This is a genomic window from Pseudomonas sp. FG98 (assembly GCF_057808595.1).
On record NZ_JBMDIJ010000021.1, the window covers coordinates 1 to 57,671 of the forward strand.

48 protein-coding genes, 1 tRNA gene and 2 pseudogenes (1 of these 51 running past the window's edge) are annotated in these 57,671 nt (G+C 63.4%); 26 read left to right on the forward strand and 25 right to left on the reverse strand.

The window, feature by feature from the left end; all coding sequences use genetic code 11:
* Positions 1-116: 116 nt before the first annotated feature.
* The 5 genes from gorA to ACODSK_RS15110 all read right to left on the reverse strand — a co-directional run bounded on the left by gorA (position 117) and on the right by ACODSK_RS15110 (position 4,750).
* Entirely contained in the window at positions 117-1,472 is a 1,356-nt protein-coding gene (gene gorA / locus ACODSK_RS15090) for a glutathione-disulfide reductase (protein WP_489017171.1), read from the reverse strand.
* A gap of 99 nt (positions 1,473-1,571) precedes the next feature.
* Positions 1,572-2,411 carry a UTP--glucose-1-phosphate uridylyltransferase GalU gene (gene galU, locus ACODSK_RS15095; protein WP_489017173.1) on the reverse strand — a complete coding sequence of 280 codons (840 nt, stop codon included), beginning with the start codon at positions 2,409-2,411 and terminating at the stop codon, positions 1,572-1,574.
* Positions 2,412-2,642: 231 nt separating this feature from the next.
* Positions 2,643-3,491, reverse strand: a complete 849-nt coding sequence (locus tag ACODSK_RS15100; protein WP_489017269.1) for a c-type cytochrome — start codon at positions 3,489-3,491, stop codon at positions 2,643-2,645.
* A gap of 62 nt (positions 3,492-3,553) precedes the next feature.
* Entirely contained in the window at positions 3,554-4,195 is a 642-nt protein-coding gene (locus ACODSK_RS15105; protein ID WP_489017175.1) for a c-type cytochrome, read from the reverse strand.
* Between the two features lie 204 nt (positions 4,196-4,399).
* Entirely contained in the window at positions 4,400-4,750 is a 351-nt protein-coding gene (locus tag ACODSK_RS15110; protein WP_489017177.1) for a hypothetical protein, read from the reverse strand.
* A 161-nt stretch (positions 4,751-4,911) separates the two neighbouring features.
* Here ACODSK_RS15110 and ACODSK_RS15115 point away from each other — a divergent pair, with 161 nt between their 5' ends.
* The 7 genes from ACODSK_RS15115 to csrA all read left to right on the forward strand — a co-directional run bounded on the left by ACODSK_RS15115 (position 4,912) and on the right by csrA (position 9,683).
* Entirely contained in the window at positions 4,912-5,214 is a 303-nt protein-coding gene (locus ACODSK_RS15115; protein WP_186556724.1) for a DUF1883 domain-containing protein, read from the forward strand.
* Positions 5,215-5,218: 4 nt separating this feature from the next.
* The gene (locus tag ACODSK_RS15120) at positions 5,219-5,389 is read left to right on the forward strand and encodes a hypothetical protein (RefSeq protein ID WP_489017178.1); all 171 of its coding nucleotides are present in this window, start codon (positions 5,219-5,221) and stop codon (positions 5,387-5,389) included.
* A 32-nt stretch (positions 5,390-5,421) separates the two neighbouring features.
* Complete coding sequence (locus tag ACODSK_RS15125; protein WP_489017179.1) at positions 5,422-6,495, forward strand: NAD(P)H-dependent flavin oxidoreductase; 1,074 nt, start codon at positions 5,422-5,424, stop codon at positions 6,493-6,495.
* A gap of 132 nt (positions 6,496-6,627) precedes the next feature.
* Positions 6,628-7,338, forward strand: a complete 711-nt coding sequence (modA, locus tag ACODSK_RS15130) for a molybdate ABC transporter substrate-binding protein (protein WP_489017271.1) — start codon at positions 6,628-6,630, stop codon at positions 7,336-7,338.
* On the forward strand, positions 7,338-8,018 hold the full coding sequence (modB, locus tag ACODSK_RS15135; protein WP_489017180.1) for a molybdate ABC transporter permease subunit: 681 nt from the start codon (positions 7,338-7,340) through the stop codon (positions 8,016-8,018). The genes modA and modB overlap by 1 nt, the downstream gene beginning before the upstream one ends.
* A 2-nt stretch (positions 8,019-8,020) precedes the next feature.
* Positions 8,021-9,118, forward strand: coding sequence for a molybdenum ABC transporter ATP-binding protein (gene modC / locus ACODSK_RS15140; RefSeq protein WP_489017182.1), 1,098 nt, complete (start codon positions 8,021-8,023; stop codon positions 9,116-9,118).
* A gap of 367 nt (positions 9,119-9,485) precedes the next feature.
* A complete protein-coding gene (gene csrA / locus ACODSK_RS15145; protein WP_064304133.1) occupies positions 9,486-9,683 on the forward strand; it encodes a carbon storage regulator CsrA in 198 nt (65 codons plus the stop codon).
* Positions 9,684-9,756: 73 nt separating this feature from the next.
* On the opposite strand, the gene ACODSK_RS15150 is transcribed toward csrA, so the two are convergent.
* Genes ACODSK_RS15150 through ACODSK_RS15160 form a run of 3 tightly spaced genes read right to left on the reverse strand, consistent with a single transcriptional unit; the run spans position 9,757 to position 12,737 of the window.
* Entirely contained in the window at positions 9,757-10,125 is a 369-nt protein-coding gene (locus tag ACODSK_RS15150) for a response regulator (protein ID WP_489017184.1), read from the reverse strand.
* 18 nt (positions 10,126-10,143) lie between these two features.
* Complete coding sequence (locus tag ACODSK_RS15155) at positions 10,144-11,586, reverse strand: ATPase domain-containing protein (RefSeq protein WP_489017186.1); 1,443 nt, start codon at positions 11,584-11,586, stop codon at positions 10,144-10,146.
* Positions 11,565-12,737, reverse strand: coding sequence for a two-component system sensor histidine kinase NtrB (locus ACODSK_RS15160; protein ID WP_489017187.1), 1,173 nt, complete (start codon positions 12,735-12,737; stop codon positions 11,565-11,567). Before ACODSK_RS15160 ends, ACODSK_RS15155 begins: the two co-directional genes overlap by 22 nt.
* A 271-nt stretch (positions 12,738-13,008) precedes the next feature.
* On the opposite strand from ACODSK_RS15160, the gene ACODSK_RS15165 reads away from it, so the two are divergent.
* The 6 genes from ACODSK_RS15165 (at position 13,009) to ACODSK_RS15190 (ending at position 15,442) form a co-directional block, all read left to right on the forward strand.
* Entirely contained in the window at positions 13,009-13,206 is a 198-nt protein-coding gene (locus ACODSK_RS15165) for a hypothetical protein (protein ID WP_489017188.1), read from the forward strand.
* Positions 13,207-13,215: 9 nt separating this feature from the next.
* The gene (locus ACODSK_RS15170; protein ID WP_489017190.1) at positions 13,216-13,920 is read left to right on the forward strand and encodes a YoaK family protein; all 705 of its coding nucleotides are present in this window, start codon (positions 13,216-13,218) and stop codon (positions 13,918-13,920) included.
* An 85-nt stretch (positions 13,921-14,005) separates the two neighbouring features.
* Positions 14,006-14,090 (forward strand) — tRNA-Leu (locus tag ACODSK_RS15175).
* 134 nt (positions 14,091-14,224) lie between these two features.
* A complete protein-coding gene (locus ACODSK_RS15180; RefSeq protein WP_489017192.1) occupies positions 14,225-14,422 on the forward strand; it encodes a hypothetical protein in 198 nt (65 codons plus the stop codon).
* A gap of 46 nt (positions 14,423-14,468) precedes the next feature.
* Positions 14,469-14,873: a glycine zipper domain-containing protein gene (locus ACODSK_RS15185; RefSeq protein ID WP_489017194.1), complete on the forward strand. Its 405-nt coding sequence runs from the start codon at positions 14,469-14,471 to the stop codon at positions 14,871-14,873.
* 173 nt (positions 14,874-15,046) lie between these two features.
* Entirely contained in the window at positions 15,047-15,442 is a 396-nt protein-coding gene (locus tag ACODSK_RS15190; RefSeq protein WP_489017195.1) for a hypothetical protein, read from the forward strand.
* Between the two features lie 56 nt (positions 15,443-15,498).
* On the opposite strand, the gene ACODSK_RS15195 is transcribed toward ACODSK_RS15190, so the two are convergent.
* The gene (locus tag ACODSK_RS15195) at positions 15,499-15,924 is read right to left on the reverse strand and encodes a hypothetical protein (RefSeq protein WP_489017196.1); all 426 of its coding nucleotides are present in this window, start codon (positions 15,922-15,924) and stop codon (positions 15,499-15,501) included.
* A gap of 240 nt (positions 15,925-16,164) precedes the next feature.
* Between ACODSK_RS15195 and ACODSK_RS15200 the strand changes: the two genes are divergently transcribed.
* The 7 genes from ACODSK_RS15200 (at position 16,165) to ACODSK_RS15230 (ending at position 23,547) form a co-directional block, all read left to right on the forward strand.
* Complete coding sequence (locus ACODSK_RS15200) at positions 16,165-16,710, forward strand: RNA 2'-phosphotransferase (RefSeq protein WP_489017198.1); 546 nt, start codon at positions 16,165-16,167, stop codon at positions 16,708-16,710.
* Between the two features lie 149 nt (positions 16,711-16,859).
* Positions 16,860-17,639 (forward strand): hypothetical protein, encoded by a 780-nt coding sequence (locus tag ACODSK_RS15205; protein WP_489017200.1) that lies wholly within the window; start codon positions 16,860-16,862, stop codon positions 17,637-17,639.
* 149 nt (positions 17,640-17,788) lie between these two features.
* Entirely contained in the window at positions 17,789-18,847 is a 1,059-nt protein-coding gene (locus ACODSK_RS15210; RefSeq protein WP_489017201.1) for a tetratricopeptide repeat protein, read from the forward strand.
* A 116-nt stretch (positions 18,848-18,963) separates the two neighbouring features.
* A complete protein-coding gene (locus ACODSK_RS15215; protein ID WP_489017203.1) occupies positions 18,964-20,595 on the forward strand; it encodes an ATP-binding protein in 1,632 nt (543 codons plus the stop codon).
* A complete protein-coding gene (locus tag ACODSK_RS15220) occupies positions 20,592-21,374 on the forward strand; it encodes an endonuclease/exonuclease/phosphatase family protein (RefSeq protein WP_489017205.1) in 783 nt (260 codons plus the stop codon). Before ACODSK_RS15215 ends, ACODSK_RS15220 begins: the two co-directional genes overlap by 4 nt.
* The gene (clsB, locus tag ACODSK_RS15225) at positions 21,371-22,585 is read left to right on the forward strand and encodes a cardiolipin synthase ClsB (protein WP_489017207.1); all 1,215 of its coding nucleotides are present in this window, start codon (positions 21,371-21,373) and stop codon (positions 22,583-22,585) included. Before ACODSK_RS15220 ends, clsB begins: the two co-directional genes overlap by 4 nt.
* On the forward strand, positions 22,582-23,547 hold the full coding sequence (locus ACODSK_RS15230) for a lysylphosphatidylglycerol synthase domain-containing protein (RefSeq protein ID WP_489017208.1): 966 nt from the start codon (positions 22,582-22,584) through the stop codon (positions 23,545-23,547). The genes clsB and ACODSK_RS15230 overlap by 4 nt, the downstream gene beginning before the upstream one ends.
* On the opposite strand, the gene ACODSK_RS15235 is transcribed toward ACODSK_RS15230, so the two are convergent.
* Both ACODSK_RS15235 and ACODSK_RS15240 read right to left on the reverse strand, forming a co-directional pair.
* A complete protein-coding gene (locus ACODSK_RS15235) occupies positions 23,499-25,565 on the reverse strand; it encodes a hybrid sensor histidine kinase/response regulator (RefSeq protein WP_489017209.1) in 2,067 nt (688 codons plus the stop codon). The genes ACODSK_RS15230 and ACODSK_RS15235 overlap by 49 nt on opposite strands.
* Positions 25,566-25,587: 22 nt before the next feature.
* Complete coding sequence (locus ACODSK_RS15240) at positions 25,588-26,055, reverse strand: nucleoside deaminase (RefSeq protein ID WP_489017210.1); 468 nt, start codon at positions 26,053-26,055, stop codon at positions 25,588-25,590.
* 144 nt (positions 26,056-26,199) lie between these two features.
* Here ACODSK_RS15240 and ACODSK_RS15245 point away from each other — a divergent pair, with 144 nt between their 5' ends.
* Together ACODSK_RS15245 and ACODSK_RS15250 are read left to right on the forward strand one after the other, a co-directional pair.
* Positions 26,200-26,913 (forward strand): type 1 glutamine amidotransferase domain-containing protein, encoded by a 714-nt coding sequence (locus ACODSK_RS15245; protein WP_489017212.1) that lies wholly within the window; start codon positions 26,200-26,202, stop codon positions 26,911-26,913.
* Between the two features lie 127 nt (positions 26,914-27,040).
* Positions 27,041-27,841 (forward strand): CSS-motif domain-containing protein, encoded by an 801-nt coding sequence (locus ACODSK_RS15250; protein ID WP_489017214.1) that lies wholly within the window; start codon positions 27,041-27,043, stop codon positions 27,839-27,841.
* 112 nt (positions 27,842-27,953) lie between these two features.
* Here ACODSK_RS15250 and hppD read toward each other — a convergent pair whose 3' ends face one another.
* On the reverse strand, positions 27,954-29,030 hold the full coding sequence (gene hppD / locus ACODSK_RS15255) for a 4-hydroxyphenylpyruvate dioxygenase (RefSeq protein WP_489017216.1): 1,077 nt from the start codon (positions 29,028-29,030) through the stop codon (positions 27,954-27,956).
* Positions 29,031-29,366: 336 nt separating this feature from the next.
* Between hppD and ACODSK_RS15260 the strand changes: the two genes are divergently transcribed.
* A complete protein-coding gene (locus tag ACODSK_RS15260) occupies positions 29,367-30,935 on the forward strand; it encodes an EAL domain-containing protein (protein WP_489017218.1) in 1,569 nt (522 codons plus the stop codon).
* Between the two features lie 43 nt (positions 30,936-30,978).
* Entirely contained in the window at positions 30,979-31,866 is an 888-nt protein-coding gene (gene rarD / locus ACODSK_RS15265; RefSeq protein WP_489017219.1) for an EamA family transporter RarD, read from the forward strand.
* Here the strand turns inward: rarD and ACODSK_RS15270 are convergent.
* The 10 genes and pseudogenes from ACODSK_RS15270 to ACODSK_RS15315 form a co-directional block, all read right to left on the reverse strand.
* Positions 31,829-33,400, reverse strand: a complete 1,572-nt coding sequence (locus tag ACODSK_RS15270; RefSeq protein ID WP_489017221.1) for a TerC family protein — start codon at positions 33,398-33,400, stop codon at positions 31,829-31,831. The two genes, rarD and ACODSK_RS15270, sit on opposite strands and share 38 nt — an antisense overlap.
* Positions 33,401-33,705: 305 nt before the next feature.
* Positions 33,706-35,181 (reverse strand): TolC family protein, encoded by a 1,476-nt coding sequence (locus ACODSK_RS15275; RefSeq protein ID WP_489017223.1) that lies wholly within the window; start codon positions 35,179-35,181, stop codon positions 33,706-33,708.
* 49 nt (positions 35,182-35,230) lie between these two features.
* Positions 35,231-44,662, reverse strand: coding sequence for a DUF4347 domain-containing protein (locus tag ACODSK_RS15280; protein WP_489017225.1), 9,432 nt, complete (start codon positions 44,660-44,662; stop codon positions 35,231-35,233).
* A 90-nt stretch (positions 44,663-44,752) separates the two neighbouring features.
* Positions 44,753-45,388 (reverse strand): phage tail protein, encoded by a 636-nt coding sequence (locus ACODSK_RS15285; RefSeq protein ID WP_489017227.1) that lies wholly within the window; start codon positions 45,386-45,388, stop codon positions 44,753-44,755.
* A gap of 44 nt (positions 45,389-45,432) precedes the next feature.
* Complete coding sequence (locus ACODSK_RS15290) at positions 45,433-45,774, reverse strand: DUF6916 family protein (protein ID WP_489017229.1); 342 nt, start codon at positions 45,772-45,774, stop codon at positions 45,433-45,435.
* Complete coding sequence (locus ACODSK_RS15295) at positions 45,771-46,268, reverse strand: GNAT family N-acetyltransferase (RefSeq protein WP_489017230.1); 498 nt, start codon at positions 46,266-46,268, stop codon at positions 45,771-45,773. Before ACODSK_RS15295 ends, ACODSK_RS15290 begins: the two co-directional genes overlap by 4 nt.
* A gap of 130 nt (positions 46,269-46,398) precedes the next feature.
* Positions 46,399-48,498 carry an efflux RND transporter periplasmic adaptor subunit gene (locus ACODSK_RS15300; RefSeq protein WP_489017232.1) on the reverse strand — a complete coding sequence of 700 codons (2,100 nt, stop codon included), beginning with the start codon at positions 48,496-48,498 and terminating at the stop codon, positions 46,399-46,401.
* Positions 48,495-49,499: pseudogene (locus tag ACODSK_RS15305) on the reverse strand (efflux RND transporter periplasmic adaptor subunit); the annotation flags it as partial. The pseudogene ACODSK_RS15305 and the gene ACODSK_RS15300, both read right to left, overlap by 4 nt.
* 83 nt (positions 49,500-49,582) lie before the next feature.
* Positions 49,583-49,814: pseudogene (locus ACODSK_RS15310) on the reverse strand (HlyD family secretion protein); the annotation flags it as partial.
* Positions 49,811-50,575 carry an efflux RND transporter periplasmic adaptor subunit gene (locus tag ACODSK_RS15315; RefSeq protein ID WP_489017233.1) on the reverse strand — a complete coding sequence of 255 codons (765 nt, stop codon included), beginning with the start codon at positions 50,573-50,575 and terminating at the stop codon, positions 49,811-49,813. The pseudogene ACODSK_RS15310 and the gene ACODSK_RS15315, both read right to left, overlap by 4 nt.
* 291 nt (positions 50,576-50,866) lie before the next feature.
* On the opposite strand from ACODSK_RS15315, the gene ACODSK_RS15320 reads away from it, so the two are divergent.
* Positions 50,867-51,586, forward strand: a complete 720-nt coding sequence (locus ACODSK_RS15320) for a DUF899 domain-containing protein (RefSeq protein ID WP_489017234.1) — start codon at positions 50,867-50,869, stop codon at positions 51,584-51,586.
* 43 nt (positions 51,587-51,629) lie between these two features.
* Here the strand turns inward: ACODSK_RS15320 and ACODSK_RS15325 are convergent, their stop codons facing one another.
* From ACODSK_RS15325 to ACODSK_RS15335, 3 genes are all read right to left on the reverse strand, one after another.
* The gene (locus ACODSK_RS15325; protein ID WP_489017236.1) at positions 51,630-53,630 is read right to left on the reverse strand and encodes a hybrid sensor histidine kinase/response regulator; all 2,001 of its coding nucleotides are present in this window, start codon (positions 53,628-53,630) and stop codon (positions 51,630-51,632) included.
* 192 nt (positions 53,631-53,822) lie between these two features.
* Positions 53,823-55,115, reverse strand: coding sequence for an McrC family protein (locus ACODSK_RS15330; protein ID WP_489017237.1), 1,293 nt, complete (start codon positions 55,113-55,115; stop codon positions 53,823-53,825).
* A complete protein-coding gene (locus ACODSK_RS15335; RefSeq protein ID WP_489017239.1) occupies positions 55,112-57,121 on the reverse strand; it encodes an McrB family protein in 2,010 nt (669 codons plus the stop codon). The genes ACODSK_RS15330 and ACODSK_RS15335 overlap by 4 nt, the downstream gene beginning before the upstream one ends.
* Before the next feature lie 302 nt (positions 57,122-57,423).
* On the opposite strand from ACODSK_RS15335, the gene ACODSK_RS15340 reads away from it, so the two are divergent.
* Positions 57,424-57,671, forward strand: the beginning of a protein-coding gene (locus ACODSK_RS15340) for a class II aldolase/adducin family protein (RefSeq protein ID WP_489017241.1). 562 nt of this gene lie beyond the right edge of the window; 248 of the gene's 810 nt are visible here — the first part of the coding sequence; it begins with the start codon at positions 57,424-57,426; its stop codon lies off the right edge, out of view.

The following is a 57,671-nucleotide window of genomic DNA, read 5'->3' on the forward strand; positions in this document are numbered from 1 at the left end:
CAGCCGCTCCCACAGGTATGCGGCGACCTGTCGTTTTGTGGTTGATCTGAAATTGCGTAGATACCCATGCCCATCGCTGGCAAGCCAGCTCCCACAAGGTTTGCGACGATCTTGAATCAGCGGTTGACAGTCCGCATGGTGACGAACTCTTCCGCCGCCGTCGGGTGCACGCCGATGGTTTCGTCGAACTGCTGCTTGGTCGCTCCGGCCTTGAGGGCAATGCCCAGCCCCTGGATGATCTCGCCGGCATCCGGCCCGACCATATGGCAACCGAGCACGCGGTCGGTCTCGGCATCCACCACCAGCTTCATCAGGGTCTTTTCCTGGACATCGGTGAGGGTCAGCTTCATCGGCCGGAAGCGGCTTTCGAAGATCCTCAGCGAGTGCCCGGTCTCCAGGGCTTGTTCCTCAGTCAGGCCGACGGTGCCGATCGGCGGCTGGCTGAACACTGCGGTCGGAATGTTGCGGTAGTCCACCGCACGGTATTCCTCGGGCTTGAACAAGCGCCGCGCCACCGCCATGCCTTCGGCCAGGGCGACCGGCGTGAGTTGCACGCGGCCGATCACGTCACCGATGGCCAGGATCGACGATTCGTCGGTCTGGAACTGCTCGTCGACACGAATGAAGCCACGTTCGTCCAGTTGTACCTCGGTGTTCTCCAGGCCGAGGTTGTCCAGCATCGGCCGGCGACCGGTGGCATAGAACACGCAATCGGTGAGCAGCTCGCGGCCATCTTTCAGGGTGGCCTTGAGGCTGCCGTCGTCCTGCTGGTCAATACGGGCGATATCGGCATTGAACTGCAGGTCCAGGCCACGTTTCTCCAGCTCTTCCTTCAGGTGGGTGCGCACCGAGCCGTCGAAGCCACGCAGGAACAGGTCGCCGCGATAGAGCAAGGTGGTGTCGGCGCCCAGGCCCTGGAAGATCCCGGCGAACTCGACGGCGATATAGCCGCCGCCGACCACCAGCACGCGTTTGGGCAGGCTCTTGAGGAAGAAGGCTTCGTTGGAGCTGATCGCCAGTTCGCGCCCGGGGATCTCCGGGACCTGCGGCCAGCCGCCGGTGGCGATAAGAATGTGCTTGGCCGAGTAGCGCTTGCCCTCGACTTCCACTTCGTGGGGAGCGGTGATCCGCGCGTGGCCTTCCAGCAGGGTTACGCCGCTGTTGACCAGCAGGTTGCGGTAGATGCCGTTGAGGCGCTCGATCTCGCGGTTCTTGTTGGCGATCAGTTGCGCCCAGTCGAACTGTGCATCCTCCAGCGACCAGCCGAAGCCTGCGGCTTGCTCGAACTCGTCGGAATAATGCGCGCCATAGACCAGCAGTTTCTTCGGCACGCAGCCAACGTTGACACAGGTACCACCCAGGTAACGGCTTTCAGCCACCGCCACCTTGGCACCAAAGCCCGCCGCGAAGCGCGAGGCACGCACACCGCCGGAACCGGCGCCAATCACAAACAAGTCAAAATCGTAGGCCATATCAATCTCCTCGGCAGGCCGCCAGCATAGCGCCAGTCCTGGCCATAAACAAAAAAGCCACCGGTGAGGGTGGCTTTTTTCCTACAGCGTACAGAAGCCTTAGTAGGCCTTGCCGGTCTTGTAGTAGTTCTCGAAGCAGAAGTTGGTCGCGTCGATGTAGCCTTCGGCGCCACCGCAGTCGAAACGCTTGCCCTTGAACTTGTAGGCAATCACGCAGCCATTCTGGGCCTGCTGCATCAGCGCGTCGGTGATCTGGATCTCGCCACCCTTGCCTGGCTCGGTACCGGCGATGATGTCGAAGATGTCCGGGGTCAGGATATAGCGGCCGATGATCGCCAGGTTGGACGGTGCGTCCTCCGGCTTCGGCTTCTCGACCATGTTGGTCACGCGGAAGATGTCGTCGCGGATCATGTCGCCGGCGATGACGCCGTACTTGTTGGTTTCCTGCGGGTCGACTTCCTGGATGGCGACGATCGAGCAGCGGAACTGCTTGTACAGCTTGACCATCTGGGTCAGCACGCCGTCACCGTCAGGGTTGACGCACAGGTCGTCCGCCAGCACCACGGCGAACGGCTCGTCACCGATCAGCGGGCGACCGGTGAGGATGGCGTGGCCCAGGCCCTTCATCTCGGTCTGACGGGTGTAGGAGAAGGAACACTCGTCCAGCAGGCGGCGAATGCCGACCAGGTATTTTTCCTTGTCGGTGCCCTTGATCTGGTTTTCCAGCTCGTAGCTGATGTCGAAGTGGTCTTCGAGGGCGCGCTTGCCGCGACCGGTAACGATGGAGATTTCGCTCAGGCCGGCGTCCAGCGCCTCTTCGACGCCGTACTGGATCAACGGCTTGTTGACCACCGGCAGCATTTCCTTGGGCATGGCTTTGGTTGCTGGCAGGAAGCGAGTGCCGTAGCCGGCTGCCGGGAACAAGCATTTCTTGATCATAAAAGTCCTTAACGAAGGGCTGTGCGTACGAAATTCGGCGCAGTCTAATCAGGCGGCGAGCACCTTACAATGCCCCACCCGGGCGCAACCGTTGCCATCATAGAGAAATCCAGCGGGAGATAGTTCCCGGCCGTTGAAAATATTGGCTTTGCGGCGATTATCCGACGACTGGAAAACGCCGTTTCCGCGAGCGGAAACGGCGCACTGGCCATCATTGTGCTGGCGGCGTCCTCACTTGCCGGTGCCCTGCCCCAGCAGCACCCCGTCGACGGTCTGGCCGTACAGATTGACGCCGTCGTTGGCATGGAACTTCAACCGGGTTTTCTCCACCGAGCCCTCCACCAACCGCGGGTCCTGCGGCCGCTCGTGCTTGTTGATGTAGGCCGCCACGTCCCAGGCCTGCTGGTCACTCAGGCTGCCGGGCTTGCCCAGGGGCATGTTGTACTTGATGAACGACGCCGCCGTGTTGATCCGGTGCATGCCGGCGCCCCAGTTGTACGAGTCCTTGCCCCACAGCGGCGGCATCACGTAGTCATCGGCAATCATCTGGCCCTCGCCGTTGTCGCCGTGACAGATGGCGCACTGCTCCTGGTAGACCTTGGCGCCACGGGCGATGTCGTAGCCACCAGCGGGCTGGGCGACATCGGGGTAACCGCGCCCCGCCGGCTCCACACCGACCTGGGCCTTGCTCGCCAGCCAGTAGGAATACACCGACAACGCCGTGATCTCCGGGCTGTCAGCCGCAGGAGCCTTGCCATTCATGCTGAACTGGAAACAGCCCTGGATCCGCTCGGCATAGGTGTTCACCTTGTCGTTCTTCTTACGGTAGGCCGGGTACATCGGATAAGCGCCCCACAACGGCGCCGAATGCGCCATGCGGCCCTGGTCGAGGTGACAGTTGCTGCACTTCATGCCGTTGCCGACGTAGTCCGGCGCCAGACGCTTGGTGTCGACAAACAACGCATAGCCATCGCGGACCATCTTGCCGAAGGCGTTGTCCGGCAATTCGCTTTGCGCCGGCGGCACGAAGAACGGAACCTGGCTGGCCGGTGGCACCTTCAGTTGCGACTGGTCCTCCATGGCAACCTGTGTGGCATGAGCCGAACCCAGCGCGAAGGCCAGTGCGGAAAAAACGAATCCTTTCATGGCTTGACCTCCTGTCCTGCGGCGAAGTACTCGGCGATGGCCGTGATCTCGGCATCGCTCATGGCCTTGGCGACACCCACCATCAACTGGTTCGGGTCGTTATGCCGACTCCCGTCGCGCCAGGCGTTGAGTTGCGCGACCAGGTAGGTTGCCGGCTGATGTGCCAGCGGCGGGAAGTGCTCGCCAACTCCGCCACCACCCGGGCCGTGACACTGCACGCAACCGGGAATCTGTCGACTCCAGTCGCCATACAGCGCCAGTTGCTCGGTCGGGTTGCTGGCCATCTGCTGCCGGCGCTTGTCCGGTGCGGCCGGCGCAGGCATGGCCGCGAGGGTCTTGCTCACGGCGACGATTTCCTCGTCGGCGAGGGCCTTGGCCAACGGTTCCATGATCGGATTCTTGCGCGTGCCATCGCGGAAATCGCGCAACTGCTTGCCCAGGTAACCGGCCGACAGTCCGGCCAATCGCGGGAATCCGGCGGCGGCCATGCCCAGGCCGTCCGCACCATGGCAGCCCAGGCAGGCCATGGCGGCAGGGTTGGCCCCACCCTGGGTAAAGATCTTCTGGCCCTGGTCGGCATGGGCTGCCGGCAGGGTAAACAACAACAGGCTACTGATCAGGATTCGATCCAGTGTCATCACGGAGCTCCCTCTTCTGGTTATATGCTTAGACTTAAAAAATATAAGCCTATGGATATTAGGGCTATCCTTCCGCCACTACAACGGCGAAAAGCACCAAAAAGGGGCATTTGCATCAATGAATCGATTAATCAGCAGACCGCCAGGGGGATCTGCAGGAGCGCGGCCAATCGGCTCCTGCAACTGGGAGAGGGGAAATGCGGCTTAGCCGGAAATGCAGCGGGTTGCGGCGTTGTTCACATCGGAGAGGCGCAGCGGGAAGTTGTTCAGGCGCTCGTGCAACTTGATCGAGCTGCCGCTGGAGCGCTCGCTGATATTCATCACTGCGGCCGGGGCATCGGCCAGCTTCTGCGGGACGATCACCCGGATCGAGCTCTTGTCGCGGGTCACTTGCAACGGAGCGCGGCTGTCCTTCAACTGATCCTGTACGCAGGTCAGGTATTGCTCCGGCGATTTGCCGGAAATCACCGCCAGGGTTTCAGGGCTCTGTTCCAGCTCGGCCACACTGGCACAACCGGTCAGCGTCAACGCCAAGGCAGATACAAACCATTTCATCGAGACCCGCTCCTACAATTAAAAAAACTCAGACCGCTATTAGGCCGATTTGCTCCCTTGAATGTCAGATTTATCGCAAGGAACGTGACGAGTCCTACATTACTCCCGCGTCCTTCTGTTATCGTGCCGCTTTGCCGAAATAGCCCTTGCGGAGCTGCTACATGAAATTCGTACACCAGCGCGAACACCTTAACGAAGACGACATCGTCGTTATCGAGTGTTCCCAGCGCTGCAATATCCGCCTGATGAACGATGCCAACTTCCGCAGTTTCAAGAATGGCGGCCGCCATACTTACCACGGCGGCGCATTCGATCGTTTCCCGGCGAAGATCACGGTGCCGAGTACCGGATTCTGGAATATCACCATCGATACCGTCACGCCGCGGCCGATCTCGGTCACGCGCAAACCGACCTTCACCCACAAGATCAAGATCATCCGTCGTTCGTCGTCGCAACTGAGATAAGCCCATGACCACCACTATCAAATACGTCATCAAGTACAAGCTCGATGGCGAGCGCCGCTGGGACTTCGCTACCCTGCCCGACAACTCGCTGGAGCAGGCCCAGGCCGCCCTGCGCAAGATCCATGGTGACGACGCCGACAAAATCACCGACATCCAGGTCAGCAAGGCTCTCTGACGCCTGCGACCGCAGAAAGGAGATCACAGGCAATGAGCCAATGGCCGGACCCACGCATCCTTGATCTGTTCGCGATCGACCTGCCGATTCTCCAGGCGCCCATGGCCGGCGCCAGCGGCTCGGCCATGGCCATCGCAGTGAGCAACGCCGGCGGCCTCGGTGCCCTGCCCTGCGCCATGCTCAACGCCGAACAGATCCGCCAGGAACTGCAAGCCTTCCGCCAGGCCAGCCATGGCCCGCTCAATGTGAACTTCTTCTGCCATGCCCCACCAGCCGACGACCCGGCGCGTATCGCCCGCTGGAAAGACGCACTCAAGCCGTACTACGACGAGGTCGGTGCCGATTTCCAGGCCACGACGCCGGTGTCCAGTCGAGCGCCTTTCGATGACGCCAGTTGCGCGCTGGTCGAGGAGTACCGGCCGGAGGTGGTCAGTTTCCACTTCGGCCTGCCGGAACCGCGCCTGCTGGCCCGGGTCAAGGCCACTGGTGCCAAGGTGATATCCAGCGCTACCACGGTGGCCGAGGCGCTGTGGCTGGAACAGCATGGCTGCGACGCGATCATCGCCATGGGCTACGAGGCCGGCGGCCACCGCGGGATGTTTCTCAGCGATGACCTGAACAGCCAGGTCGGCACCTTCGCCCTGGTCCCGCAGATCAGCGATGCGGTGCGGGTGCCGGTGATTGCCGCCGGCGGCATCGGCGATGCCCGCGGTATCGCCGCAGCCTTCATGCTTGGCGCTTCGGCGGTGCAACTCGGTACCGCCTACCTGTTCTGTCCCGAAGCCAAGGTCTCTGCCGCCCACCGCCGCGCCCTGCACACCGCGCGGGAAAGCGATACGGCGCTGACCAACCTGTTCACCGGGCGCCCGGCGCGCGGCATCTACACGCGGATCATGCGCGAGCTGGGTCCGGTCAGCGACCTGGCCCCGGCGTTCCCGCTGGCCGGTGGCGCGTTGATGCCGATACGGGCGATCAGCGAACCCCAGGGCAACAGCGATTTCAGCAATTTGTGGTCCGGTCAGGCCCTGCGCCTGGGTATCGAGCGCCCGGCGGCAGAATTGACACGCAAACTGGCCGAACAGGCACTCGCACTTATTGTTCGCTAAAAACAGGACTTTCCGTATACAAGGCAATCGCTATATATTCGCCTATATAGCGATTCGCCTTCACTCATCCCTCGGAGCTGTTTCATGCGTAAGTGTGCACCTCGTCTTGCCCTGACTACCCTGTTCGCCTTCATGACCGTCAACAGCGCCTGGGCGGATGACGTCCAGGTTGCCGTCGCGGCCAACTTCACCGCGCCGATCCAGGCCATCGCCAAGGACTTCGAAAAGGATACCGGCCACAAGCTGGTCGCCGCCTTCGGTGCCACCGGCCAGTTCTACGCACAGATCAAGAACGGCGCCCCCTTCGAAGTCTTCCTCGCCGCCGACGACACCACCCCGGCCAAGCTGGAAAGCGAAGGCGACACCGTGAAAGGCTCGCGCTTCACCTACGCTGTCGGCACCCTGGCCCTGTGGTCGGCCAAGCCCGGCTACGTCGATGCCAAGGGCGAAGTGCTCAAGGCCAACCAGTTCCAGCACCTGTCCATCGCCAACCCGAAAGCCGCGCCTTACGGCCTGGCCGCCACCCAGGTGCTGGACAAGCTGAAGCTGACCGAGGCCACCAAGGGCAAGATCGTCGAAGGCCAGAACATCACCCAGGCCTTCCAGTTCGTTTCCACCGGCAATGCCGAACTGGGCTTCGTCGCCCTGTCGCAGATCTACCAGGACGGCAAGGTCACCAACGGCTCCGCCTGGATCGTCCCGGCCGAACTGCATGACCCGATTCGCCAGGACGCGGTGATCCTCAACAAAGGCAAGGACAACCCGGCCGCCAAGGCCCTGGTCGAGTACCTCAAAGGTCCTAAGGCCGCTGCGGTGATCAAGTCCTACGGCTACGAACTCTGATGCCGCTCGACGCCAGCGATTTCGGCGCAATCTGGCTGACCCTCAAGCTGGCGTCGCTGACCACCCTGTTGCTGCTGGTGGTCGGTACACCGATCGCCTGGTGGCTGGCGCGTACCCGCTCCTGGCTGCGCGGTCCGATCGGTGCGGTGGTGGCACTGCCCCTGGTGCTGCCGCCGACGGTGATCGGTTTCTACCTGCTGCTGGCCCTCGGGCCCCACGGCTTCATCGGCAAGACCACCGAAGCCCTGGGCCTGGGCACCGTGGTGTTCAGCTTCACCGGGCTGGTAATCGGCTCGGTGGTGTATTCCATGCCCTTCGTGGTGCAGCCGTTGCAGAACGCCTTCACCGCGATCGGCGATCGCCCGCTGGAAGTGGCCGCGACCCTGCGCGCCAGTCCATGGGATACCTTCTTCACCGTGGTCCTGCCCCTGGCCCGACCCGGTTTCATCACCGCCAGCATCCTCGGCTTCGCCCACACCGTCGGCGAGTTCGGCGTGGTGCTGATGATCGGCGGCAACATACCCGACAAGACCCGGGTGGTCTCGGTGCAGATCTTCGACCACGTCGAGGCCATGGAGTATGCCCAGGCGCACTGGCTGGCCGGAGCGATGCTGGTGTTCTCGTTTCTGGTGCTGCTGGCGCTGTATGGCAGCCGTCGCGGCAAATCGGCCTGGAGTTGAGCATGACCTCGCGGATCCACGCCCGGCTCAAGGTGGCCCGGGACGACTTTACCCTCGACGTCGACCTGCACCTGCCCGGTCGCGGTGTCAGCGCCCTGTTCGGCGCCTCGGGCTCGGGCAAGACTACCTGCCTGCGCTGCCTGGCAGGCCTGGAAAAGGCTGAGGATGCCTATATCGAAGTGGCCGGCACGGTCTGGCAGGATTCGGCCCGGGGCATCTTCATCCCGCCGCACCAGCGCCCGATCGGTTATGTCTTCCAGGAAGCCAGCCTGTTCAGTCACCTCTCGGTGCGCGGCAACCTGGAGTTCGGCTGGAAGCGCATCGATCCGTCGACCCGCCGCATCAACCTGCAACAGGCCTGCGAGCTGCTGGGCATCGACCACCTGCTCGAACGCAAGGCCGACACCCTGTCCGGCGGCGAACGCCAGCGGGTCGGCATCGCCCGGGCCCTGCTGACCAGTCCCAGCCTGCTGTTGATGGACGAGCCACTGGCAGCGCTGGACGCACCGCGCAAGCGTGAAATCCTGCCCTACCTGGAACGCTTGCATGACGAGCTGCAGATTCCGCTGGTCTACGTCAGCCATGCCCAGGAGGAAGTCGCGCGCCTGGCCGATCACCTGGTGCTGCTGGAACAGGGCAAGGTCCTCGCCAGCGGCCCGCTCAACCAGACCCTCGCCCGCCTTGACCTGCCGTTGGCCCAGGACGAAGAAGCCGGGGTGGTCATCGAAGGGATTACCGGCGCCTACGACGCCAGCTACCAGTTGCTCGACCTGCATCTGCCCGACAGCGAACTGCGCCTGCGCATTCCCCACGCCCCGCTGCCGGCAGGCTCGGCCCTGCGCATCAAGATCCAGGCCCGGGACATCAGCCTGAGCCTGGCCGAGGACACGTGCTCAAGCATCATCAACCGCCTGCCAGTGACCCTGCATGCCCTCGCCGAGCAAGGCAACCCGGCGCAGGTGCTGGTCAGCCTGGACGCGGCCGGGCATCCCCTGCTGGCCCGCATCACGCGCTACTCCAGCGACCAGCTCGGCCTGCAACCGGGGCAGCGCCTATGGGCGCAGATCAAGGGTGTGGCATTGCTCGGCCACAATGCCTGAAGAGTTTTCCCGAGCCGTTGCAGTAAGGGTTATTTGCTGCCGATATCGGGAATGAAACTCATTTGATCGAATCCGACAAATCCCTACAAAAAGAACGTTAACTATCGAAAGTTTCTCTTTTCACAAGAGAAATTTCCCATATGCGTTCAAGCCCCCTATGCTTGCGGGGTGGAAAATCTCGCAAGGCGAAATTCCCACCTATCCGTCGACCTCCACTCCAGAAAAAGACATCAGCAAATATTTTGCTCGGGGAATTAATTTTCAACGAATGCGTCTTTAATGAAGGGAAAGAGGGAAGCGCTTCCGGCGCCCCCATCCTCCGTGGGGCATCGCCCGCGAGGCATTTCAAGTTACCAAGGAGAAATACATGCTGATACTCACCCGCAAAGTCGGCGAAAGCATCGTCATCGACGATGACATCAAAGTCACAATTCTGGGCGTCAAAGGGATGCAAGTGAGGATTGGCATCGATGCACCGAAAGATGTCCAGGTGCACCGCGAAGAGATCTACAAACGTATTCAGGCCGGCAGCCCTGCGCCGGAGAAAGGAGAAGGCAATCATTAAGCCGCTGGCATGATTGCAGTCGCACGGATGCGCCTGTCCCTTGCCGAAATCGAATTGATCGCGATGCCGGGACTCAGTTCCCGGGCAGCGGCAACAGCTGCTGGACCATGGCAATCAGCATTTCGGTATCGAAAGGCTTGTCCAGCACCCCATCGAACAGCCCGGGATTCTCACGGCCGATACTGGCCTGTGCGCCACTCATGAGAATGATCGGCAGGGTCTTGAATTGTGGGTCGGCGCGAAGATTCCGAGCGAGTTCCTCGCCATTCATCACCGGCATCATGTAGTCGGTGATCAGCAGCTCGACCCGTGTTTTCTCCAGCATTTCCAGGGCTCTCGCCCCATTGCTGGCCTTTTCCACCTGATACCCCACATCCTCCAGGGCAAGCTCCAGGATGTCGGAGATCACATACTCGTCATCGACTACCAGGACTGTGCTCATATCGTCAGACCGCGGCCCTCAGGACCGCTCCAGTGGTTGTGCCGTGCCGGACAGCACCGCCGCCGCCTCGTTGAATGCCTTGTGCAACTCCATCCCGCCTTCGCCGAAACAGACCTCCAGCAGCGCCGGGTCGTAGCGGCTGTCGCGCACCTTGAGGATCGACAGCACGCGCTTCAGCTGCGAATTCAGTTCGACGAAGCGCATCAGCATCAGGTTGTCGACAATGCTCGACAGTTCCGGTGCCGGGGCGATGATTTCCGAACCGAACAGATCGCGCATTTCCCAGGTCGCCAGCACCGTCACGTCGCGGGCACGCAGTTCACCCATCAGCGCACGGAAGAATTCGTTGAGTCGCTCCGGGCGGGTCGCCAGACGGGTGAAGGCACCCAGGTTATCGATCACCACCCGCTTGATCCCATGCTCGGCAACCTGCCGCAGCAGGCGCGCGCCGACATCGTCGAGCAAACCCTCGGTAGTCGGTTGCCAGGCGATATGCAACGCCCCTTCGCGCTCCAGCGCAGCGAAGTCGAGCCCCAGGCTGGCGGCTTTCATGCGCAGGCGCGAGGCCGGCTCGTAGAAACCGAAATGCAGCCCGGGCGCGTCCGCCGTGGAGGCGCCAAGGAAACTCAGGCCGAGGGAGGTCTTGCCACTGCCGGAGGGCCCCATCACCAGGGTCACCGAGCCTTGCGCCAGCCCGCCCTGGAGCAGTTGGTCAAGGCAGGGCACGCCGCTGCCGACCCGGGCAAAGGTGTCGCTGCCGGGACCGGAAGGATGTCCGTAGAGGGCTTCGAGCCGCGGATAGACCTGCAGGCCGGCATCGGTGATCTCGCACTCGTGCAGCCCGGAGAGCGCCGCGCTGCCGCGGGTCTTGCGCAACTGGATACGGCGCACCGCACGCGCGCCGTGCAGGTCCTCGCCCAGCTCGATCACACCGTCGACCATGGTGTGTTCCGGGCAATCCTCCTCCAGGTGGGTGCTGGTCAGCAGCAGCAAGGTGCACCCGGCGAAGGCCGCGTGGGCCTGCAGCTCGGAGATGAACTTCTTGGTGTCGAGCACGGTTTCGGCCCGCGAGCGCGCATTGAGCAGGCCATCGACGATCAGCAAGGAAGCACCCTGCCTGGCAATCTCGCTGCGCAGCAGGCGTACCACCGCCTCCAGGCCTTCCTGTTCCAGGCTGTCGAAGGCACTGAGGAACTGGATCTGGTCGCCGATCTTCGCCGCATCGAAAAACGCCAGGGTCGACAGGTACTGGAACAGTCGCTCATGGGACTCGCTGAGCAGGGTCGCCACCAGCACGCGGCCACCGCGCTCGACATGATTGAACGCCAACTGGTTGGCCAGCACCGTCTTGCCCGAGCCGGGACGGCCCTGGACGATATAGGCAGCACCGGCGACCAGCCCGCCCTTGAGCAACTGGTCGAGGCCGGCGATGCCGGTCACTAGACGCTGGAGTTGTTCCACGGTACTTCACCCTCCCCATTGACCAGCAGCGGAATGCACAGGGTCATGCAGGTGCCCTGTCCGGGCTCGCTATCGACCCATATCCCGCCATTGCTTTGCTTGGCGAAACCATACACCTGGCTCAGGCCCAGGCCGGTGCCCTTGCCGAAAACCTTGGTGGTGAAAAACGGCTCGAAGATCCTTGGCAGCACGTCGGGATGGATGCCCTTGCCGGTGTCGCTGACACTGATCAGGGCGAAGTCGCCGAACAAGTCCTCGCGTTCGCCCTGCAATGTCCGGTTGCCTGCGCGAATGCGGATCTCGCCCCCCGCCTCCATCGCATCACGGGCATTGAGCACCAGGTTGAGCAGGACCATCTGCAACTGCCCCGCGTCCACTTCCACCGGTGCCAGGTCGTCGTCGCACAGCACATGCAGCTCGATGTTCTTCGGCAGTGCCTGGTACAGCAGGGCATGGATGGACTCGATCACCTCGGCAAGGTCGACGCGCACCACATTGAGTTCCTTGCGCCGGGCGAAGCTGAGCAGTTGCTGGGTCATCTGGCTGCCGCGCTGGCCGGCGTCGAGCACATGTTCGAGCAGGCGCCGGGTGCGTTGCGGGTCGTTGCTGTTGATCGCCAGCTTGGCCGAGTTGAGGATGATGGTCAGCAGGTTGTTGAAGTCATGGGCCATGCCGCCGGTCAACTGGCCCAGGGCTTCGAGCTTCTGTGACTGGAACAGTTGGGCGCGCATGGCATCCAGTTGCAGCGCCGCCTCGCGGCGGTCGGTGATGTCCCGGGTGATCTTCGCCAGGCCGATCACCTCGCCTTCCCGCGAACGCACCACATCCAGTGCCACCAGTGCCCAGAAGCGCGTGCCGTCCTTGCGCACGCGCCAGCCTTCATCCTGGGCGCGCCCTTTGCTCAGGGCCTGGCCGAGGAGAAAACCGGGGCGGCCCTCGACGCAATCCTGCTCGGTGAAAAACAAGGAAAAATGCCGACCGATGACCTCGTCGGCCCGATAACCCTTGATGCGCTCGGCGCCGGCGTTCCAGGACACGATGTGGCCATCGAGGTCCATCATGTAGATGGCGTAGTCCACCACGGTCTGCACGAGTTGCTCGTACAGACTGGCGTTCATGCCATGCAGGTCGACGCGTTCGGATGCATCCATTTCGGAGTCCGTTGACTGTGGTTGGAGTGTAGCTACAGCATACGCTGAGGACGACGTGAATCGACGCTTCTTCCTACAAGGAAGTTCATTATTTCAATGACTCCTTCCTACGCGGACCATAGATATGCCCCACAACCATTGCGTTGAGTCAAGGTATAGCGCGATTGTAGGGGGCGTGCCTGCGGCAATGCCGGGGAGTTGCTATAGTTCGCGCGCCCGGCGGTATCGAAGACAAGCGGTTGAGGAAAAGGATTTGGTAATCGACAAACGCATGAAACGCATCCACGACGACCTGGAAAACACCGCCGACGGCATGGAGCAACTGGCCCGCGGTCTGGCCGGTCACGCCGTCTACCTGCAAAACTCGGTGCATGCCGATGACGCCGTCGAGGTCAACGAGCGGGTCAGCGGCCTGAATGCCTCGATCGACGAACTGCGCGCGGTGGCCAGCGCCATCGAACCTCACTAAGCCGTCGACATGCTTCCGGAGCCTCAAGGTGCATTGCGCAGACCCCAGGCCCTGCGTCTCTATCGGCGGCGCGGCCAGGTCGGGCTGTTCTTCGTCGGCGGCCTGTCGGTGCTGGCCGGCATGACCGATGCCATCGGTTTTCTCGCCAGCGGCGACTTCGTCTCCTTCATGAGCGGCAACACCACGCGCCTGGCAGTGGCCGTCAGCCAGGGGCATTTCGAACTGGTACTGCGCCTGGCCCTGCTGGTGTTCACCTTCGTTATCGGCAATGCCCTGGGGGTGATGATCGCCCGCTCCAGCCGCAAACGCGCCTGGCCGCTCCTGGCCCTTACAGCACTGCTGTTGCTCAGCGCTGCGTTCTGCGGCAACTACCTGGAACTGCTCGCACTGCTCGCGGCGATCCTCGCCATGGGCATGCTCAATGCCGCAGTCGAAGAAGTGAACGGTTTGCCCATCGGCCTGACCTACGTCACCGGCGCGCTCTCGCGCTTCGGTCGCGGCCTGGGGCGCTGGTTGATGGGCGAACGCCGCGCCGGCTGGCGCATGCAACTGGTGCCCTGGAGCGGCATGCTGTTCGGCGCGGTACTCGGCGGCTGGCTGGAACACCGCCTGGGGTTCGCCGCGTTGCTGTTCAGCAGTGTGCTGGCGGCCTTGCTTGGACTGGCTTCACTGCTGATCCCGCGACGCTGGGTGCAACGCTACATGGCACGATGAACCGGGCTTTGACCATTGACTGGAATATAACGATGAGTTATAAAGCCGCCTTGCTTCGAGCAGCTTCTGAAGCTCCAGGCAAATCGCGAGTGTGGTGGAATTGGTATACACAGCAGACTTAAAATCTGTCGGCGCAAGCCTTGCGGGTTCGAGTCCCGCCACTCGCACCATCTTCTGAAAAGCGCCCTTCGAGGCGCTTTTTTCATATCTGTCAGTCGCTTACCGCCCATCCCTGAAACCAAACCGGAAATATGCGGTCATAACCTCGCCATCGACCAACCCGAGTCGATTCGAGGAAATCATCGTGTTGACCCGCCTGACCCAGTTTTCCCTGCTCGCCGCCGTCCTGCTCTCCGCCGGCTGCGTACATCACCACCATCATGATCGTGACGACGGCTGGCGCGACCGCGACCAGCGCCGCTGGCATGACGACGATCGCCGCCGTTACGACAATCGCTACGACTACCGCCGTGACGATCGCCGTTATCGCGATAACGACTGATTACCCTGACTACCTGCCTGCCCCCCTTTATTCCGAGGTCTCTCCCATGCGTCTCACACTGCCTACCCTCGCTCTAGGTTTTCTGATCTCCCAGGCCGCGCTGGCCGGTGATGGCACTACCGCCATTGGCGGCGGCCTCGGCGGCGCCTTGGGCAACGTGGTTGGCCAACAGATCGGGGGCAGCACCGGCGCCGCCATCGGTGCCGGCCTGGGTGGCGCAGCCGGTAGCGCGGTGGGCGCGAAGAAAGGCAATCGCACCGAAGCGGCGATCGGTGGCGGCCTGGGCTCGGCCGGCGGTTCGCTGCTGGGTGGCAAACTGGGGGGCTCCACCGGCTCCACCATCGGCGCCGGTCTGGGCGGTGCGGCAGGCGGCGCGGTGGGTAACCACCTGGCCGACGACAACCGCGACTCGGGCAAGCACAAACACAAGCGTCGTCATCGCCGCCACTGATGGTCAACGGGCGGGCCTCATGCCCGCCCTTTCCCGCCCCTCTGCAATATGGCCTTGCGCCATATCATCCCTGTGGTGCACACAGGCATCCTGCGGTAGCCTTGCCTGCCACAGCCCATCGGAAAGGGCCGCGCCAAAACCCACCTCAGGCAATTTCAGGACGAACAGAGAGTATGAGCCGGGTCATCAAACGCAGTTTCAGCGAACCTGAACGTCAGGGTCTGGATTGGAATGCCATCTGGCAGGATGCAGACCGCGGACTGATCAAATGCTGGGAAATCGGTCGCAAGCTTGCCGTGCAGAAGCCCGAGCTATCGAGCGCCGCCCAGGCCCATGAGCTACCGCCATTGAACTGGAAAGGTGGCACCGGCAAGCAATTGAAAAAGCGCGAGAAGTTCGGCTCCCTGCGTTACCTGGCGCAGTGGCAGGGCCTGCGTGGCGAAGACCTCGACATCGACCTGGATGCCGAAACCACCCTGGTTTGCACCAGGACGCAAATGGTAGTGACCTTTACCGGCGATACCGGCAAGTTTGCCAATCAACCAGGCGACAACGATGAGAGCGCGTGAATGAAAAAACCCGGTGGATTGCTCCACCGGGTTTCTGCTGCCTGTCCTGCTACCGATCAATCCAGCGGAACCAGGCGCTCGCGCTGGGCCGGGGTGAGGTCTTCGATCGATGCGATCTGCAAGGTGTCATTGCCAGCGGCGGCCAGTGGTTGGCCCATGTCCGCCGAAGCGACTTCAGGCAGCTTGTACATCGCACCGGTCAGCGGGTCGACGATCAGCATGCCGATCAGGCCACCGAAGAGCAGGTTGCCCCAGTACCAGCCACTCACACTGGTGTTCAACTGGATGGTCTTGTCCGGATACCCTTCCTTCTTGAAATGCAGCGTGTAGGTCTGCCCGGAGAAGTAGCCCTTGCCGGATTTCAGCGTGACCGTGCTGGGCGTATTGCCGCTGTGCACGACCTGCCCTGCCTTGTCGGTGATCTCGAACGATGCGCCCGCCGGTGCACTGTTGACCTGAACCGGATAACGAGAGTCACCCACGATGCTTGCGCATCCTTGCAGCCCTGCGATTGCGGTAATCACTGCGGTTGCAACCACTTTGCGAAACGCCATCAACTCACTCCCTATCGCCATCATTGGCCAGGCCGGATATCGGCCGGCGGCGATTGTAGAGGAGCAGTGTCACTTTGACATCACCTGCTGGATAGATTTTTCCGCACAATGCATTCGTTCGGCATATCGCGCCCATGACATTCACAACCACCTGGAAAAGGACTGCACATGAACAGGAAACGACAGGAAGAAATCAGCAAATTCCTCAGCTACGTACTGCGCCATGAGCCGCAGGCGATCGGTATCCAACTGGATAGCCAGGGCTGGGTCGATATCAACACGTTGATCGAGGGAGCTGCCGGACATGGCCGCACCCTGCTGCGGGATGAGGTACTGGCCGTGGTTGCGAGCAACGACAAGCAACGCTTCGCGGTGTCCGCCGACGGCTGCCGCATTCGCGCCAACCAGGGTCACTCGACCCGCAGCGTGGCGATCGAGCATGTGCGCAAGGAGCCGCCGGCGCGGCTCTACCACGGTACTGCCAGCCGTTTTCTCGACTCGATCCGCAGGGACGGCCTGATCGCCGGGTCACGCCACCATGTGCACCTCTCCCAGCAACGGCAGACCGCGATCGAGGTGGGCCGCCGCTATGGCAGCCCGGTGGTGCTGGAGGTCGACGCGGCAAAGATGCACGAGCAGGGTTTCAGCTTCTTCCAGGCGGACAACGGGGTATGGCTGACCGAGCGAGTGCCGGTGGCGTTTCTGCTGGAGTAGACGGGATCGGAGCGGGCCGGGCTCCAGCGCCGCCGATTCAGCAAAATTTGGCATTTGTCAACTGTCATTCCTGTCAGTTGTGCCAATTTTCGTGCTGCTTAGACTGGAAACCACACCCCGCAATGATCACTCAAAAGGAGCTCTTGATCATGAATACAATCCAACCTCTGGCTCGCGCCGAACAGATCCGCAATGGCGACTTCTCCCAGGGCGGTATCAACTGGCAGGTCTACGGCAACGTCAATTTCGACGAAGCGCGCTGCAATATCAGCCCTGAGGGCAGTGCAAACCAGGTCCTCGACAGCATCCCGGCCGGCTACTACGAACTGTCCTTCCGCGCGGCCGTGGTCACCGCCGGCTCGCCGCCTGCCCGTGTGCGCCTGCGCCACGACAGCGCCAACACCATCGTCGACGTCTTCGGTTCCACCCCGCAGACCTACACCGCCCGAATCAACCTGCCAACCGGCGCCAACTTGTCGGAAATCTATCTCGAGGCGTTCGGTGCCTCGGCCTGGTTCGATGACATCTCCCTCGACCTGGTGCCGCAGTCTGCCGAGCTGATCCAGAACGGCGACTTCTCCGAAGGCAGGGCTCACTGGGACATCGGCGCCAACTTCGAGCAGCAGACCTGCAAACTGGGTGTCGACCAGGTCACCCAGACCGTGCCGGTCCCGACCATCGGCTACTACCAGCTCACCGCCCGCGCCCGTGCTGGCGCCGGCTCCATGGGCCGCCTGCAGATCCGTGGCCTTCCGGTTGGCGAGAGCCACTACAAGCCGATCAGCAGCAGTGAATGGACCGAGTACGTCATCGATATCGGCGCCGTCATGGGCGAAACCCACTTCATGGTGGAGCTGGGCCGCATTACCAATGACGACGTGGAGTTCGACGATGTGTCCCTGCGCCTGGTCGCAAGTGTAAACAAGTAACGTTGCTTGCAGCCCCGCCCCCTGTGGGCGGGGTTCGCGGATCTCCACCAGGTCCGCAATGCCCCCTGCTCGATACCCCACACATTGACTCAACCATTCGTCTGACCCAAGCTTGGCCCTTTTCCGTAAGCCATCGATCCGAATTACGCATGCCCAGACCGCGTATCTACCTGTTTGCCGGCCTCGCCTTGCTACTACTGCTAACGGTGCTGTACAGCCTGTTGCCGCAAAAGGACTCCCCTGCACCCGATCCGCGACTCCAGCACTCCTACAGCAAGGCCCTGGCCCAGGCCCACAACGGCCTGCCTGGCGCCGCCCGGGTGCTGTACCAACAACTGGGCCGCGAGGACCTGTCGGCGATCCGCCGCGCCAGCCTGTATGCCGAGCTGCCCAACTACCCTTCGCCACAGGCGCTGAAACTGGCCAGCAAGGATCTGCACGACAGCGATGCCCTGGTCCGCCGCGCTGCTCTCGAAGCCATTGCCGCGATGGTGCCGGCCAACCAGCGCAGCCTGTTGCTCGGGCCGTTGCTCGACGATGAGGAAGACAGCGTGCGCTTCGCCACCGTCGACGCGCTGATGGGGTTGAGTCCGGATGACGTCGGGCTGTATTTCGCACCGCTGCAAAGCGTCCTCGATCAGTATCAGCTGGCCTTGCAAACCCGTAGCGACGACGTCCAGGACCAGGTACACCTGGCCCGCCTGTACCTGCAGGAGCGGGATTTCAAGGGCGCCAGCAGTGCCCTGGAGCAGGCCCTGAAGCTGGAGCCGGAAAACCTCGAAGCCCTGGCCACCCAGGTGCGCCTGCTGGATAGCCAGGGCCAGACCGATGGCTCCCGTGCGGTGCTGGCCGACGCCCTGCAGCGCCATCCCGACTCAGCGTTCCTGCAGTACGAACTGGGCCAATGGCTGCTGCGTCACCAACAGGATGAATATGCCCTGCTGGCCTTCTCCCGTGCGCTGGAGCTGGAGCCGGACAATGGCGACTACCGCTACACCCTGGCCGTCAGCCTGCACAGCCTCGACCAGTTGCAGGTGGCACAAAAGCAGCTGGAAACCCTGCTCACCCGCCAGCCGGCAAACCGCAAGGCACGGGTGCTGCTGATCGAGTACTGGAAAGAGAGCGGCCAGTTGCAGAACGTACAGATTCTGCTCGCCCAACTGGAGCAGCAAAACCCCGACGATCCGCTGGTCCAGCAGGGCCTTTGAGCCTTCCGGCCGCCTTCTTGCAATCCGGTTGAACCGCGTCTTTCACGGCGTGGTCCAGAGAGAGTGCCCCCGCGCAGGCAAAACGCTGCGCGGGGTGCTTTCCAAGGAGATCGACCGTGAATCATTCGTCAGCCAACAGCGAGCGTGCGCTGGTCCTGGCACCACCTGCGATCAGTGGCCAGGCCTTGGGCCTGCTCGATCAGGCCGGCCTCAGCGCCCTGGCCACGCACAGCCTGGAGGAACTGGCCGGCGCCCTGGATAGTGGCGCCGGGCTGGCGATCATCGCCCAGACCTGTCTGGACGGCTTCGGCACCTCGCAGTTCAAGCATTATCTGGGCAGCCAGCCGCAGTGGTCGGACCTGCCGGTGGTGGTGCTCGGCGACGCCGAGCAGTCCCTCAGCCACAGCCCCGAGCTATGCCTGGCTCTGGGCAACCTGTTCATCCTGCCCTGCCCCTTTCCCGACCAGGACCTGCTCAACCTGACCAACTCCTCGCTGCGCGCCCGCCGCCGCCAATACCAAAGCTGCCAGCAAGGCCTGGACCTGGCCGAGCTGCAGCGCCAGACCGAGGAGCAACTGCGGCAGTTGCGCGAGGAAGAACAACGCCTGCGCCAGGACCAGAAAATGGAAGCCATCGGGCAACTGGCCGGTGGCGTGGCCCATGACTTCAACAACCTGCTGACCGGCATCGGCGGCAGCCTGGAACTGATCCGCCAGCGCCTGAGCCAGCAGCGCTTCAACGAAATTCCCAAACTGGTGGACATGGGCGTCAGCGCGGTGCAGCGCGCGGCCAGTATCACCCATCGCTTGCTGGCCTTTTCCAGCCGCCAGTCACTGGACGACCGCCCGGTGCAACTGGCCGCCCTGCTGGAGCGCAAGCGCTTGAACGACCTGCTTGGCCCGGGGGTGCGAGTGCAGGTGCGCATCGACGAACACCTGTGGCCCGCCAGAGCCGACGCCCGGCAATTGCAGGAGGCCCTCGACAATCTGCTGGTCAATGCCCGGGATGCCTTGCCCGCAGGCGGCGAAGTGCGCATCGAGGCGAGCAATCGCCATCTGCCCCGCCCCTTGCCCGAAGCCCATCCGCTGAGCGGCACCGATTTCGTCCGCATCAGCGTCAGCGACAACGGCTGTGGTATGCCGCAAAGCACTCTGGAACGCGCCTTCGATCCGTTCTTCACCACCAAGAGCATCGGCCAGGGCACCGGCCTTGGTCTGTCCATGGTGTACGGCTTCAGTCGCCAGTCCCACGGACATGTCAGCCTGCACAGCCGGGTCGGCCATGGCACCGAAGTGGAGCTGCTGCTGCCGCGCCACCCTCCCGAGGCCCCAGGCCCAGCACCAGCGCCGAGGAGAAAGAACCCGGCCAGCCAGGAGCGGCGCATCCTGATCGTGGAATCGGACAGCACCGTGCGCCAGCTGGTCCGCGACAACCTGACCGAACAAGGCCTGCACTGCCAGGCCGTGGCCGACGCCGAGCTGGCCCTGACCCTGCTGCGTGCCGAGCGCTCCTACGACCTGCTGATCTGCAACATCGGCCTGCCCGGCATGGGCGGCCGGCAACTGGCAGAAATCGCCCGCAAACTGCATGACGACCTGCGCGTGCTGTTCATCACCGGCTACGCGGAAAATGCCTCCGCCCACCTCGGACGTCTCGATCCGCATATACAGGTGCTGAACAAGCCGTTCAGTTTCGCCACCCTGAAGGACAAGGTGGCGCAGATGCTGGCCGACGAGGGCCGGCCATGACCCAGGCGCAACGGCCCTTGAGCCTGGCAGAGGTAGCGCCGGTCAGCGTCCTGCGGGTACTGACGGTGAACGTGCACAAGGGCTTCAGCCCGCTGAACCGCCGCTATGTGTTGCCGGAGCTGCGCGAGGCCGTGCGTGCCCATCACGCCGACGTGGTGTTTCTCCAGGAAGTGCTGGGCAGCCACAGCCGCCATGGCGAACGCTATCCAGGCTGGTCGCCGCTGCCGCAATACGAGTTTCTCGCCGACAGCCTGTGGCCGATGTTCGCCTACGGGCGCAACGCGGTGTATCCCGACGGCGAGCACGGCAATGCCCTGCTGTCGAAGTTTCCCATCCTCGAACACCACAACTTCGATGTCAGCGTGCACGGCAGCGAGCAGCGTGGCCTGTTGCATTCGGTGCTGGCCCTGCCCGGCGAGCGCCGGGTGCACACCATCTGCGTGCACCTGGGCCTGGACGAACGCCAGCGCACCCAGCAACTGCACCTGCTCTGCGGCCTGCTCGATACCCTGCCGGAACAGGCGCCGGTGGTGATCGCCGGCGACTTCAACGACTGGCGCCAGCGCGCCGACAGCCTGCTCGCCAGCCGCGGCCTGCACGAGGTCTTCACCCAGGCCTTCGGCGCTCCCGCCCGCAGCTTTCCGGCGCGCTGGCCCTTGTTGCGCCTGGACCGCATCTACCTGCGCAACGCCCGGGCCCGAGCGCCCCGGGTGATGTCGCGCAAACCCTGGTCGCATCTGTCCGACCACCTGCCACTCTGTGTCGAGGTACTGCTATGAACACCGAATGGCGCGAAGAAAACGAAGTGCAACTGTTGATCAACGGCGAGGGCTACTACCCGCCGGCGTTCGAGGCCATCCGCCAGGCCCGGGAAGAAGTGCTGCTGGAAACATTCATCATTTACGAGGACAAGGTCGGCCTCGAACTGCAGCAGGTCTTGATCGAAGCCGCCCGCCGCGGCGTGCGCGTGCAGGTGCTGGTGGACGGCTACGGCACTGCCGGGCTGAGCCAGGAATACCTGCAGGCGCTGTTCGATGCCGGCGTACGCTTGCAGGCCTTCGATCCCAGTCCGATGCGCCTGGGCATGCGCACCAACCTGTTCCGGCGCCTGCACCGCAAGATCCTGGTGGTCGACGGCACCCTAGGTTTCATCGGCGGGATCAACTACTGTGCCGACCACCTGGGCGATTTCGGCCCCTTGGCCAAGCAGGACTATGCCGTGCAGGTGCGCGGGCCGATCGTCGACGACCTGCGCAAGGCCAGCCTGAAGCTGCTCGACAGCCAGGCCCGGCTTGGCCGACGCAGCCGCTCCTGGTGGCGACGAGCGCCGGTGCTGGAGGCCGACAGCGAGCAGGCACGCATGCGTCTGTTCATCCGCGACAACGACGAGCACCCCACGGATATCGAACGCCAGTACCTGCGCGCCATCGTCAGCGCCCATGAACGCATCCTCATCGCCAATGCCTACTTCTTCCCCGGCTATCGCTTGCTGCGGGCCCTGCGCAATGCAGCGCGACGAGGCGTCGAGGTCACGCTGATCCTCCAGGGCATGCCGGACATGCCGTGGGTGCGCCTGTGCTCGCGGCTGCTGTACAACTACCTGCTGCGCGATGGCGTACGGATCCACGAGTACTGCGAACGTCCGCTGCACGGCAAGGTAGCGCTGGTGGACCGGGAATGGAGCACCGTCGGTTCGAGCAACCTCGACCCGTTGAGCCTGTCGCTGAACCTGGAGGCCAACCTGGTGATCCGCGACGAAGCCTTCAACCAGCGCCTGTACGAGCACCTGAACGAACTGCGCCAGCAGCGCTGCAAGAGCGTGACCCTGCAACGGGTGCTGCGCGGGTACTGGTGGCGGGCGCCGCTGATCTTCCTGACGTTCCACTTCACCCGCTTCTTCCCGGCGCTGTTTGCCGGACTGCCGACGCACAAGCCGCGGGTCAAGCCGATGTACCAGCCGGAGGACGTCGTCCAGGAGCGCCTGTCATGAAGTCCACGCTCTGGAGACGGGCGCGACAGGGCCTGACCATCCTGTTCTTCATCCTGGTTCCGGTGCTGCTGTTCATGCTGCTGCGCAATCAGGACTGGGGCGAGGTACGCCAGGCCCTGACCTCCTATCGGAGCAGCGTGCTGCTGGTCGCCCTGGCCGTGGTGGCATGCAGCTTCGCCCTGTTCAGCAGCTACGACCTGCTCGGCCGACGTTATACGGGGCATGACTTGCCGGCGCGACGGGTATTGCCGCTGGCGTTCGTCTGCTATGCCTTCAATCTCAACCTGAGCGCCTGGGTCGGCGGTGTCGCCCTGCGCTTTCGCCTGTACTCGCGCCTGGGACTGGAGACGGCGACCATCACCCGCATCCTCGGCTTCGGCCTGGTGACCAACTGGCTGGGCTACCTGCTGGTGGCCGGCAGCCTGTTCGCCCTGGGCTTCCCGGCGCTGCCGGCCGGGCTGGAAATCGGCACCCTCGGCCTGCGCCTGATCGGCATGGCCATGCTCGCGGTGGCCATCGCCTACCTGCTGGCCTGTGGTTTCTCCAGGCGGCGGGAGTGGCAGGTCCGTGGCCAGCGCATCAGCCTGCCGTCCTGGCGGTTGGCGGCGTTGCAGGGACTGATGGGCGCCGGCAACTGGTGCCTGATGGGCCTGGTGATCTTTACCCTGCTGCCGGACAAAGCCGGTTACCCGACCATCCTGGCAATCCTGCTGATCAGCAGTATCGCCGGGGTCATCACCCATATCCCGGCGGGGCTTGGGGTGCTGGAAAGCGTATTCATCACCCTGCTGCAAGGGCAATACAGCCAGGGCACCCTGCTGGCGGCACTGATCGGCTACCGTGCGCTGTACTTTCTTCTGCCGCTGCTGCTCGCCTGCGTCACTTACCTGGTGCTGGAACGCGTTGCCGCCCGTCAGCGCAGCCGTGCATCGGCCTCGGCAGCCGGGGAAAGGGCCGGCTGAAGCATGCTGCTGACCTTGTGTACCAGGGCATCGAAGCCGAACGGCTTGGTCAGCAGTTCCAGCCCGGGTTCGAGCGCACCGCTGCTGCTGATCGACTCCTGGGTAAACCCGGTAATGAACAGGATCGGCTGCTGCGGCGAACGTGCGCGCAGGGTCCTGGCCACTTCGATACCACTGATGCCGCCGGGCAGCCCGATGTCGGTGACCACCAGGCCGATCGGCCCGGCGCTGTCGTACAAGGCCAGGCCGCTGGTGGCGTCCTCCGCTTCCAGCACCTCCAGCCCATGGTCTTGCAGGGCTTCGCGAATCAGCATGCGCAGTACCGGCTCGTCGTCGATCAGCAGGACCCGCTCGTTGCGCAGGCGGATCGGCATCGCTGCCGGTACCTCCAGCGGTTGCGGCAGCGGCAGCGCCGGCCCGATGAAGCGTGGCAGGAGCAATTCGACACAGGTGCCGCGGCCTTCCTCGGAATTGATACGGATGCTGCCGCCGGACTGGCGGACAAAGCCGTAGACCATGGACAAGCCGAGCCCGGTCCCCTGCCCCGCAGGCTTGGTGGTGAAAAACGGATCGAAGGCACGGGCCAAAACCTCCCGCGACATGCCGCCGCCGTTATCCTCGACCCGCAGGCAACAGTAATCCCCGGCTGGCAGGTCGCTGCCGGGCAGGCTGCCGTGATGACGCTCGTTGCAGGTGCTGATCTTCACCCGCCCACGCCGACGGACCGCTTCACGAGCGTTGGCGCACAGGTTGATCAGGGCATTCTCCATCTGACTGATATCCACTTCCACCAGCCAGGGCCGTGGGTCCACCTGCCATTGCAATTCGATGTCGGGGCCGATTGCCTGGTGGATCAACGGCTCGATGCCAGCGAGCAGGTCGTTGAGGTCCGCCGGCCGCGGCGACAAGGGCTGGCGCCGGGCAAAGGCGAGCAGGCGGTGAGTCAGTTCGGCGGCGCGGTCGGATGCCTCGCGCGCCGCGTGCAGGTACTTGTCGAGATTCTCGGTACGGCCTTGGGCCAGGCGTCGTTCGAGCATTTCCAGACTGGCACTGATCCCGGCCAGGAGATTGTTGAAGTCGTGGGCCATGCCGCCAGTCAACTGGCCGACGGCTTCCATCTTCTGCCCATGGCGCAGCAGTTCCTCGGCCTGGCGCAGGGCTTCCTCGCGCTCACGCTCCTGGCTGACGTCATGGCCCAGCAGGGTGTTGAAATCCGAACCGGGCATGGCGCTCAGGCTGAAGCGCCGGTAATGCCCGTCGACATGCCGCAGGCGCCCTTCGCCATCGGGCTGGGCGCCGTCGAGGATGCGCTGGATCTCGGCATGGTCCTCGGGGTGCAGGAGATCCAGCAACGACGCGCCATGCAGGTGATCGTCCCAGCCGAGCAGGTGGCGGCAGGCCGGGTTGAATGTGCGCAAGCGCAGATCGTCCTGGACCACCGCCATCAGGTCGCTGGACTGCTCCCAAAGGTGGTTGTGGTCAGCCGTGCGCTCCTGCACCTGGCGCTCGAAGGAGCAGGCCAGCTCGCGCCACTGCCGCTCCGCCTCGACGTTGCTGGTGGTTTCCAGCACCGTGTCGAGAAAGCCCGCGACCTTGCCGCTTTCGTCGCGCACGGGGCTGACGGAGAAGGTGAAATAGACCTGTTCGAGAACACCGTTGCGGCTGGTCACCAGAGGGAAATTCTCGAGGAACACCGCCTCTCCCTCCATGACCCGGAACACCAGGTCGCCCACCTCGCCCCAGATATCGCTCCATACCTCATGGAAGGGGCGTCCCAGCGGATTGGGTTTGGTGCCGAGGATGGGCACGAAGGCATCGTTGTACAGGGTCACCATGTCGCTACCCCAGACCAGGCAACTGGGGAAGCGCGAGGCGAGCATCAGGTCCACGGCGATGCGCAAGGAGTTGGGCCAGCAATGCAAGGGCCCGAGGGAGGTCCGGCTCCAGTCGAACTGGCGAACCGCTTCGCTCATGCCGCGTAGCTGGACCGGGCGGGGTGCGAGATGAATGATGTGCATCGCTGGGCTTCCTTGACCACCGTCAGTGATCGGACTCCTGTCCTATGTCTTCGTTCCATAGCGCCGGGCGCTCGCGGATGAAGGCGCTCATCAGCTCGATGCATTGCGCGTCCTGCAGCACCGTGACCCGCACCCCGCGTTCGCGCAGCAGGGCCTCTTCGCCCATGAACGTGTGGTTTTCGCCGACCACCACCTCGCGGATCCCGTACAACAGGATCGCTCCGCTGCACATCGCGCAGGGCGAAAGGGTGGTGTACAGGGTGGCGTCGGCGTAGATCCGCGCATCCTGGCGCCCGGCGTTCTCGAACGCGTCCATCTCGCCGTGCAGGACCACGCTGCCCTGCTGCACCCGCCGGTTATGCCCGCGGCCGATGATACGTCCCGCGTGCACGATCACCGAGCCGATGGGAATGCCGCCCTCTTCCAGGCCCAGGCGGGCCTCGTCGATGGCGGCCTGCATGAACTGCGACTGCTGCTGGGCATCGACCATATGACTCTCCTTTTCACCATTGCGGACATCATTTCAAAACGCTAGCACATAGCCATGAACCGTGGCGGGCTTTTCCCGGCGTACTATGCTGTACAGGTTCGAAATTTCCCTTCCAGCCCCTGACTTCCGCCAAGGATCACCGCAATGAGCCAGAAAGTTCTCGTGGTGCTGACCAATACGGCCAAATACCCCACCCTCAAGCGCGCCACTGGCCTCTGGCTAGGGGAAGCCGTGCATTTTGCCGATGTCCTGCAGCAGGCCGGTTATCAGGTCGATTACCTCAGCCCCGGCGGCGGCTACGTCCCCATCGACCCCCACAGCCTGAACATGGCCCAGGACATCGACTGGCAGTGGTACAACGACAAGGCCTTCATGAACCGCCTTGGCAGCAGCCTGGCACCGGGCCAGGTCCGCGCCCGCGACTACCGGGCGATCTACTACGCCGGCGGGCACGGCGTGCTCTGGGACTTCCCGGACAACCACGACCTGCAGGAGATCGCCCGGCAGATCTGGGAAAACGGCGGCGTGGTGGCCTCGGTCTGCCATGGTGCGGTGGGGCTGCTCAACATCAAGCTCAGTGACAACTCGCTGCTGCTGCGCGATCGCGAAGTGACCGGCTTTTCCAATATCGAGGAGCAACTGGCCGAGCTGGACAAGGTGGTGCCGTTCCTCACCGAAACCGAATTGGCTGCACGTGGTGGTCTCTATCGCAAGGCCGAGGACCCCTGGGAGGCATTCGCCCTTGCCGACCAGAAGGAAGGACGCCTGATCACCGGACAGAACCCGGCGTCAGGTGCAGCGGTCGGGCATCTGGTGGTGGCGGCATTGCAAGGTGGGAAGGCCGCTCCAGCCCGCTGACGAAGCGAACAATCCGACACGCTCTGCCAGCAGCTCTTACAAAGAGCGGCTATAGCGCTCACTTATGCTGATCGGCTTCGGTCCGGCCCTCTTCGCGCGGATCCTGCCTTTCGCACATAGGTGAAAAATGCCCTCTCGTACTTCTCATTCCGGCCACGCGTTGCTCACCCTGCTGACCTTGTTGTTGATTGGCCTGGCCCCGGTGGCCTTCGGCCTGCTGGTAATGGCCTGGCAGGTAAACAAGCAGCTCGACGAGTCCGCCAGCCTTTCCCTGCGCGAAGCCCGGGTGGGCGTCGACAGCCTGATCGATTCGCTGCACAACGCCAGCAACAAGGTGCTCAACCTCGCCGAGTACGCCTGCGACAGGGCCCTGCCCGCCTTGCACAGCGAGGTGGTGAGCAATCCGGACCTGCGCTCCCTGACCCTGGTTCGGGAAAACCGCGCCTATTGCAGTACGTTGCGTGGAGAGTCGGGGCTGCTGGTCGACCCCGGCGACTACTTCAACCACCGCCTGCGCCTGGAAGCCGGTAACGACAACACCCCGGACTCGGCGATCCTCTACTACCGCCTGCAGGAATTTCCCTACGGCGTACTGGCAGTCGCCGACGGCGAGATCCTGCAGCGGGTACTGCGGGGCACGCGTCAACCCGAGAGCGTGAAATTGCAGTTCGGTCCGGCGCTGATCGGCGCGGTTGGCGAGGTCGAGGACAGCCTCTCGGCGCTGGAGTCGGAGATCTACATGAGCCAGGTCTCGCCGATCTATGGCTACACCCTGCACATCCTCTACCCGCCGGGTCATGCTGCCCGGCAACTGCTGGACAACAGCCAGGTGATAGCGCCTTCGCTTTTGCTGGTAGGGATCATGACGGCAGCAGGCAGCTACTGGGCGATGAATCGGCGCCGGCGCGGTTTGCGCCACCCTGCCTGAAACAAGGCGCAAAAAACGACGCGGACCTTGTGGAAGAGGGTTTACCCGCTCCCACAAGGTCCGCGTCGCATTTGCAATCACGCCGTCCATAAAGACCGGCGCGGTGCCTGGCTCACTCGGTACTCAGAACCCCACGGCGCACCTGGTCACGCTCGATCGACTCGAACAGCGCCTTGAAGTTGCCCTCGCCGAAGCCATCGTCGCCCTTGCGCTGGATGAACTCGAAGAACACCGGACCCATCAGGGTCTCGGAGAAGATCTGCAGCAGCAGGCGCTTGTCGTCCGGGTTGGACGAGCCATCCAGGAGGATGCCGCGGGATTGCAGCTCGGCGGTTGGCTCGCCATGGGCCGGCAGGCGGCCTTCGAGCATTTCGTAGTAGGTCTCCGGCGGCGCGGTCATGAAGCGCATGCCGAGCTTCTTCAGGGCGTCCCAGCTCTTGAGCAGGTCGTCGGTGAGGAAGGCCACGTGCTGGATGCCTTCGCCGTTGAACTGCATCAGGAACTCTTCGATCTGCCCGGCGCCTTTGGACGACTCCTCGTTCAGCGGAATGCGGATCATGCCGTCCGGCGCGGTCATGGCCTTGGAGGTCAGGCCGGTGTACTCGCCCTTGATGTCGAAGTAGCGGATCTCGCGGAAGTTGAACAGCTTCTCGTAGAACCCGGCCCAGTAGGTCATGCGCCCGCGATACACGTTGTGGGTCAGGTGGTCGATGATCTTCAGGCCGGCACCGGCCGGATGGCGATCCACGCCTTCGATCCAGTTGAAATCGATGTCGTAGATCGAGCTGCCTTCCTCGAAGCGGTCGATCAGGTACAGCGGCGCGCCACCGATACCCTTGATCGCCGGCAGGCGCAGTTCCATCGGCCCGGTTTCGATTTCCACCGGCTGCGCACCCAGCTCCAGGGCGCGGGCGTAGGCTTCGTGGGAGTTGCGTACCCGGAACGCCATGCCACAGACGGATGGCCCGTGCTCGGCGGCAAAGTAGGAGGCGACGCTTTTCGGCTCGTTGTTCAGGATCAGGTTGATCCCGCCCTGGCGATACAGGTGGACGTTCTTGGAACGGTGGGTGGCGACCTTGGTGAAGCCCATGATCTCGAAGATCGGTTCCAGGGTGCCCGGGGTCGGCGAGGCAAACTCGATGAATTCAAAGCCCATCAGGCCCATCGGGTTGTCGAAGAGATCTGCCATGTTCGTATTCCTCATCATCTGAACGGTTGAATAACGGTCTTTACTATTCGGCGGTCGATGCGAGTGAACGTGGTGGCGCGCAGGAGATGCCCCGGGTGCTGCGGGCAAGGTAGTCACCAAGAATCAGTTTGAATCCATGACACTTCATATAGGACCCATTTCCGGCGGGCTTGATTCCCCATGGAGTGGAGAACCTTATTGTTGTATGCGTAACGCGATTCTACAGAGCGTAAATCGTTTTGTCGCGCATTCGTTTCAACGACCTGCAACTACCATGATAGGCCCTCGCATTTGCCCGCTATGCTGTTGCAACAGCGTCTGGATGGATCCGCTCCCATGCCCTTGCACAAACCCCGCTATCGCGCTCGTCTGCTGCCCTGGCTGGTAGGTGTGCTGCCCGTGCTCGGCGGCGTGGCCATCATGCATGTGCAAGCCGAGCGGGAATTGCAGGCTCGCTCCCTCAACAGCGCCCTGCAAGCGCTCAGCCACCTGGAAGGCGTACTGGATAACGTCGCCGAGGCCGCCCGCAGCCTGCTGCCCCTGGCCGGCAAGCCCTGCGCCGAGGTGGAACTGGCCCTGCGCGAGCAGGTCACCCGGCGTTCCTTCGTGCGCTCCACCAACCTGACCCTGAACGACGAGATCTACTGCACCTCGCTGTTCGGCGAATTCCGTGAAAAGGTCGACCCGGCCGACTACACCGCCGGCAGCCTGTGGCTGATGAACGGCAACTCGGTCACCCCCGGCCATCCCTTGCTGGTCTATCGCCTGAGCGAGGGCGCCAAGGGCGCGATCGCCACCCTTGACGGCGATCACCTGAGCAGCGCCCTCGAACTGATCGCCCCGGATATCGACCTGCGCCTGCAAGTCGGCAATCACTGGATAGACAAGCACGGCCAGGTCCGCGACGGTGCGTTGCCCGGCTACCCGGTCGCCGCCCAGCGCGTGGACTCCCGACGCTACGCGTTTTCCCTCTACAGCGGTTTCGCAAGCGGCCAGGCCTGGCGCCTGATGCGCAGCGAATACCCGGCCCTGTTCGGTCTGCTGCTGTTTCTCGGCGCCTGTGCCGGGACCGCCTGCTACTGGCAACTGCGCCGCGCCTCGTCGCCCCGGGCCGAGTTGCAACGAGCGCTGGACGCCGACGAGTTCGTGCCGTATTTCCAGCCGGTGGTGCGCCGCATCGACTACCGCTGGTCCGGCGCCGAGGTGCTGATGCGCTGGCACCACCCGCGGGAGGGCCTGGTGCGCCCGGACCTGTTCATCCCCTATGCCGAACATAGCGGGCAGATCGTCCCGATGACCCGCCGGATCATGGAAAGGCTGGTCCGCGACCTGGCCCCCCACGCCGACCTGTTCGAGGACGGTTTTCACCTGGCAATCAACATCACCGCCGCCCACTGCCAGGACATGAGCCTGTGCGACGACTGCCAGATGCTGCTCGACGCCTTCCCGCCAGGCCGCCTGCAACTGACCCTGGAACTGACCGAACGCACCCCGATCATCCCCGGCCCCATCACCGACCAGCTGTTCGCCCGCCTGCGCGAGATGGGCGTACTGCTGGCCCTGGATGACTTCGGCACCGGCCAGTCCAGCCTCAGCTACCTGCGCCACTTCAATATCGACTACCTGAAGATCGACCAAAGCTTCGTCGCCATGATCGGCGTCGATGCGCTGTCCCTGCATATCCTCGACAGCATCATCGAGCTGTCGGCCAAGCTCGGCCTGGGCATGGTCGCCGAGGGCGTGGAAACCGCGGAGCAGCGCGACTATCTGGCGCGCTTCGAAGTCGACTACCAGCAGGGCTACCTGTTCGGCCGACCGATGCCGCTGAACGACTTCCTCAAGGCCCTCGCCGAACAACCGCGAGGCACGGCGGTTGCCCAACCGACGCCGGCCCTGAGATCATGAGCGGCCAATCCTTCCCCCCGTTTTACTGTTGTTCGAGGCCCCCTTGTCCAGAGGCATTGCTTTATCGGTGATGGCATCCTGCCTGTTCGCCGTGATGTACTACTACACCTCCCTCCTCGCCCCGCTCGATGGCGAAGAAATCTTCGGCTGGCGCATGCTCCTCACCCTGCCCTGCGCCACCCTGTTCATGGTGATCACCCGCGACTGGTCACTGGTAACCGGCCTGCTGCAGCGAGTCCGCCAGACACCCGCGCTGTTTCTCGGCCTGTGCGCCACCTCGGCGCTGGTCGGCGTGCAGCTCTGGCTGTTTCTCTGGGCGCCGCTGCAAGGCCGCAGCCTGGAGGTTTCCCTGGGTTACTTCCTGCTGCCCCTGACCATGGTGCTGACCGGTCGCCTGGTCTATGGCGAACGTCTCTCGCGCCTGCAGAAACTGGCGGTCGTCCTGGCTGCCACTGGCGTCGGCCACGAGCTGTACCAGCACGGCAGCTTCGCCTGGGAAGTGCTGGTGGTCGCCGGCGGATATCCGATCTATTTCATCCTGCGCAAGCGCTTGCGCACCGATCATCTGGGCGGCCTGTGGACCGACATGCTGCTGATGTCGCCAGTGGCGCTGTACTTCGTGATCAGCGGGCCGCTGAACGCCAATGACCTGGCCGCGCACCCAGGGCTCTACGGGCTGATTCCCCTGCTGGGGGCAATCAGCGCGCTGGCTTTGATCAGTTATGTGTTAGCGAGCCGGATGCTGGCGTTCAGCCTGTTCGGCCTGCTCAGCTATGTGGAACCGGTGCTGTTGGTGATGGTGGCACTGATCCTCGGCGAGAGCATCGCCGAGGATCAGTGGCTAACCTACCTGCCGATCTGGCTGGCGGTGGTGGTGCTGGTGCTGGAAGGCGTCAGGCACCTGCTACGTCAGCGTCGACCGGCTGTTTGAGGCGGACCTGGCGCACGCGCCGTTCTTCCACCTCGACCACGGTCATCGACCAACCCTCCCAATCCAGCTGGTCGCCCACCATCGGCAGGCGATCCAGCAGGCTCATCACCAGCCCGGCAAGGGTCTGGTAATCATCGGTCGGCCTGGCGGCGAAGCCGGTCTGCGCCTGGATCTGGCGCAGGTTCAGCGCGCCGCTGACCAGGTAGCCGTCGGACTCGACGACGATGCCCGGCCCCTCCACCTCGCTGGCGTCGGGCAGTTCACCGGCGATCGACTCAAGGATGTCGGTCATGGTCAGCACGCCGGTGAAATCACCGAACTCGTTGACCACGAAGGCGATGTGGGTCGACTCGCTGCGCATCTGCTCCAGGGCGTTGAGGATGCTGAAGCTCTCCAGCAGGTTCAGCGGCGCGCGCATCAGTTGCTCCAGGTCCGGCTCGCCACCGGCCAGCAGCTCCTTGAGCAGTTCCTTCTTGTGCACGTAGCCCAGCGGCTCCTCGATACGACCGTCGCGAATCAGCGGCAGCCGCGAGTAGGAGGAATTCACCAGCGCCTCGCGAATCGCCTCGGGCGACTGTGCCAGATCGATGGCATCGACCTCGGCGCGCACCGTCATCACCGTCCGGATCGGCCGCTCGGCCAGGTTCAGCACACCGCTGATCATCACCCGTTCGCGGCGGTCAAAGAGCACCTGCTCCTCGCCGTCGCCCACCAGGTCGGCGATCTCCTCGCCCACCTCGTCAGCTTCCACCCGACGTCCGCCGAGCAGACGCAACACCGCATGGGCGGTGCGCTCACGCAGCGGCTTGTGCTGCTGTAGGCTGCGCTTGCGTCGGGCCCGGGCCAACTGGTTGAAGGCTTCGATCAGCAACGAGAAACCGATCGCCGCATACAGGTAGCCCTTCGGAATGTGGAAGCCCAGACCTTCGGCAGTAAGGCTGAAGCCGATCATCATCAGGAAGCCCAGGCACAGCATGATCACCGTCGGGTGGGCGTTGACGAAGCGGGTCAGCGGCTTGCTGGCGACGATCATGATGCCGATGGAGAAGATCACCGCGATCATCATGATCGACAGGTGCTCGACCATGCCCACGGCGGTAATCACCGCATCCAGCGAGAACACCGCGTCAAGCACGACGATCTGCGCGACGATCGGCCAGAACGCCGAATGACGTACCGGACCGCCGGCCTGGACCACATGGCCTTCCAAGCGTTCGTGCAGCTCCATGGTGGCCTTGAACAGCAGGAACACACCACCGAACAGCATGATCAGGTCACGCCCGGAGAACGACTTGTCGAAGATTTCGAACAGCGGCGCGGTCAGGGTCACCATCCACGAGATCGACGCCAGCAGGCCAAGGCGCATGACCAGCGCCAGGGTCAGGCCGATCACCCGCGCGCGGTCGCGCTGATGGGGCGGCAGCTTGTCGGCGAGGATGGCGATGAAGACAAGGTTGTCGATGCCCAGGACCAGTTCCAGGACAATCAGCGTGGCCAGTCCCAGCCACGCGGTGGGATCGGCTAGCCATTCCATGGATGGGCACTCATGCAGGAGGTGTCACGGGGACGGGAAAGCGGGACAGGCCATGAAGGCCTGGTACTGGGGGGCTCCGAGGAGAAAGAAGTCATATCAACCTGAGATCAATTTGGGATGTCGATCCTACAGTTGTAGCGGCGTTTCCCTACACAGGGAAAGTATTTCAATGTGTAAGACATGAACCTTTCGGGCGTTATCCAGGCCCTCATCGCCGGCAACGCCGGCTCCCACAAGGACCGTGTCAGGCACAACCTGTGGGAGCCGGCGTTGCCGGCGATGAGGCCATCAGCTACGCCGAAGAATCAACGACTCCAGCTGCTCTCGCTGGCCTGCAAGGCATTGGCGATGGTCTGCACCTTGTCGTCCGGCAGGCCGGCCGGCAGTGGTTCGGCGCCGGTGCTGACGAACAGTTGCGCATAGGCGTTGCGCAGCTCGGCGTAGGACAGGTCACGCTTCAGTTGGGTCTGCAGGTTGTTCAGCTCGCCCTGGATCAGCTCCAGCTCACCAATGTTGTTGGTCTGGAAACGATTGCGCAGTTGTTCGGAGATCTGCCCGTCGAGCTTGGCCATCTCTTCGCTGGTCTTGAACTGACGGCTGGCCTCCTCGAAGTTGGCCCGGGCCACATACAGCTGGGCCAGCACCGCCACCGACATCGCCTGGCGACGCGCCACGGCAACGTCTTCACCAGCCTTGGCCACCTTGATCGCCGCTGGCGCGGACAACACGTTGAACAGGTTCCAGGTGACCTTGACGCCGTAGTCGGCCCAGCTCTGGTTGGTCAGGAAGGAGTTGCTGTCGTAGTGACCACCGGCCGAGAACTCCAGCCCCGGCAGCATGCGCAGCATGGCCTTGCGGGTTTCGGTGGCGCTGATGCGCGCCTGGTAGTCCTGCTCGCGCAGTTCCGGACGGCTGGACAGCGCCTGCTGCTCCAGCTTGGCGAAGTCGCCGTGGAACTCCGGCACCGCGTAGCTATCGTCCAGCGCCAGCTTGTAGTCGCTGTTCATCGGCAGGTTGATCAGTGCGGCCAGTTCAGTCTTGGCCAGGGTCAGCGCGCGGCGCTGCTCTTCCAGTTGGCGGGTGGCCTCGATCAAGGCGCGCTGGTAGCTCAGCACCTGTACCGGGTCGCCGATGCGCTGGGCGCTCATCAACTGGCTGTTGATCCGGGCCTGGTTGATCCGCCCCATCAGGCTGTCGATCTGGGTCAGCAGGCGCTCGGCCGCCACCGCACGCCAGTAGGCCGAACGCACGTCCTGGGTGATGGTGTGGATCACCTTGCGCTTGCGTTCCTGGAGGATGTAGCGCTGGTCGGACTGCTGCTTGGCGCTGAAGTAGCTGACGCCGAAGTCCAGCACGTTCCAGACCATGGTCAGGTCGGCAACTTCACGGTCACGGTCCTGAGAGGTCGAAGGTTCGAGGGACTGGGTACCGGTCTGGATGCTCTGGCTGCTGGAGGCGCTGACGTTGTTGCGACCGGCATAACCGGCAGCCAGGGCCATGCGCGGCAGCATGTCGAACTGGGCCAGGTCGACCTGGCGCTGGCTCAGGGCCTCTTCCATCACCTTCAGGCGCGCTTCGAGGTTGTACTTCACCGCGCGGGCCATGGCCTGGTGCAGGGTCAGGGGCCCACTGAGGGGCTCCTGGTCCTTGTAGATGCTGGCCATGTCGGCACGGGCGCGCTCTTCGCTGGCACCGCGTTCGATCGGATCGCTGGTCACGGCGCAACCGCCGATGGCCAACGCCAGCAGACTGGCGGCAAACAGTTTGTGTTTTTTATTCATCCTTGGGCCGCCCCCTGGTACGGCTCGATACTCAAAAAGTGTGCTGTTTTCATGCCTGCTGTCCGATCTCTGCCGGTTTTGCCAGGGCTTTGGCCAACTCGCGCACCTGGCGTTGGTCGGCTTCGTTGATTTGTTGCAGTTGCTGGCCGAAGGTCGGTACGCCGAACACTCCGCGCAGCCCCTGGTTGAGGTCGCTCTGCTTCCACTGGTTGCCGGTGAACACGTTCATTTCGCTGACACCCGGAACGTCGCGGCTGAAGATGGTCGAGAAGGTGCTGCCACCGAAGATCCCGCCGCTGCCGCCGCCGAAACCGAGGAAGCCCTCGCCGCCGCCATTGCCCAGTCCACTGTCGCTGCTGCCGAACACCTGGGCGATGAAGCTCGGCGCGCTGCGGGCATCGCCAAGGAAAATGGTGCCCAGTGGCTTGAGGTCGCCGCCGACGGTGCGGATCTCGAACAGCGAGCCCGGCACCAGTGGCGAGACGCTCTCGTTGATGACAATGCCCGGCACCTGTGGCTGCACCAGCGGTGCTTGAGGAAGGCCGAGGGTCTCCGGTGGGTTGAGACGGAACTCCAGGTCGCCGATATCCTGGTTCGGGATGACCTGGGCCGCACTCGCACCGGACTCGGTCAACTGGTTGCCGAGACCGTCCTGGATACCGCTGCCTGCAGCATTGAGGTTCAGCGCCAGGCTGCCCTGGCCGGTGATATTGCCGATCACGATGCGGTAGGTACGCGCATCGATCTGTTGCACCGACTGCACCACGCCGCTGGCGCTCTGGGTGCCGAGCAGGGTGAAGTCGCCAGCATCGACGCCCGTCACCGCCTCGCTGAAGGTCAGGGTAAAGCTCAGGCTGCGATCACTGGCCTGGTAGGCGCCATCGGCAACGATGCTCAGCGGCACCGGCGGTGCAGTATCGATCAGCACTCCGGAGTTGCCGGTCGGCACGTTGAGCGCCGGATCGAGGTTGTTGCCCGCCGCGTCACGCAGCGTGCTGCCATTCACCTCGATGCTGTTGGCCACACCGATGCCATTGGCATTGTCACCTGCTACCACGCGGTACTCGAAGACCAGCATTGAGCTACCGCTGCCGGAAACATAGGTGGCATAACGGGTCACGCCGCCCACATCGAGGACCAGGCGCGGTACGCCGGTGCTGGTATCCACGTTGACGGTCTCGCTGACCGCAACATCGAAGCGCAGTACACCACCTACCTGGTAGGCACCCGCCGGCGGCAGGGTCACGCCGCTGACCGTCGGTGCCACTGCATCCACCAGCACACCGCTGGTGTCACCCACGCCCTTGAGGGTGGTGTCGGCGTTATTGCGCACGCTGTCGCGCAGCACCGCGCCGTTGAGGTTGATCGACGAACCCAGGGTGATGCCATCGGTGTCGAGCTGGCCACTGGTCACGGTCATGCGGAACAGCAGTGTGCGGCTGCCGGTCTGGCTGACGTAGGTGGCCAGGGCGGTCTGGCCATTGCCCAGGTTGACCTCGATGGTCGGTGTATTGCCGTTGGTGAGCATCTGGATATTCTCATCCATGGTCACCGTGAACTCGAGGTTCTGCCCGGCCACATAGGTGCCGGCAGCCGGTACGCTGACGCTGGCGACGGTCGGATCGATGCGGTCGACGCGGTATTCGGAATAGTCCGAAACCGGCCGCAGCGCGTTGCCCGCCGCGTCCTTGATGCTGTTCGTCACGTTGAGCGCCAGGCGCGCCGTGCCCTCGCCCACCAGGCCGCTGACCTTGACCACGTAGGTCTTGCCATCGGTCGAGGTGATGCTTTCGATGGCGCCTTGCAGGGTGCCGCCGAAGCTCAGGGTAAAGGCGCTGAGGTCGACGCCGCTGACCTGTTCGTTGAACGCCACGGAGTACTCGACGCTGGCCGCAGCGGTCGGCGAAGAGGTCAGTTGGTTGATGCCATTGAACACTGGCGGGGTGTTGTCGATGACGATGCCGCTGGTGTCGCCGACGCCTTGGATATCCAGCACCATGGCGTTGCCGGCCAGGTCGCGAGCCGAAGCACCGTTGAGATCGAGACTGGTGATGCTCAGGCCGCTAGCGTTCTCCCCCGGCTGCACGGTGTACTGGAAGACCATTGCACCCGCGCCGTTGCTGGAGGTGTAAGTGGCGTAACGGGTGACGCCGGCAACGCTCAGCACTAGCAGTGGCGTGCCGGTGGAGGTGTCCAGCTGTACGACTTCGTTCGGGTTCACGGTGAAGGTCAGGACATCGCCCAACTTGTAGTTGCCTGCGGCGGGTACCTCGACACTGGCGATTTCCGGCTGCACGGCGTCGATCAGCACGCCAGTCTGGATACCACTGCCGGACAGCACGGTGTTGACGTCGTTGCCAGCAGCGTCACGGATGCTGCCGCCGTCGAGTTCCAGGAACGAGTTGATACGAATGCCATCGGTATCATGCATCGGCTCGGTCACACGGAAGCGGAAGACCAGGGTGTCGCTACCGGAGCCGGACAGGTAATTCGCCGGCACCATGATCGGATTCCCGGCGCCGCTCTGAATGATGATCCCGAGTTCTGGACTGCCATTGACATAGACCACTTCGCTCAGCTTCACGCTGATATCGACGTCCTCGCCCGCAACGTACACGTGTCCGTTCGAGGGCGGCGACACCAGGATCGTGGTGGGTACGGTGTGATCGACGGTATACAGCCCGCCGGTCAGGCCACCGCTCACGGCGTTGCCGGCAAGATCGGTCACGCTTGCACCATTGACCAGGTTCAAACCCAGGGTGCCATCGCCCTGCACATTGCTCAGGGTAACGGTGTAGGTGTGGCCATCGACACGGGTCACACCAGTGATGCTGGCGGTGGCCGATCCGCTGGTGACGAGCTGGAAGTCACCGATATCGACGTTGTTCACATCTTCATCGAAGGTCACGGTGTAGCTGAGGGTGCTCTTGTTGTTCAGCGGCGCATCGACGGTGACGATGCCGACGGCGCTCGGCGCCGTGGTATCGACGCGCACCCCGCCCAGGCTGCCCACACCGTTCAAGGTCAGGTTCAGGTCATTGCCGGCCAGATCGGTCAGTTGCTCACCGCGCAGGTCGATACTGTTGAGCGCAATGCCGTCGCCATCGGTGTCACCGGCCTGCACGATGTACTGGAACACCAGTGCCGAACCGCCGCTGCCGGAGAAATAGGTGGCATAGCGGGTCACCCCGCCCACATCCAGCACCAGGCGCGGCGGCAATGCGCCGATCTGCAGCGCTTCGCTGCCGTTGACGGTGAAGGTCAGCACGTCGCCGACCTTGTAGTTGCCATCGAGCGGCGTGGTGACGCTGGTCACGGTCGGCGCTACACCGTCGACATTGACGTTGGCGGTGCTGGCCACGGCGTTGAGGGTCACCACGGTGTCATTGCCGGCGCTGTCGCGGATGCTGCCGCCATTGAGCTGCACCGTGCTGCCCAGGGTCACGCCGTTGCTGTCCAGTTGGCCGCTGGCGACCGTCAGGCGGAACACCAGGGCGCTGCCGCCGGAGCCGGAAACGTACTCGGCGAACACGGTGCCGCCGGTATCCAGGGTCACGGCGATGCGCGGCACACCACCGGTGCTGTCGACAATCACGTTTTCACTGAAGTTGACCGTGAAATCGAGGTTCTGCCCGGTGATGTAGGTGCCATCGACCGGCGCGCTGACACTGCCGATCACCGGCACCACGCCATCGACCACGATGTTGCTGCGCCCGCCGAGCGAATCGGAACCGCCCACGGTCGGCAGGGTCAGGACCGCAAGGTCGCTGGTGTTGTTGCTGATCACCGCGCCGTTCAGTTGCAATGCCGCAGCGCTCTGGAAGTCCAGGTCAGCGCTGAGGTCGCCGGCCTGCACGGTGTACTTGAACACCAGGGTATTGCTGCCGGAGCCGCTGACGTAGACCGCCTCGCGATCGACCAGCCCGGTTTCCAGGAGCAGGCTCGGGCTACCACCATTGGCATCGACGTTGACCACCTGGTCCCAGCTCATGTTGATCAGCACCTCGTCGCCGATCTTCACGGTACGGTCGATGCCCTGCGCCGAAACGCTGGTGACCTTGGGGTTCACCGGAACCACGGTGATCGAGATCACATCGGTATCGGTTTTCGCCCCGCCACTGCCGGAGTTGCCGTTGTCGTTGGTCTCGATGGTCAGGCTGGCGCTGCCGAGGAAGTTGTTGGTGGACTTGAAGCTGAGGGTCTGCAACGCGGCGTTGATATTGGCGCGGGTACCCTCGAACATCAAGGCGGCGTTGTTGGTGCCGGTGCCAATGATGAGGGTGATGCCGCTCAGGCTACCCAGGCTGAGCGTGCCGTTGGTTGCGGTCAGGGTCACGGTCATCAGACCGTTGCCGGCGTCCACGTCGGTGATGGAGATAGCGTTGCCATTGGCGGTGTTGAAGCCCAGGGCGATGTTCTGCTGCGCGGTCTGCGCCGTCGGCACGTTGTTGACCGGTGCGTCGTTCACCGCACTGACGTTGATGGTCAGGGTCTTGCTGTCTGTCTGCGCCGGGCCACCGGTGTTGCCGTTGTCGTTGATCGACACGGTCATGACCACGTTGGTGGTGGAGTCCTGCGCGGTCTTGAACGACAGGTTGCTGCCGGCGATGAAGGCGTTGATATCGGCCAGGGTGCCGCTCAGGGTCAGAGTGCCGGTGCCGTCTCCGCCGACCACCACGCCACTGGCGCCGATGGCGCTCAGGGTGCCGCTGGGCACCGAGAAGGTGGCGATCACCTGGCCGCTGCCCGCATCGACATCGCTGAAGCTGATGCCGGTGACCGCGCCGGCGACGTCCTCGGTCACGCCGATGCTGACCGGCACCGTGACCACCGGTGCATCGTTCACCGCCGCGACCTGCAGGGTCACGCTGCCGCTGGCATCGGACACGCTGCCGTTGCTGACACTGATGCCCAGGGTCACGTTGGCCGTGGCGTTGGCCGCAGTGGTGTAGTTCAGCTTGCCGGCAGCGATGAAAGCGTTGATGTCGACGATGCTGCCACTGAGGATCAGTGCCGACGCCGAGCCGCCCACGGTCACGCCGCTGCCGCCGATCGCGCCGAGGCTGCCGCTGGCCACGCTGAAGGTGACGTTGGCGCTAGTCGAATCGACGTCGCCGATAACGATCTGGTCGAGCACCGAGGCAACGTCCTCGGTCACCGACAGGCTCACCGGCGCGCTGATGGTCGGCGAGTCGTCCACCGAGGTGATGGTCACGTTCCGGGCGACGAACACCGAGGCCAGGCTGCCACCATCGGTGACCTGGAACTGCACGGTGCGGGTAACTACCGTCGGCGCGTCCGAGTTGTTGTTGTAGGTCACCGCGCGCAGGGCTTCCTGGAACTGCGCCAGGGTCGCCAGGTTGCCGGCGGAGGTCAGGGTCAGGGTGCCGGTGGTCGGGTCCCAGCTGGAGACGATATTGCCCATGGTCGCCGGATTGGAAACCAGCGCCAGCACGTCCTGACCGTTGTAGTAGTTGGAGACGCGGACGATGGCGCTGCTTGGGTTCGGACCGTCCGGGTCGGCAATCACCAGGCCCGAATCGACCACCACCGGGGTAGACGTCACGTTGTTGCCTTCGGTCCAGCTCACGTTGCCACCGCTCGGGGTGAGAACAGGCCGGTCGTTGACCGCGGTGACGGTAACGCTGGCGGTGTCGCTGGCCGTGGAGAAGGCCGAGGTGCCGCCTGAGGTCGTGGTGTCGACCTTGGTCCCCTGGGTGCCGGTGGTGCGGTCCCAGGCCTTGTAGGTGATGGTCGCGGTTTCGCCGTTGACGCCGTCGGGCAGGAAGCGAACCCGATCGGTCGAGCGCAGCACCAGCGCCGCGCTGGTGGAGACCGTGCCGATATCCTGCCAGGTACCGCCGCTATCGGTGCTGAACTGCCACTTGCCATAGGTGGCGGTCAGACTGGTGATGGCAACCCCTTGCAGCGCACCGGTATCGACATCGGTGACACCACCGGTCAAGTCACTGACCAGGTTACCGGCGTTGGCGGTGGAGGTGTCGGTCAATCCGGTCAAGGTCGGCGCTGCCGGGGTCAACACCGGCGCATCGTTGACCGCGGTGACCGTCAGCGAGGCCGTGGCGGTACCAGTGGAAAAGGCGGTGCTGCCACCGTTGGCGGTAGTGTCGGCAAGCCCGCGTATACCGTTGACCGAGGCCGAGTCGCTGGTCTGGTCCCAGGCGCGGTAGGTGAAGCCAACGCTTTCGGCGTTGACACCGTTCGGGATGTAGCGCACGTAGGTGCTGGAGGTCAGGAGCAAGGCGGACGAGCTGGAGATCGCGCCGAAGTCGGTCCAGGTGGTGTTGTCGGTGGAGTACTGCCAGGTGCCACTACCGCCGGTGTTGGTAATGGCGATGCCGGAGAGGCCGCCCGAATCCACATCGGCATAGGTAGCTGCGGCGATGACGGTGGAGACCAGCACGCCAGGGGTGGTGGTGTCTTCGTTGGTATCGGTGAACGAATAGGGGCCGCCGGACAGGGTCGGCGCATTGTTCACCGCGACCAGGCTCACCACGCTGTCAATCGACAGCGTGGTCGACGAAACGCCGCCATTGGCGGTGCCGCCGCTGTCACGAACGGTGTAAAGGCTCACGGTACGCGAGGCGCCGGACGGATTCTGGCTGTCGTTGCGATAGGCCAGGCCATCGACGATGGCCTGCGCCGCCGAAACCGAGATGCTGGCATTGGTGATGTTGACGGTGGCGACGTTGCCGATCACCGTCACCGAGATACCCAGGTTGTTGTTGATCGTGGTGGTGCCGAAACCGTTGGTCAGGTTGACGTCCACGCCGTCGACAACCAGTTTTTCCGAGCTGCCGTTGGCCAGGTCGCTGACCCGCACCTGGATCCGGTTGATGAACTGGCCGGACTCGATGGTGCTGATGATGGTGCCGCTGTACAACTGCACGGCCGAGCCGCCCTCGGTATAGGTCGGGTTGGAACCGGTGGAAGTCAGGGTCGGGGCGTCATTCACCGAGAGGACACTGAGGGCCACCGAAGAGATTGCGCTGGTCCCGCCAGCACCATCGTTGATGGTGACCTGCACCGTGCGGGTGGCGGTGCCGGGGTCGATATTGTTGCTGTTTCGGTAGCTGATGTTGTGCAGCAGCGCCGTCACCGCTGCCGGGGTCGCGGCGCTGTTGAGGCTGACGACCAGGGCGCTGCCCAGGGTACCGCCAGTGTAGGTGCCGATCAGTACGCCGCCATAGCTGATGTTGTTGCCACTGACGCCGATCTGCCCGGCGCTGTTGCCATCGCTGACGATCCACAGCACGTCTTCGCTAGCCACACCGTTGTTGCTGATGGTCACGGTGACGTTGCCGCCGTTGAAGTTGGCGCTGTCGGCATCGGTGACGGTGGCGTTGCCGTTCTGGTCGATACGGGTATCGGTGCCGCCTTCGGTGTAGGAGACGGTGTCGCCATTGAGGTTGCTGATCACCGGCGCCGCCACGGCAGCCACGGTGAAATTCAGCGCGGTGTTGTTCTGGATGCCCTTGTAGACCTGGCCATTGGCATTGGCGAAGGTCTTGCTGTCGATACGCACGGCATAGGCCACACCATCGACCATGTCGGCCGGCGGGTCGATGGTCCAGGTGGTGCCGCTGCCAGTGACCGCGTTGGTGGTCACGTCGATGGTCTGGATGATCTGGTTGTCGCTGGTGCGCACGATATAGATGTTGCCCGTGCCCTTGTTCACCGACTGATCGAAGGTCAGGGTGATGTTGGCGCTCGGCGTGACGGTCAGGCTGTTGTCGGCCGGGGTGGAACTGACCAGCTTGGGCAGGCTGCCGCTCTGGTAGAAGATTTGCGAGCTAGCGGTCGTCGAGGAAGGCGAGAACAGGTCGAGATCGCCGTCGCCATCGAAGTCGCCGACGCGGAACTGCGAGTAGCTCATGTCGGGCAAGGTCACGCTGGCAAAGGGCGAAGAGGCCTGGTCGAGATCAACGAAGGTGCCGTTGTCGTTGCGCACATAGTGGAAGTTCGAACCGTTGGCACCGGTCTGGTAGAGGATGTCGGCGTCACCATCGCCATCGAAGTCGGCCACGATCGCCCGGGTCACGCTCGGGGTCGGCAGGCCAGACGAGGCGGTCATGTCGACGAACGTACCGTTGTTGTTGCGGTAATACCGCATCTGCACGCCACCGCCGACGAAGATCAAGTCGGTCCAGCCGTCGCCATCCACATCCGCCGCCTTGTAGTTGTAGGCGTTGAAGTCGGGCAGGCTGATCCCGGTGACGGTGGAGAAGCTTGGCGTGCTGCTGCCATTGTTCAGCGCCAGGGACCAGGTCGAGGCGCTGCCGGCGGTCTGGTAGAGGATATCGAGGGCGCCATCGCCATTGAAATCGCCTACCAATGTCCTGGTGCCGAAGGACGGACCGGCCACCGTCTGGCCGGTGAACCCCGAACCGGTATTGAGGAACAGCGTCATGTTCGGGCCGCTGATGGGGGCCATCAGCAGGTCGATACGGCCGTCACCGTTGAAGTCCCCGGCGTGATAGTTGATGCCGCCGGTGGAGGCATCGGTCAGGGCCAGACCGTTGAATATCGAGTTGGACTGGGTATAGATGGTGAAGGTGCCATTGGAGTTGCTCTCTGCATAGCTCCAGGCGCCTGAGGCGCCTGCGGCCTGGTAGAGGATATCGGCGCGACCGTCGCCGTTGAAATCACCGACCACGTATTTCATCAGGTTGCTGGTGGTGCCCAGCACGGGCGCCGTGGCAACGGTAACTCCGGAATAGGCCACCGCCATCAGGCTGTCGTAGCCGCTGACGCTGAGGGCCGCGGTCTCGATGGTGCCGCTGCTGCGCTCCAGGGTCCAGTTGCCACCCAGGGCCGCAGAGCCGGTGTCGTCCAGCGAGGCGGCCACGTCGGCACCGGTGATCGAGGCCAGTTCGTCGAGGAACGCCTGGCCCTTGTCGCCCTGCCCCACGTCACAGCCATAGATCATCAGGTCGCCATCGGCCTTCAGCGCCGCGCCGATGCTCTCCAGCGCCGCACGGTGCTCGGCCAGGTTGCTGCTGGCCAGCCAGACGTTGCCCAGTTGCACGGTGCCGTCGGCGCCGTGGGACAGCAGGTGGATGGCATCGAGGTTTTCACGGCCCTTGAGGTAGTCGGCCATCTGCTGCAGGCCGTCCTTGTCCGGATCGAGCACCACCACTTCGGCATTGGCCGGCAGGCCTTCGAGCAACTGCCCGACATTGCTGACCTGGCCATCGACGAACACCACCTCGTGGCGTTGCGTGCCTTGTTGCTGGCTCGACGTTTCGGCCGCGGCTGCGGGAGTGCTGGTATCGCTGTCGGAGGTGCTGTCCTTGGCCGCGTCGGCAGTGGTCTGCGCCGCAGCATCCTGGGCGACCACGCCCACGGACGCATCGAACATGATCCGCGGTTCAAGCGCCATCAGCAGCGGGGCCTGGCCCGGCTCGGCGGGCTGCGGCTGTTGGCTGGACTTGCGCGAGAGTCGTTCGATGAATTTCATGCTGCACCTCCTGGTGGGTCACCGCGCTGCCGACCTGGGCAACGCGGTCAAAAAAGTGGCGGTGCCCTGGGGCACCGCCGGTTGTAGCTGTTAGTTGCGCGACGGGAAGATGCCCTGCATCGCGATGATGAAGTTCACCGAAAGGTAGGGACTGAGGATCGAAGAAGGCAGGCTGCTACCCGTCACTCCAGCAACAGCAGTCACACCGACGCCGCCGGTCAGGGTGACGGGCTGCGAGGCCAGGTCGACGCGCGGCAACGGGTTGCCGTTGTTGTCCTTGCCACTGTGGTAGATCTGGAAGGTGTTGCCACCACCGTCGTTGGCGATACCCAGGCAACCGCCGGCAATCGGGGTGGCGCTGCTGGCATCGGCATTCACCACCTGAGCCGTGCTGGTGGCGCCAAGCGTGCTGGTGACGGTCGTTTGCACCGCGTGAGTGTGCATCGGCATGTTGCTGGTCAGTTGGGTAACCGACTCGGTGCCGCCTTTTTCACCGATTTCGTAAGGCGACAGGCCCGGGCCCTGGCCCTGGCCTACCGGAGTACGGCCGCGCAGGTCCGGGAGGGCGAAGGTGCTTACACCGTCCCCACCGTACACAGTGCCCAGCAGGGCAAACAACGCAGTGTTCTGGCTCAGCGGTACGATCTGGCCCTGGCACAACGCCCAGCCGTACGGGTTGAAGTTGAACCCGGCCATCCTGATTTCGCCCAGATATGGATCAGCCATCAGACGCTTCCTTTTGTTGACTTGCGTGGTTGGATTACTGCGAATCAGAGAGCTTCGTCGACCGCAGGACGGTCGCGATGGATAACCGCTTCAAGTACATGGCGGCCATCGGGTTCGGGCAACACCGGGCTCATCATCAGCGCCCAGGGCTGCTCGCGGCCGGGGCCATACAGGTTGAACACCGCTTGCGGCAGCTGGACCCCGAGGGGCAAGGCCAGTGCCAGCGAATAGCACTCATACCTGCGGTTCATGGCCACGCCTTCGCGCACGTCCAGCAGGCTGACTTTCAGGCCCTGGTCGGCGCCCACCTGCAGCACGAAGCCATCGGGGTCGGCGTCACGCAATTCCTGCAGGCTGGGGATGGCGTTGCTGATCGGGTCGCTCATGAGACTTTCCTGGAATCAAGGCGGGCGTCGCGGCGCAACTTCAGGTAGACCCCGGAATCGCCGCAGACATAAAAGCCCAGTCGGCCATACAGCCGCTGCGCCGGGTTGTAGTACTCGACAAAAAGTTCGACCTTCAGACCTAGATCATCGGCCCGGCGCAATTGCGCTTCGATCAGGCCGGAACCGATACCCCGCCCCTGGAATTCGGGCAACAGGGTGATATCGATGAGATTGAGGGTGGTTTCCCCCCAGAACATATAAAGACGGCCAATAGGCTGGCCATCAAGTTCGATGATCAATAATTCCCCATCGGAATAATGGGCTTGATAGTAAGTGTGCTGAGCATTGAACTGCTGACTGAGAAATGCCGCAATCTGTTCTGCCGGCCAGCCGGTATGGGACATCTCCTCGGCGCGCGACCCGGCAAACAGGCGCTCGATAAAGGCCATATCGTCTGAATGCAGGGCACGGAGGGTCACGGCGTCCTTCGACATCAATGCGAACATCCCTGTGTGAAGACTGTGGTGAATAACTTAGTGAACTAACTTTTATTGTGTGCAACGTCACGCTTACTTGCATGGCGCATTGACAGCAGATTACCGCAACTGTCTTACAATCGCACTACTAAAATCCGCTTTCTCTTACACCAATTGCAGCCATACGTCGCCATGCCGCAGACAGCAGCGATTCACTCTTGCCACTGAGCACCACAAGGCCGCGTACAGGGTGCGAAACCTCTACTGGCGCACTGTTTTCGAGCTGGAATTGCGCACCATATTGGGCTTGCAACGGCTGTGCCCTTTTCTCTTCGTCACGGCGAATCGCAATAGGGCCGTGATGGTCGGAAATCAGTGCCTCCTGATCGATATACGCCACGCCATTGGCATCCACTGTAGCCAAGGTCACCGGCAACGAGTCGCGCAGCACGTCGTCGGCGACGAAATGCCCCTCGACCCCGGGCGCCACCCGCCACAGATCGGCCTCGGCCACATAGCCGCGCAGGCGCAGGCCGCCGTCGGCAATCTGCGCCAGCGGCAGTTCGGCACCGACCCAACGCCCGGGGCTGAGGTTATCCGCCAGATCACGCACCGTCCCGGCATGGGGCGCTCGCAGCACCAGGCGCTCGCGCTGGGCCGCCAGGCCGCGGTACTCGGCCACTGCCTCGGCCAGGCGCTGTTCGAGGATGCCGGTATCGGCAGCCGTCTCGCTGCGCCCGGACTGGCGCCGCAGTTGCAACTGGAGGATCTCGATGTCGCGTCGACCGATGGTCATGCGCGCTTCCAGGTCAGGCGAGGCCAGAGTCACCAGCACCTGGTTGGCCTCGACCTGCTGACCATCCTTGACCAGCACCTCGCGCACCTGCGCCGCCGCCGGCGCATGCAACGCACTGAAACGCGCAGCTTCGAGCATCGCCGGCACTTCCACGCCGCTGCGCCAGGGCACGATCAGCAATGCCAGCAAGCCGGCCAGAGCGCCCCCAAGCAACAGCACCTTGCGCGGCTGCGCCTTGTCCCGGTGTTTCCACCAATGCTGCCACTCGCGCCACACCGGCAAACCGATGAACCAGACCAGCTCGACCATCATCAGGAAGATGCCGAGCACCTTGAAGAACAGGTGATACACCGCCAGGGCGATCCCGAAGAACAGCACCGCGCGCCAGATCCATGAGGCGTAGCTCCAGCACAGCAAGCGCCGGCGCAGCTTCGGCGACCAGCGTTCGGGCATCGGCTCGCCGTAGCCGAACAGCCACTCCCGCAGGTGCCAGCGGCCCAGGGCGAAACCCCGGCCTTGCAGGTTGTCGACGCCCCACAGGTCGCTGAGCAGGAAATAGCCGTCGAAGCGCATCAGCGGATTGACGTTGATCGCCAGGGTGGTGATCCACGTGGCACTTGCCAGCATGAAGGCCGCCGTGCGCCCTGCCCCGTCCGGCAACAGCGACCAGGCCAGCAGGGCAATACAGGCCAGCAGCAGTTCGGCGAGCACGCCACCGGCACCGATCAGCAGGCGGGTGCGACGGTCCTGCACGCGCCAGGCGTCGCTGACGTCGGTATAGAGCATCGGCAGCAGGACCATGAATGCCACGCCCATGCTCGGCACCCGGCAGCCGGCGCGCTTGGCCATGTAGGCATGGCCGAATTCATGGCAAAGCTTGGCGAAGCCCAGGGCGATGGCGAAGGCCGCCATGCCGCCCAGGCTCAACAAATGAGGGAAGGTCGAGAGAAAGCGTTCCCAGTCGCGCATCACCAGGAACAGGCCGAGCAGCAGCACGGTCGGCAGGCCGAAGCGCAGCAGGTTCGGACCATGGCGCTCCAGCCAGGGCCAGGTGCGGTTGAGGAAGGCATCCGGGCGCCACAGTGGAATGCGGAAGAACAGGTATTTATGCAGGACCTGGGTCCACAGCCCCTGGCGCTGTGCTGCGGCCTTTCCGGCATAGCTGGCCCGCTGCTCGGCATCCACCGCGCTGACCAGGTCATGCCCGCGCAGAAAGCGCAGCAACTCCTCTACTGCCGCGCCGGTCAAGGGCATGCCCGGCTCGCCGTTGGCCGCGTTCAGCACCCGCTGCGGATCCCCCAGGTCCCAGTGGCGCAGCAGGCGCATGGCCGGTGCGCCGAGCTTGAAGTAGCGTCCGCGCAGCGGATCGGCCAGGGTCCATTGCGGCGAACCGTCGAGCCCCGGCGCGCCCACCGAGAGCTGCAGGTCCGGGCGCAGCGCCGGCAGCATCACAGGCCTACCGCCTGGCGCAGGGCCGCCAGCGGCCGGCGCAGCAGGTACAGGGCCAGCGGCGCACGATCGCCGAAGACCTTGGCGGTGCCGCGCAAGCCGATGCGCGGCGGCGCCTGGTCGAAGCGGGCATCGAGGCGATAGGCCAACTGCCCGGCCGGGGTGTTCTGCGCCTGGTAGGCCACTCGCTCCAGCACGGCGCTGTGCCGGTTAAGCGGATCGCTGTCGAGGAACAAGGCCACCTCGGCGCCCTTCTCCAGGCCGATGGCATCCGCCACCGGCAACTCGATGCGCAACTCGGCCTGGGCCGGATCGGCGATTTCCATCAGTCGCTCGCCCGTGCGCATCGGCTTGCCGATGAAACGCTGGGCGTCGGCGAAGACGGCGAGGCCATCGCGCTCGGCACGCACCTCGCTGCGCGCCAGCAGATCGCGGGCGTAATCGCGTTCGGCACGTTTCTGCTCGACCCGGGCCGCCAGCAGGTCGATGCGTGCGCTCGAGTCAGCATCGGAAAACGCCCGCTGGGTATTGGCCTTGAGCTCGGCTTCGGCAACGCCCAGGGTGCGCTCGGCGACATCGGCCTGGGCCTTGAGGGTGGTGGCATCGAAACGTACCAGCACCTCGCCGGCCTTGACCGGCTGGTTCGGCTTGACCCGGAACTCGGCCACCACGCCGTCCAGCGGCGCCGCCACCACCTGACCATTGCGCGGTGCGACTTCGGCCGGGGCCAGCACCGACTGGCGCACCGGCACCAGCAGCACCAGCAACAAAACAGCGGCCAGGGCCCAACGGGTCCGCGCCGGCCAGCGCAGCCGCCATGGCTTGCCCGGTTGCAGGGCGCGCCAGGCGTGGCTGTAGCAATCGCCCAGTTGTGCCAGCAGGGCTTGCTCGGCGTCGTTCCAGGGCATGTCACGGGCCAGCCAGAGGCCGCCGAACACTTCGTCCTGGCGATCCTTCAACGGTAGCCAGAAGGCATGCGGGGCCGACAGCGCCTGCCAGTCATCGCGGCTGGCCTGGTCCAGGTCCTGCGGCGGCACCGGCCCCGGCAAGGCGAAACGCTCGCTGGCGGCCAGGCGCGCAGCAACCCGTTCGATGAACACCACGAACGGCGCATTCGGCTCCACCGAGCTGATACCGGTCAACGCCCGCACCTTGCCGGTGATCAGCAACGCCCCGTGGCGGTAGCCGAACAGCGCCTGGCTGTCGTTGACCATGCTGAAGGCCAGCTCCTCCACCGAGGGCGCGGACCGGGCCTGGCGCTCCAGCTTCAGGTAATGCGCCAGCAGTTGTTCGAGGGCGCCGGGAACGGGAGCGTTCATTTAGGCTCCGGGAAGCGCGCGGTACCACTCATGCCGGCCAGCAGGCCCGGGGTATTGGCCGGGACATTGGCGATCAGCAGCAGGGTCTGGCTGCCTTCGTCGATGCGCGCGCCGAGGCGCTTGATCACCACATCGATGGGCTTGCCGGTTTCATCGGGGACAAAGCTGAAGGTCTGTTCCGGCTTGAGCTTGCCGATCCAGCTCGACGGCACCAGCAGATGGATTTCCAGGGAGCGGTTGTCGACGATCTCCAGCAATGGCGCGCCACTGGCCACGCTCTCGTGGGCCTGGACCCGACGCTGGACCACCTGACCATCGAACGGCGCCTTGATCTGGCAACGCTGCACCTGCACCTGGTACACCTGGGCCTCGGCCTGGGCCTGGGCCTGGCGTGCCTCGGCCAGGGACACTTCGAAGCGACCTACCGAGTTCAGCGCGGCCAGTTGCTGCTTGTTGCGCAGCTCTTCACGAGCGGCGCGCACGGCGGCGGCGGACGCATTGGCCTGGGCCTGGTAGGCACTGCAATCGAAGCGCACCAGCACATCGCCCTTGCTGAACGACTGGCCTTCGGTGAAAGGGATTTCCGTGACCCGGCCCGAGAGTTCGCTGGCCAGCACGGCCTGGGAGCGGGCGCGCAGCACGCCACGTACCTCGCTACCGCCGCTGGAGGTGGCGCCATCGAGCAATGGATCGCTCTCGGTCGCGGCTTGTGCCATACCACCGATCAAGGCCAACGCCGCCCACCAAACTGCCTGCTTCATTCGCTACGTCCCTGTAAAGGTCTGGATTGTTTCAATTGGAGTATCGGCTGCTGTTCACAGAACGTGAACGCCGTCGGTCAGTGGCGGCCCGGCGGGCCATCGTGACAAGACCGGGCCATGGTCAGGCCAGGAAAACTGAGAACGACATCACATAAAAGTGGCCGGATGCTATCAATGTTTGATCGGCGCCGGAAGCACCCCGCTCGTCGCTTTCATGAAGATTTTCCGGCCGGGTTGTCGATTGCTGGCAGCACCAGACGACTACAAGGACACCCCCACGGAGACAGCGGCATGAACAACGATCGCAAGCACCCGGTGGTGACCCGCCGCGAATGGCTCGGCGCCCGGCGCCAGCTACTGCTGCACGAGAAAGCCTTTACCCACCAGCGCGACGAGCTCAGCGCTGCCCGCCGCGCCCTGCCATGGGTCAAGGTCGAGGAGGACTATCGCTTCGAAGGCGCGGACGGCGCCCTGGGCCTGGACGACCTGTTCGCCGGGCGCAGCCAGTTGCTGGTCTACCACTTCATGTTCGCCGACGGTTGGGAGGAAGGCTGTCCGGGTTGCTCGTTCCTCGCCGATCACTTCGACGGCGCCAACCTGCACCTGGCCCATCACGATGTCTCGCTGGTGGCGGTATCGCGGGCGCCCTACCCCGAATTCCAGGCGTTTCGCCGGCGCATGGGCTGGAAGTTCACCTGGGTGTCGTCCCATGGCAGCAGCTTCAACCGGGACTTCGGCGTCACCCCCGCCGCCGAGGATGGCGAGTACAACTACGAACCCTACAGCGGCAGCGAAACCGAGCTGCCGGGGCTCAGCGTGTTCTACCGGGACGCCGCCGGGGACATCTTCCACACCTACTCCAGCTATGCCCGGGGCCTGGATATCCTGGTCGGCACCTACAACTTCCTCGACCTGATGCCCAAGGGACGCAATGAAGAAGGGACGATGGATTGGGTCAGGCACCATGACCGCTATGACGGAGGCGAAACTAGGCATGAGTGCTGTCATTGACGCCAGCCTGTAATGCACCTGGCTGCCGGGTGCACCACTGCCCCTAACGCTTGAGCAATACATCCACACTAGTGAGCAACGCCTCCAGCGCAAACGGCTTGGTCAATACCAGTGCGTCCAGCGGCGAGTTGTCCAGCACCTCCGGCTTCGCATACCCGGTCATGAACAGCACCGGCAACCCCGGCCTCGCCGCCCGGCTTTCCAGGACCATCCGGTGCCCGTCCATGCCACCCGGCAAGCCGATATCGGTCACCAGTGCGTCGATCGGGATATCCGACTGCAACAAGCGCAAGCCCGCCTTGCTGTCCGCCGCCTCGATCACCCCGTAGCCATGCCCCGCCAGGCTTTCGCTGACAAAGGCGCGCACCGAGGGTTCGTCCTCGACCACCAGCACCGTGCCCCCGCAGGTGCTGGCCGGCGGCGCATCCGCTGTCCGCTCGAACTGCGGCGTGGCAACCGCCACCTCCCTGCTCGGCAGCGACAGGAACACCCGCGTGCCCTTGCCCTCCTCCGATTCGATCCTGACCTGCCCGCCCGACTGCCGGGCAAAGCCGTAGATCATCGACAGCCCAAGCCCAGAACCGGCACCGACCGGCTTGGTGGTGAAGAACGGTTCGAAGGCCTTGGCCAGCACCTGCGGGCTCATGCCGCTGCCGTTGTCCTCCACCGCGATGGTCAGGTAGTTGCCCGGCGGCAACTCCTCCGCGCCGCCCTGCTGGTCGAAGGTCCTGATGCGCAGGTCGCCGCCACCGCGCAGGGCATCGCGGGCATTGATGCACAGGTTGAGCAAGGCGTTTTCCACCTGGGCGGGATCGACGAGGCAGGTGTTCAATTGCGCATCCAGTTGCACCGAAACATCGATGGTCGGCCCCACGGTGCGCTGGATCAGTTCCTCCATACCGCCAACCAGGGCATTGATATCGGTGGGCACCGGCAGCAGCGTCTGCTGGCGCGAAAAGGCCAGCAAGCGGTGGGTCAGGGCCGCCGCCCGTTGCGCAGCGCCCTGGGCCACCGCCACATAGCGCTCCAGGTCCGCGGTACGGCCCTGGGCCAGGCGCAGCTTGATCAGGTCCAGGCTGCCGGTGATGCCGGCCAGCAGGTTGTTGAAGTCGTGGGCAATGCCGCCGGTGAGCTGGCCGACGGCTTCCATCTTCTGCGCCTGGCGCAGGGCCGCCTGGGCCGCTTCGTTCTCGGCCAGCGCCTCGCCGATCCGCGTCTCCAGGGTGCGGTTGAGATTGAGCAGCGCCTCTTCGGCGGCTTTCTTTGCGGTGACATCGATGGACGAGCCGATCAGTCCCATGACAGCCCCCGTGTCATCCAGCAGCGGCGCCTTCACCGACAGCCAGATCGCCGCCGTGCCATCGGGCATGTCCACCCGCTCCTCGATCTGCTCGGCCTTGCCGCCATGCATGATGCGCTGGTCGGTGGCCATGACCTGGCGGGCCTGGTCCTTGTCTTCGAGCAGTTCCAGATCGGTCTTGCCGAGGTAGAACTCGGGCGGCTTGCCGATCAGCTCAGTGGTGCCGTGGTTGGCGACGAGAATCCGGCCCTCCAGGTCCTTGGCATACACCACCCCGGGAACGGCGGCGGCGAAAGTGCGCAGCAGGGCCGACATGCGGTCGCGTTCGGCCTCGGCCGCCCGCCGTGATTCGATATCGATCAGCACGCCGGGAAAACGTACCGGCAGCCCTGCATCGTTCAGTTCGCAATGCCCGCTGGCCTCGATCCAGCGATAGCAGCCATCCTCCTGGCGCACCCGGTATTCGCAGCGAAACACTCCACCCTGGTGCATCGTGCGCTTGATCTCGGCAGCCACCCGCTCAAGGTCCTGCGGATGAATCGAGGTAAAGGCCTCCTCGATCGGAATCCCGGCCCGACAGCGCTCCGCGGGCAGACCGAAGGCCCGGGAAAAGCGCTGGTCGGCGGTAACGCTGTTGTTGGGGATGTCCCAGACCCAGGTTCCGGTAATGGCCCCGGAGTCCAGGGCCAGTTGAAGACGTTCGAGGGCATCGCCCGCATCGGGCGCACCAGGTTGTGGATTCATGACGGGCCTCACAGCGGCGGGCGGGAACGATGCCCGGTGACGATATCCGATCGCCTTGATGCTGGGAAAGACCGTCATGAACCGCTGAAAATTCCCTGCGCGCCGAGAAATCAAGTGCCACTGGGACCGGATACCATCCCTGGCCAAGTGGTGCTCGCAGTCCTGGTCAACACCGATAAATAACCTGTTGTTCTAAGAGCCAGCACACGTCAAGTACTCACTAAGCTCCGTCTCCTTCGGCAACACCAATTGGCGGTCAGTCAGGCAGAACGGGAGGACCCAGAGCTTCAACCCGTCGGAGCTCCTGAAATCGAAGACCGGCAAAGGCTTGTTGAACAGCTCGGTGCTCGGGTAGATCAAGACCACACTCCCGGCGTCCTTCAGATAGAGATGCGCGTAGGCATGCAACTGGTAGAAGTCGGCCTGGCTTAACAGATACTTGTCACGGCCATTGCCCTTGGTGCTGTCCAGCAGTTTCCATTTCGTGTCCAGCACCAGGTGCGTCCGCGATCCCCGGACGACCACCAGGTCGGGTTTCAGACGGAACCAATCCTGCTTCCGATGGCTGACCAGATGATGCCGGTTGACCTGGGGATGCAACTCGAAACCCGCCCTGAGCTGCTGTGCCAGGTGCTTGGCAACATAGGCCTCGAACAGAGCATCCATGGGAAACAACAGTGAAGGCGCATTGCTTTTGCCGGCGCCGGTCAGCGGACTGTCACCTTCAAGGATCAACCTTGCCCAGTCCAGCGCCGGCTCGTAATAGCTCATACCCCGCCCAAGGCGAATACGCGCGAGGTCCTGGGTGACGTCGACCGACACCGGCACATCGGCGAACACGAAAGACAACTCTCGCGCCAATCGCTGATTGGCCGCTGCCCTGCTCATGCCCAGGGTTTTGCGCAGTGCTGCGTGGATCAGACGGTTTTCTGCACGGTCCTGGGTGAACTCGTCGTATTCGGTGAAGAAGCGCTCGCGGCGCAACAGGTTCTGCGATAGATGCCGCGCCACCTGCAGCTTGCCGCGCAGCGTGAACAGGTTCTCCTGCCGGGTGCTGTAGTCGCTGCGCAACCCTCGTTGCACGACCTGGGCGACAGCCGCGAGAAACTGCTGCAGGAAGACTTCGAGCAGCGGCATATGCTCGGTACGCAGTTGTGCGGCTTGCGTCCTGACATGACGGAAGCCGCGCAGGCATTTGAGCATCTCGATCAGTTTCCTGCGGGCGGAATCTGCACACGAATGGCGGCCGATCTTGGGCAGGACCTCGATCTGAAAACCGCAAGGCGCGCGCAGCACCCCAACGTAACTGCACACCTGGATCGCGCGCCGCCTGCCGTATCGGGTCAGCTTCAACCACGCCGGCGTACCCTCCTTGATATTCAGGCATTGCTCCTCCAGCCAGGCGAAGACCCGGGACGGGACAGCGGTGTCGCCCTCGCCTGCCTCGGTCAGCTTGTCGAACTCGAAAATCTGCAACGGCTTCATTCACTCGCCTTCGCGTAGATAGCGATATAGGCCCGCGGATCATCGAACGCCGCCGAGCTCAACGAGTAGCGTGGCCGCAAGGCGTACTCATCGAGGTCGTGATTCGACCCGAACAGCCCGCTGGAACCTTGCTCCTCGCGGACAAACTGGGTCGCCTCGTCGCGTTTCTGGTTATCGCCCAGAACCAGGCGGATCTTCTGCCAGTCGTCAAAAAAGTATTCCTCCAGCAGCGGAATGATGCGCATCCGGAAGATATTGGCCAGCGCCTTGAATGCCTCGCCGGATTCCATCCCTTTCAGCGGAAGGAAATAGGCGTGCCCTATGGTGTGGTCACGGTCATACAGCACTTCGATGCGTTTATTGAGCACTTCGAGCAAAAGCTTGATATCGATGCCATGTCCTGCCTGCGATACCACCACCCCTTCCAGCGTGGAAGCGTCCGGCATCAGCTCGATAAACTCGAAACGCCGGCGCAACGCGGTATCGACCAAGGCCAGGGAGCGGTCGGCCGTGTTCATCGTGCCAATCACGTCAACGTTGGAAGGCACACTGAATGGCTCGTCCGAGTAGGGCAATGTCAAGGTCACTGCATGCTCTGCACCTTCGCGCTTATCGACCTCGATCAGGGTGATCAGCTCGCCGAAGATCTTGCTGATATTGCCGCGGTTGATTTCGTCGATGACCATCGCGTAGCGCCGCTGTCCGTCGCTCCTGGCCTTTTCGCACAAACGGCGGAAAGCGCCTGCCTTGATCGTGTAGCGGACCTCAGCCGAGGTATCGGCAGTCGTGTCGTTATCAAGCGACGCCTTGTCGTCGCCGGACAGCACCGGACGCAACCCTTCGACAAACTCCTCGTAGCCGTAGGACTGGTGGAAGGTCACGAATTCGTAGCGCTTGGTCTTGTCGTTCGAGGTGTATTGCTCCGCCAGCAAGGTTTGCAGCGTGAGGGTCTTACCGGTACCGGGAGGGCCGAAATAGATCTGGTTGCGAGGGCGGATCACTGCCGGTGCAGCCGATGCAGGTGGATGTTGAGTTTCGTCGACAACGTCGCCTTCTTCGCTACCGTAAGCGTCAGGCCAACGAGCAACGCGCCCGACCCGATAAGTGTTCTTGGGGTTATTTTTCCTTTCGGCGTTTGCCTGTTCAAAAAACCGAACCATCTCATCATCCAGCACACTGCGCGGAGATTTGCCGACCTGCGTGTCGAAAGGCGTCCAGCTCATGGAAACCCTATCGTCTTGCACAAACAGCTTCCCTATCTGTACTGATTTGCTCGATTGGTTTTTCTCGCCGAAGACCAGTTGGACGTTGGTGGTCCTGGTAGCCCACCAGTCCAACCCCAACTCATGCACTGCAATGGCCAAGCGCACGAACAACCCTGTCGTTTCAGCACTCCAGTTCGGTTGCCGTTTTCTGAAGTCCTCACAGACCTGAAAATGCCCCAGCACCTCGGCCGTACTCAGCGTGGTGACCAACCCTAATTGCTCAGCCATCTTGTCGTATCCAATACCAAAGTTTTCAATTGCCGCAGCGCTCCACTCGACGAGCGCCTCAAAACCAAGTTTCAACCCCGCTTCGGCGGGCAGCAGCGCAACCACGGGCGAAGCGCCCATCGGTCCGCGCAGCTGTTGGTAACGCGACCGCAGGTTGGGATCGGTGATCTTCGTATCGACCAGATCGATCTTGACGACAAAGCCGTGATCAGCATCCATACCGACGGTGTAGGCCAGCCCTGGTGGGGCATCAGGACGCGGATAGATGCGTGCCCAGTTGTAGCCAAGAAACTTCTGGCTCCACTGGGCAGTTGGTTTACGGATGACCCTGGGGCCGATGCTATTCGGAAAGAGCTTTTGCTGTAGCGCCTTCGCCCAGAGTTTGGTCGCGTTATAGGCCTCACGCTGTTGGCTGTAGGCTTGTCGGTGAGCTGCGTCATTCTTGTCGAAAACCTGGCCGTTCCAGACTTTCAGGGATTCGAACTGATCACGGGTAAAAGAAAGGGAAGTCACGCGTCGCGGGTCCTTGCGCTGAAATTGATTTCATAGTGACATCATCTTGAATGGCCGGATAGAGACCGCACAGGCACTCGCTATGCCCGACAGACACTCCCACCCGTTATGTCACCCCGGAAAATTCGCGACCTGAAAATGCAACACTTAAATATCAATCACATTTTTTATTCTGAAAAATAATAATAAAAATAGATCGAAACGGTATTTCTGCCCTTCCCCAGCCCCTTGCTACAGTCCTTCCAGACCCGACCCCTCGCACGGTGGAGGCGCCCGACCTAGCCACCTGCGAGTACGCCCCGATGAGCCATAGCATCAGCCGCCTGCCGAACCACAATCACCGCCTGCAACTCAGCGCCCCCACCACCCACGCCGACCCGCTCGCCGAACGCCAGCACCGCAAGCAGCGCCTGGCCGCGTCCTATCGCCTGTTTGCCGAACTGGGCTTCGAGGTCGGCCTGGCCGGGCATTTCACCGCCCGCGATCCGCTGGAAACCGATCATTACTGGATCAACCCGCTGGGCGTGCCCTTCGCGCAGATCCGCAGCAG

Bases quoted from the DNA above. Each gene is read 5' to 3' on its own strand.
- gorA (WP_489017171.1), bottom strand. From the start codon at position 1,472: ATGGCCTACGATTTTGACTTGTTTGTGATTGGCGCCGGTTCCGGCGGT.
- galU (WP_489017173.1), bottom strand. From the start codon at position 2,411: ATGATCAAGAAATGCTTGTTCCCGGCAGCCGGCTACGGCACTCGCTTC.
- ACODSK_RS15100 (WP_489017269.1), bottom strand. From the start codon at position 3,491: ATGGAGGACCAGTCGCAACTGAAGGTGCCACCGGCCAGCCAGGTTCCG.
- ACODSK_RS15105 (WP_489017175.1), bottom strand. From the start codon at position 4,195: ATGACACTGGATCGAATCCTGATCAGTAGCCTGTTGTTGTTTACCCTG.
- ACODSK_RS15110 (WP_489017177.1), bottom strand. From the start codon at position 4,750: ATGAAATGGTTTGTATCTGCCTTGGCGTTGACGCTGACCGGTTGTGCC.
- ACODSK_RS15115 (WP_186556724.1), top strand. From the start codon at position 4,912: ATGAAATTCGTACACCAGCGCGAACACCTTAACGAAGACGACATCGTC.
- ACODSK_RS15120 (WP_489017178.1), top strand. From the start codon at position 5,219: ATGACCACCACTATCAAATACGTCATCAAGTACAAGCTCGATGGCGAG.
- ACODSK_RS15125 (WP_489017179.1), top strand. From the start codon at position 5,422: ATGAGCCAATGGCCGGACCCACGCATCCTTGATCTGTTCGCGATCGAC.
- modA (WP_489017271.1), top strand. From the start codon at position 6,628: ATGACCGTCAACAGCGCCTGGGCGGATGACGTCCAGGTTGCCGTCGCG.
- modB (WP_489017180.1), top strand. From the start codon at position 7,338: ATGCCGCTCGACGCCAGCGATTTCGGCGCAATCTGGCTGACCCTCAAG.
- modC (WP_489017182.1), top strand. From the start codon at position 8,021: ATGACCTCGCGGATCCACGCCCGGCTCAAGGTGGCCCGGGACGACTTT.
- csrA (WP_064304133.1), top strand. From the start codon at position 9,486: ATGCTGATACTCACCCGCAAAGTCGGCGAAAGCATCGTCATCGACGAT.
- ACODSK_RS15150 (WP_489017184.1), bottom strand. From the start codon at position 10,125: ATGAGCACAGTCCTGGTAGTCGATGACGAGTATGTGATCTCCGACATC.
- ACODSK_RS15160 (WP_489017187.1), bottom strand. From the start codon at position 12,737: ATGGATGCATCCGAACGCGTCGACCTGCATGGCATGAACGCCAGTCTG.
- ACODSK_RS15165 (WP_489017188.1), top strand. From the start codon at position 13,009: ATGAAACGCATCCACGACGACCTGGAAAACACCGCCGACGGCATGGAG.
- ACODSK_RS15170 (WP_489017190.1), top strand. From the start codon at position 13,216: ATGCTTCCGGAGCCTCAAGGTGCATTGCGCAGACCCCAGGCCCTGCGT.
- ACODSK_RS15185 (WP_489017194.1), top strand. From the start codon at position 14,469: ATGCGTCTCACACTGCCTACCCTCGCTCTAGGTTTTCTGATCTCCCAG.
- ACODSK_RS15190 (WP_489017195.1), top strand. From the start codon at position 15,047: ATGAGCCGGGTCATCAAACGCAGTTTCAGCGAACCTGAACGTCAGGGT.
- ACODSK_RS15200 (WP_489017198.1), top strand. From the start codon at position 16,165: ATGAACAGGAAACGACAGGAAGAAATCAGCAAATTCCTCAGCTACGTA.
- ACODSK_RS15205 (WP_489017200.1), top strand. From the start codon at position 16,860: ATGAATACAATCCAACCTCTGGCTCGCGCCGAACAGATCCGCAATGGC.
- ACODSK_RS15210 (WP_489017201.1), top strand. From the start codon at position 17,789: ATGCCCAGACCGCGTATCTACCTGTTTGCCGGCCTCGCCTTGCTACTA.
- ACODSK_RS15220 (WP_489017205.1), top strand. From the start codon at position 20,592: ATGACCCAGGCGCAACGGCCCTTGAGCCTGGCAGAGGTAGCGCCGGTC.
- clsB (WP_489017207.1), top strand. From the start codon at position 21,371: ATGAACACCGAATGGCGCGAAGAAAACGAAGTGCAACTGTTGATCAAC.
- ACODSK_RS15230 (WP_489017208.1), top strand. From the start codon at position 22,582: ATGAAGTCCACGCTCTGGAGACGGGCGCGACAGGGCCTGACCATCCTG.
- ACODSK_RS15235 (WP_489017209.1), bottom strand. From the start codon at position 25,565: ATGCACATCATTCATCTCGCACCCCGCCCGGTCCAGCTACGCGGCATG.
- ACODSK_RS15240 (WP_489017210.1), bottom strand. From the start codon at position 26,055: ATGGTCGATGCCCAGCAGCAGTCGCAGTTCATGCAGGCCGCCATCGAC.
- ACODSK_RS15245 (WP_489017212.1), top strand. From the start codon at position 26,200: ATGAGCCAGAAAGTTCTCGTGGTGCTGACCAATACGGCCAAATACCCC.
- ACODSK_RS15250 (WP_489017214.1), top strand. From the start codon at position 27,041: ATGCCCTCTCGTACTTCTCATTCCGGCCACGCGTTGCTCACCCTGCTG.
- hppD (WP_489017216.1), bottom strand. From the start codon at position 29,030: ATGGCAGATCTCTTCGACAACCCGATGGGCCTGATGGGCTTTGAATTC.
- ACODSK_RS15260 (WP_489017218.1), top strand. From the start codon at position 29,367: ATGCCCTTGCACAAACCCCGCTATCGCGCTCGTCTGCTGCCCTGGCTG.
- ACODSK_RS15270 (WP_489017221.1), bottom strand. From the start codon at position 33,400: ATGGAATGGCTAGCCGATCCCACCGCGTGGCTGGGACTGGCCACGCTG.
- ACODSK_RS15275 (WP_489017223.1), bottom strand. From the start codon at position 35,181: ATGAATAAAAAACACAAACTGTTTGCCGCCAGTCTGCTGGCGTTGGCC.
- ACODSK_RS15280 (WP_489017225.1), bottom strand. From the start codon at position 44,662: ATGAAATTCATCGAACGACTCTCGCGCAAGTCCAGCCAACAGCCGCAG.
- ACODSK_RS15285 (WP_489017227.1), bottom strand. From the start codon at position 45,388: ATGGCTGATCCATATCTGGGCGAAATCAGGATGGCCGGGTTCAACTTC.
- ACODSK_RS15290 (WP_489017229.1), bottom strand. From the start codon at position 45,774: ATGAGCGACCCGATCAGCAACGCCATCCCCAGCCTGCAGGAATTGCGT.
- ACODSK_RS15295 (WP_489017230.1), bottom strand. From the start codon at position 46,268: ATGTCGAAGGACGCCGTGACCCTCCGTGCCCTGCATTCAGACGATATG.
- ACODSK_RS15315 (WP_489017233.1), bottom strand. From the start codon at position 50,575: ATGAAGCAGGCAGTTTGGTGGGCGGCGTTGGCCTTGATCGGTGGTATG.
- ACODSK_RS15320 (WP_489017234.1), top strand. From the start codon at position 50,867: ATGAACAACGATCGCAAGCACCCGGTGGTGACCCGCCGCGAATGGCTC.
- ACODSK_RS15325 (WP_489017236.1), bottom strand. From the start codon at position 53,630: ATGAATCCACAACCTGGTGCGCCCGATGCGGGCGATGCCCTCGAACGT.
- ACODSK_RS15330 (WP_489017237.1), bottom strand. From the start codon at position 55,115: ATGAAGCCGTTGCAGATTTTCGAGTTCGACAAGCTGACCGAGGCAGGC.